The sequence below is a fragment of the Flammeovirga sp. SJP92 genome, assembly GCF_001583495.1.
Taxonomy (GTDB): Bacteria; Bacteroidota; Bacteroidia; order Cytophagales; family Flammeovirgaceae; genus Flammeovirga.
Map to the genome: position 1 here is coordinate 1 of NZ_LQAQ01000012.1, position 57,671 is coordinate 57,671.

46 protein-coding genes and 1 other RNA gene are annotated in these 57,671 nt (G+C 34.2%); 18 read left to right on the top strand and 29 right to left on the bottom strand.

The genetic code is table 11. The features are described 5' to 3' along the window. Positions 1-45: 45 nt before the first annotated feature. From AVL50_RS00420 to AVL50_RS00450, 7 genes are all read right to left on the bottom strand, one after another. Positions 46-732: a PDDEXK nuclease domain-containing protein gene (locus tag AVL50_RS00420; protein WP_062614505.1), complete on the bottom strand. Its 687-nt coding sequence runs from the start codon at positions 730-732 to the stop codon at positions 46-48. A gap of 386 nt (positions 733-1,118) precedes the next feature. Next, positions 1,119-1,526, bottom strand: a complete 408-nt coding sequence (locus AVL50_RS00425) for a thiol-disulfide oxidoreductase DCC family protein (protein WP_062614506.1) — start codon at positions 1,524-1,526, stop codon at positions 1,119-1,121. Positions 1,527-1,532: 6 nt separating this feature from the next. Next, positions 1,533-4,112, bottom strand: a complete 2,580-nt coding sequence (locus tag AVL50_RS00430) for a carboxypeptidase-like regulatory domain-containing protein (protein WP_172826734.1) — start codon at positions 4,110-4,112, stop codon at positions 1,533-1,535. Next, complete coding sequence (locus AVL50_RS00435; protein WP_062614508.1) at positions 4,096-4,986, bottom strand: HTTM domain-containing protein; 891 nt, start codon at positions 4,984-4,986, stop codon at positions 4,096-4,098. Before AVL50_RS00435 ends, AVL50_RS00430 begins: the two co-directional genes overlap by 17 nt. Continuing rightward, a complete protein-coding gene (locus AVL50_RS00440) occupies positions 4,952-5,578 on the bottom strand; it encodes a hypothetical protein (protein WP_062614509.1) in 627 nt (208 codons plus the stop codon). The genes AVL50_RS00435 and AVL50_RS00440 overlap by 35 nt, the downstream gene beginning before the upstream one ends. 574 nt (positions 5,579-6,152) lie before the next feature. Then, positions 6,153-6,956, bottom strand: a complete 804-nt coding sequence (locus tag AVL50_RS00445; RefSeq protein ID WP_062614510.1) for a GLPGLI family protein — start codon at positions 6,954-6,956, stop codon at positions 6,153-6,155. A 232-nt stretch (positions 6,957-7,188) separates the two neighbouring features. Further along, positions 7,189-7,428: a hypothetical protein gene (locus AVL50_RS00450; protein WP_062614511.1), complete on the bottom strand. Its 240-nt coding sequence runs from the start codon at positions 7,426-7,428 to the stop codon at positions 7,189-7,191. A gap of 689 nt (positions 7,429-8,117) precedes the next feature. Here AVL50_RS00450 and AVL50_RS00455 point away from each other — a divergent pair. Next, on the top strand, positions 8,118-10,649 hold the full coding sequence (locus AVL50_RS00455; protein WP_062614512.1) for an AAA family ATPase: 2,532 nt from the start codon (positions 8,118-8,120) through the stop codon (positions 10,647-10,649). 75 nt (positions 10,650-10,724) lie between these two features. Here the strand turns inward: AVL50_RS00455 and AVL50_RS00460 are convergent, their stop codons facing one another. The 6 genes from AVL50_RS00460 to AVL50_RS00485 form a co-directional block, all read right to left on the bottom strand. Then, positions 10,725-13,571, bottom strand: a complete 2,847-nt coding sequence (locus AVL50_RS00460) for a DEAD/DEAH box helicase (RefSeq protein WP_062614513.1) — start codon at positions 13,569-13,571, stop codon at positions 10,725-10,727. A 124-nt stretch (positions 13,572-13,695) separates the two neighbouring features. Continuing rightward, positions 13,696-14,553: a DUF2220 family protein gene (locus tag AVL50_RS00465; RefSeq protein ID WP_062614514.1), complete on the bottom strand. Its 858-nt coding sequence runs from the start codon at positions 14,551-14,553 to the stop codon at positions 13,696-13,698. Then, entirely contained in the window at positions 14,553-18,197 is a 3,645-nt protein-coding gene (locus AVL50_RS00470) for an ATP-binding protein (RefSeq protein ID WP_062614515.1), read from the bottom strand. Before AVL50_RS00470 ends, AVL50_RS00465 begins: the two co-directional genes overlap by 1 nt. Before the next feature lie 2 nt (positions 18,198-18,199). Next, a complete protein-coding gene (locus tag AVL50_RS00475) occupies positions 18,200-18,760 on the bottom strand; it encodes a hypothetical protein (RefSeq protein WP_062614516.1) in 561 nt (186 codons plus the stop codon). Continuing rightward, the gene (locus AVL50_RS00480) at positions 18,753-19,964 is read right to left on the bottom strand and encodes a hypothetical protein (RefSeq protein ID WP_062614517.1); all 1,212 of its coding nucleotides are present in this window, start codon (positions 19,962-19,964) and stop codon (positions 18,753-18,755) included. Before AVL50_RS00480 ends, AVL50_RS00475 begins: the two co-directional genes overlap by 8 nt. A gap of 398 nt (positions 19,965-20,362) precedes the next feature. Then, the gene (locus AVL50_RS00485) at positions 20,363-20,845 is read right to left on the bottom strand and encodes a HipA domain-containing protein (RefSeq protein ID WP_216638997.1); all 483 of its coding nucleotides are present in this window, start codon (positions 20,843-20,845) and stop codon (positions 20,363-20,365) included. 222 nt (positions 20,846-21,067) lie between these two features. On the opposite strand from AVL50_RS00485, the gene AVL50_RS00490 reads away from it, so the two are divergent. Next, a complete protein-coding gene (locus AVL50_RS00490) occupies positions 21,068-21,370 on the top strand; it encodes a hypothetical protein (protein ID WP_062614519.1) in 303 nt (100 codons plus the stop codon). 226 nt (positions 21,371-21,596) lie between these two features. On the opposite strand, the gene mnmE is transcribed toward AVL50_RS00490, so the two are convergent. The 9 genes from mnmE to AVL50_RS00535 form a co-directional block, all read right to left on the bottom strand. Beyond that, positions 21,597-22,976, bottom strand: a complete 1,380-nt coding sequence (mnmE, locus tag AVL50_RS00495; RefSeq protein ID WP_062614520.1) for a tRNA uridine-5-carboxymethylaminomethyl(34) synthesis GTPase MnmE — start codon at positions 22,974-22,976, stop codon at positions 21,597-21,599. 175 nt (positions 22,977-23,151) lie between these two features. Further along, positions 23,152-23,946 (bottom strand): type 1 glutamine amidotransferase domain-containing protein, encoded by a 795-nt coding sequence (locus AVL50_RS00500; protein WP_082795603.1) that lies wholly within the window; start codon positions 23,944-23,946, stop codon positions 23,152-23,154. Between the two features lie 75 nt (positions 23,947-24,021). Beyond that, positions 24,022-24,594, bottom strand: a complete 573-nt coding sequence (locus AVL50_RS00505; protein WP_062614521.1) for a Crp/Fnr family transcriptional regulator — start codon at positions 24,592-24,594, stop codon at positions 24,022-24,024. A gap of 95 nt (positions 24,595-24,689) precedes the next feature. Beyond that, on the bottom strand, positions 24,690-24,926 hold the full coding sequence (locus tag AVL50_RS00510; RefSeq protein WP_062614522.1) for a hypothetical protein: 237 nt from the start codon (positions 24,924-24,926) through the stop codon (positions 24,690-24,692). Positions 24,927-24,928: 2 nt separating this feature from the next. Further along, positions 24,929-25,648, bottom strand: a complete 720-nt coding sequence (locus tag AVL50_RS00515) for a pirin family protein (protein WP_062614523.1) — start codon at positions 25,646-25,648, stop codon at positions 24,929-24,931. Between the two features lie 60 nt (positions 25,649-25,708). Then, positions 25,709-26,344, bottom strand: a complete 636-nt coding sequence (locus AVL50_RS00520; RefSeq protein ID WP_062614524.1) for an isochorismatase family protein — start codon at positions 26,342-26,344, stop codon at positions 25,709-25,711. Positions 26,345-26,495: 151 nt separating this feature from the next. Continuing rightward, a complete protein-coding gene (locus tag AVL50_RS00525; RefSeq protein ID WP_062614525.1) occupies positions 26,496-27,407 on the bottom strand; it encodes an AraC family transcriptional regulator in 912 nt (303 codons plus the stop codon). 80 nt (positions 27,408-27,487) lie between these two features. Continuing rightward, complete coding sequence (locus AVL50_RS00530; protein ID WP_062614526.1) at positions 27,488-28,687, bottom strand: FecR family protein; 1,200 nt, start codon at positions 28,685-28,687, stop codon at positions 27,488-27,490. A gap of 175 nt (positions 28,688-28,862) precedes the next feature. Further along, the gene (locus tag AVL50_RS00535; protein ID WP_062614527.1) at positions 28,863-29,492 is read right to left on the bottom strand and encodes an RNA polymerase sigma-70 factor; all 630 of its coding nucleotides are present in this window, start codon (positions 29,490-29,492) and stop codon (positions 28,863-28,865) included. A gap of 357 nt (positions 29,493-29,849) precedes the next feature. Between AVL50_RS00535 and nth the strand changes: the two genes are divergently transcribed. From nth to AVL50_RS00550, 3 genes are all read left to right on the top strand, one after another. Next, complete coding sequence (gene nth / locus AVL50_RS00540; RefSeq protein WP_062614528.1) at positions 29,850-30,530, top strand: endonuclease III; 681 nt, start codon at positions 29,850-29,852, stop codon at positions 30,528-30,530. A gap of 244 nt (positions 30,531-30,774) precedes the next feature. Beyond that, positions 30,775-32,712 (top strand): glucosamine-6-phosphate deaminase, encoded by a 1,938-nt coding sequence (nagB, locus tag AVL50_RS00545; protein ID WP_062614529.1) that lies wholly within the window; start codon positions 30,775-30,777, stop codon positions 32,710-32,712. Between the two features lie 440 nt (positions 32,713-33,152). Beyond that, positions 33,153-34,418: an exo-beta-N-acetylmuramidase NamZ domain-containing protein gene (locus AVL50_RS00550; protein ID WP_062614530.1), complete on the top strand. Its 1,266-nt coding sequence runs from the start codon at positions 33,153-33,155 to the stop codon at positions 34,416-34,418. 47 nt (positions 34,419-34,465) lie between these two features. Here the strand turns inward: AVL50_RS00550 and AVL50_RS00555 are convergent, their stop codons facing one another. From AVL50_RS00555 to AVL50_RS00570, 4 genes are all read right to left on the bottom strand, one after another. Next, positions 34,466-34,843: a TerB family tellurite resistance protein gene (locus AVL50_RS00555; RefSeq protein WP_062614531.1), complete on the bottom strand. Its 378-nt coding sequence runs from the start codon at positions 34,841-34,843 to the stop codon at positions 34,466-34,468. Positions 34,844-35,490: 647 nt separating this feature from the next. Continuing rightward, positions 35,491-36,714, bottom strand: coding sequence for a hypothetical protein (locus tag AVL50_RS00560; protein ID WP_157491075.1), 1,224 nt, complete (start codon positions 36,712-36,714; stop codon positions 35,491-35,493). 247 nt (positions 36,715-36,961) lie between these two features. Next, positions 36,962-37,621, bottom strand: coding sequence for a nitroreductase family protein (locus AVL50_RS00565; RefSeq protein WP_371258972.1), 660 nt, complete (start codon positions 37,619-37,621; stop codon positions 36,962-36,964). A 77-nt stretch (positions 37,622-37,698) separates the two neighbouring features. Then, positions 37,699-38,466 carry an alpha/beta fold hydrolase gene (locus tag AVL50_RS00570; protein WP_062614534.1) on the bottom strand — a complete coding sequence of 256 codons (768 nt, stop codon included), beginning with the start codon at positions 38,464-38,466 and terminating at the stop codon, positions 37,699-37,701. Between the two features lie 83 nt (positions 38,467-38,549). On the opposite strand from AVL50_RS00570, the gene AVL50_RS00575 reads away from it, so the two are divergent. The 8 genes from AVL50_RS00575 (at position 38,550) to AVL50_RS00610 (ending at position 45,790) form a co-directional block, all read left to right on the top strand. Then, entirely contained in the window at positions 38,550-39,047 is a 498-nt protein-coding gene (locus AVL50_RS00575; protein WP_062614535.1) for a hypothetical protein, read from the top strand. Between the two features lie 81 nt (positions 39,048-39,128). Then, on the top strand, positions 39,129-39,689 hold the full coding sequence (pth, locus tag AVL50_RS00580) for an aminoacyl-tRNA hydrolase (RefSeq protein WP_062614536.1): 561 nt from the start codon (positions 39,129-39,131) through the stop codon (positions 39,687-39,689). Between the two features lies 1 nt (position 39,690). After that, positions 39,691-40,440 carry an SPFH domain-containing protein gene (locus AVL50_RS00585; RefSeq protein ID WP_062614537.1) on the top strand — a complete coding sequence of 250 codons (750 nt, stop codon included), beginning with the start codon at positions 39,691-39,693 and terminating at the stop codon, positions 40,438-40,440. Between the two features lie 24 nt (positions 40,441-40,464). Continuing rightward, on the top strand, positions 40,465-40,992 hold the full coding sequence (gene rimM / locus AVL50_RS00590; RefSeq protein WP_062614538.1) for a ribosome maturation factor RimM: 528 nt from the start codon (positions 40,465-40,467) through the stop codon (positions 40,990-40,992). 241 nt (positions 40,993-41,233) lie between these two features. Beyond that, positions 41,234-41,800: a hypothetical protein gene (locus AVL50_RS00595; protein WP_157491076.1), complete on the top strand. Its 567-nt coding sequence runs from the start codon at positions 41,234-41,236 to the stop codon at positions 41,798-41,800. Positions 41,801-42,114: 314 nt separating this feature from the next. Continuing rightward, positions 42,115-42,981 (top strand): LytTR family DNA-binding domain-containing protein, encoded by an 867-nt coding sequence (locus AVL50_RS00600; RefSeq protein WP_082795599.1) that lies wholly within the window; start codon positions 42,115-42,117, stop codon positions 42,979-42,981. Between the two features lie 146 nt (positions 42,982-43,127). Beyond that, positions 43,128-43,556 carry a DUF2141 domain-containing protein gene (locus AVL50_RS00605; RefSeq protein WP_062614541.1) on the top strand — a complete coding sequence of 143 codons (429 nt, stop codon included), beginning with the start codon at positions 43,128-43,130 and terminating at the stop codon, positions 43,554-43,556. A 2-nt stretch (positions 43,557-43,558) separates the two neighbouring features. After that, positions 43,559-45,790, top strand: a complete 2,232-nt coding sequence (locus AVL50_RS00610; RefSeq protein WP_063850497.1) for an FAD-dependent oxidoreductase — start codon at positions 43,559-43,561, stop codon at positions 45,788-45,790. Between the two features lie 77 nt (positions 45,791-45,867). On the opposite strand, the gene AVL50_RS00615 is transcribed toward AVL50_RS00610, so the two are convergent. After that, positions 45,868-47,292: a TMEM43 family protein gene (locus AVL50_RS00615; protein ID WP_157491077.1), complete on the bottom strand. Its 1,425-nt coding sequence runs from the start codon at positions 47,290-47,292 to the stop codon at positions 45,868-45,870. A gap of 188 nt (positions 47,293-47,480) precedes the next feature. On the opposite strand from AVL50_RS00615, the gene AVL50_RS00620 reads away from it, so the two are divergent. After that, positions 47,481-47,849, top strand: a complete 369-nt coding sequence (locus AVL50_RS00620) for a hypothetical protein (RefSeq protein WP_062614543.1) — start codon at positions 47,481-47,483, stop codon at positions 47,847-47,849. Between the two features lie 100 nt (positions 47,850-47,949). On the opposite strand, the gene ffs is transcribed toward AVL50_RS00620, so the two are convergent. After that, an RNA gene (gene ffs, locus AVL50_RS00625) (signal recognition particle sRNA small type) lies at positions 47,950-48,040 on the bottom strand. 143 nt (positions 48,041-48,183) lie between these two features. Then, a complete protein-coding gene (locus AVL50_RS00630; RefSeq protein WP_062614544.1) occupies positions 48,184-51,099 on the bottom strand; it encodes a DEAD/DEAH box helicase in 2,916 nt (971 codons plus the stop codon). A gap of 436 nt (positions 51,100-51,535) precedes the next feature. On the opposite strand from AVL50_RS00630, the gene AVL50_RS00635 reads away from it, so the two are divergent. The 4 genes from AVL50_RS00635 to AVL50_RS00650 all read left to right on the top strand — a co-directional run bounded on the left by AVL50_RS00635 (position 51,536) and on the right by AVL50_RS00650 (position 57,564). Beyond that, a complete protein-coding gene (locus AVL50_RS00635) occupies positions 51,536-52,102 on the top strand; it encodes a DUF4230 domain-containing protein (protein ID WP_062614545.1) in 567 nt (188 codons plus the stop codon). Positions 52,103-52,377: 275 nt separating this feature from the next. Continuing rightward, a complete protein-coding gene (locus AVL50_RS00640; RefSeq protein WP_082795601.1) occupies positions 52,378-55,914 on the top strand; it encodes a SpoIIE family protein phosphatase in 3,537 nt (1,178 codons plus the stop codon). A 197-nt stretch (positions 55,915-56,111) separates the two neighbouring features. Continuing rightward, positions 56,112-56,561 carry a hypothetical protein gene (locus AVL50_RS00645; RefSeq protein WP_157491078.1) on the top strand — a complete coding sequence of 150 codons (450 nt, stop codon included), beginning with the start codon at positions 56,112-56,114 and terminating at the stop codon, positions 56,559-56,561. An 85-nt stretch (positions 56,562-56,646) separates the two neighbouring features. Beyond that, a complete protein-coding gene (locus AVL50_RS00650; RefSeq protein WP_062614548.1) occupies positions 56,647-57,564 on the top strand; it encodes a hypothetical protein in 918 nt (305 codons plus the stop codon). The last annotated feature ends 107 nt before the right edge of the window (positions 57,565-57,671 follow it).

The following is a 57,671-nucleotide window of genomic DNA, read 5'->3' on the forward strand; positions in this document are numbered from 1 at the left end:
ATTATCTTTTCCACTTAGACAGTCCGAACTACTGGGGTAACTATACTAAAAAGCAAATCCTTTTCCTAGTTCTAAAAGGAATTGTTGAATATCATCGATCAATGCTTTTTCTAATTCCTGTTCTGTATAAGCAAAGTTTGTTGGAAGATTTAGAAACTCTAACACAGAAGGATTTTTAATGAAATTCTCAGGATTGAGTTCTAAGTCTTTTGTATTTTCTTTCATTTCCGACTCTACTAACTCCTTTGATGGAGAGTGTAATAGCCGTTGATAATACTGAGTAGATATATTTCTATCTAATGTTCGGACTGACCAATTTTGGTTTAGACTCTCCTCCAAATAATACCATTTAGCTTTAGGATCAGTAACTCTCATAATTCTACGATTATGACTCCATGTCAATTGGCTACACAGTGTGTAGCTTTTTTGTAAAGTTGATTCATCAGAAGAATAAGTAAGATAAAATTGTCTGAAGTTTTTAATACTGGCTATTGAAAAACCCTTCCCAAACTCCTCCGTTAACTGCTTCGATAATTCTTTTATTAAATAGCTACCATACTTTGCTTTCGCTTCTCCTTTTTGTTCTTCTTCTACAATGCGTTTTCCAATAGACCAATAGGCTTCTACCATCGCAGAATTAACTACTGAGTGAACTTTATTTTTTGCAGAAGCTAAGATTTGCTTTATTTCTGAATAGAAATTATGCTGTTGAGATGGTATTTGATTTTCCATACTTTTTCATTCAATTATACACACAATCTAATCATTAAACAGCTATCATCAAAGAAAGAAAAAAGGACAAAAAGAAGATCTAAAAACGCTTTAAAAAAGCAATAAAACATTATTTTTTCATCTAGTTATAACTGGAATTGATGTCCCATAAATGTAAAGCATGCCCTAATAACTTGGTGATATTTTCCTCCAATACATTTTCCAAATCCTTTCAATGTGATGGCCTGGTATAAATTCAAATTTCAGAGTTCACACTACTGCATACTCTATATTGTACTTACGTTACACTCTCTTTTATACTGATGAAAGTGTTTTTATAGTCAGTTATTGAATCGTTAATTTTAAGCACAATAGCTCTTCTTTTCAAGATTCGTCTATGAAAGGTCTCAATCTAAAAATTTTTCTTTTAAGTCAGGGGTTAAAAGCATACAACTATCCTTCCTTCCAAACCATCTATAACGGTTCTTAGCGATATAATCATAAATATGATCTCTAATGAAAGGCGGAGTAATTAAAAATACAGCAGATAAATTTCTGGGAAAACCTAGTTTTAAAACAATGTTAAGAACAGCAGTAGATTTTATATAGAATTTGTCCCCGACAGAATATACAATGGAATTATTAGGTTGAAAAGTTACAGATTTATTGTTGTGCAATAGCTGACTAGCGGTTTTTCCCTGTAGAGGAGCAAAGTAAAAGAGGTTCTTGCGATCATGCTTAATGATATATTGTATTGTAGAATCACAAAGGTTACAAACCCCGTCAAATAAAATAATATGTTTTTTTTGATCCATTTTACTTTACAATTTTATGGAAGTAGTTAAAAGTAAATAACCTAAATTGTTGTTCGTTGCAATTTGTGTCAACGTATTTCCAGATGAAATTGTATTGACATAATTGTAATTATTCAGCTTAAAAAGGGTGAGCAAAGATTGCCCAACCAATGAGAAGGATAATCGATCTGATAAGTCATATTTATAAGAAAAATGAAGATCTGGCACGTTGAATTCATCATCTTCAATACTATATTTTGTGAAAATAAAGTTCACATTCCAGATCGTTTTAGTTCCATGACCTCTAACAGAAAATGTATTGGTGATCACCGATTGTCTGTTGATCTCTTCATTATCTAACCAAAATATCATATGATTATAATTCAGTTCATTTGACACTTCCTTGATGAAAAAACTTCGGGGCAAGAAGCTTATGTTGAGTGAAGGAACCCAAGCATCAGACCTGGAAGGGGTATTTACACTATTTACGGAGGTTGTATAATTGTTATAAGTGTAATCCAACTTACCGCCTAATTTAAGGAGATGATAGGATTTTCCGATATAGAAACCTTTTTGGTAGCCAGAACTTAGGGAATGCGACTCTTTTTTATCAAATACTTGATTGGAGTAGTAAAAAACATTATTAGAAATAGAATCAAGTACATTCTGTAAAAAATCTTGTTCACGAGTGTACCTGTATATAATATGATTACTTTTGGATCGAGCAACATTGTTATTAAACCAACTCAATGACGCCTCATCTCTTGTCGCATATTGGTTCACATAGTCACTATTATTGATGATAATTTGATTATAAGAACGCATCATCGTATCAAATAATACATGCAAATTATAAAAGCGATAATCACGGCCGGCACTGATACCTAAAGTGTTCTGCGTTTCAAAATTATAGGTAAGTGAATGATGCATTTTAAAAAAATTGCTATTCTTTGTTTTTTGAGTATGAATAAGCGTTGGTGTGGCTGAAAATGTATAATCCAGTTTGTTTATACTTCCACTTAACGACAATGGAACATCCAAAATAGTGATATCTCGCTCTAAGCTTGTTGTGGTTGGTACATCATTATTAAAAGTCAAATGACCATTTTCAAGGTTTTTTGAAAGGTGTAGCCCCGTTTTAAGAGATGCTTTTTTGAATCTGAATTGCAGGTTAGCGAGAGTGGAAAAAAGTTGTTTTGAAGTCATCTCTTCTTGAGAAAGATCTGGAAAATTTATGTTCGTAAGAAGAGTAGTAAAATCACGGGTATTTCTCTCATTGAAATAATCAACATTGAGGTCAAAAGCAATGTTATCACTCAATAAGTGGGTAATTTTTAAAGCATTGGAAAGTGTAAAGTTCTTTGGCCTATTTTGGTTTAACTCTGTAAAAGTTGTCACCTCAGGTATGTACAATGTATTAAAACTTTTATTATCTCCCTGTTGATCTATAGTCATTGCACTCAATACATTTTGGAATACAGTTTTCTTAGAAAGTATTCTACTATGATTTGCCGTCACTGAAATAAAATTTCCTTTATGTATGTTCTCCGTTTGTTTGTCCTGCGTCAACACATCTGCTACAAATGTGTTGACATCTATTTTTCTTTCCGTTTGTATATTTCCATAGTAGAATACAACCCCTGTTTTACTATTAAGACCTTGCCAGCGAGTCGTTAAATTACTATTACTTACAAAGCTTTTAAAAGTGCGGGAATCGTCCATGAAAAATGGGCGTAATGTATTATTCAACGCACCCGTAGCATATTTTAAAACGGAAGAAGTTACATCTTTTTGTCCTAATTCCTTTTCCCCTACATTATTCGTATTTGTGGTTGCAAAAGCATTTAGCTTATCAGAAAAAAAGAACCCTTTTCCTTTTACAGCAAACTTTTCAGTATAGCCAATGCCTGCATCTATCTGTGCTTTAACAACTCCCTTAAACTCCTCTTTTGTGTCTATGTTGATCACAGGATCTTGTATACGCTTGAAGTCTAAAGTGAACTTATCTTTATAGTTATCGATAATTTGAACATTTTTCATTATCTCATAATTCAAATTATCCAATGCCACTTTATTTTGATTTATAAATACTTCTTTTCCATTAATTAAAACTTTGTTTATTTGTTTCCCTTGATATGAAATGGCACCTTCATCGCCGATTATTACTCCATCCGTTTTATTAAGCATTTCACGTAAAGTACTTTCTTTACTTAAATTCATATGTTCGGTATCCAAATTTAGTGTATCCGTTTCTTCTCGAAGCTCAACTACTACTTCTTTAAGTTCTGTTATACTTTCTTCTAAAGTAATTTCCACTGATTGTCCATTGAGTTGCAATGCCACTGTTTTTTCTTTAAAACCAATGGCAGTAACATTAATGGTGATTGTTTTCAAATCAGAAGGAATTTTTAAAGAAAATTGGCCCTGTGCGTTACTGAAACCATAGGTTATTGGTTTTGACATATCCTCCTTAGGATAAGCAATAATATTGGCAAAAGGGACAACATCACCCGAAACACTTTTTATATCACCTGAAACACTTTTTTCTTGTCCAAATAGATTAAAAGAGTAAAAAATAAAAACAATAATACTATACTGTTTCCACATGTTTTGCTTTTTCTTTAAGAGTACCATAAGCAGCAATATTCCATACAATCATGATAGCTGAAAAGGCATACAATTCCATCATAATGGCAATACTAACGTGCATTAATATTATAGCTGTAAGAGCATATTTCCTAGTTGGTTTTAAGAAGATCAACAAAGGATATAAAAACTCCAACAGTACTGTACCTATCCCTACAAAAGTTAAAATTAAGGGCGAAATAGAAAAAAACGAATTATCTACAGAAGCAATCGCTTTCCAAACAGAATTGCCATTCCACCAACCAGGATCCAACCCTTTGGATACTCCAGACAAACAATATGCAATCGCTAAATGAATTTGCAGTACACGTCTATAATTAAAATTTTCTTTGGATGCATATTTAAAAATCTTCTCATCTATTGAATAGTACCTTCCAACAGGAAAAACGAAACAATAAAAAAGAGACATCGTGAGAAAATAATCATAGCCATAATTGAAAGGAGCAAAACTTCTAAAAATAATAAGCTGAAGAAGCAATGCTAATAAAGCTGTATATCGGGTAAAAAATCCCGTCAATAAAGACAATAAAGCCAATATATAAATTGGAACAGCCAATTTATAAAAAACAGCAGTAAGGTTATTTTCTTCTAAAAAAACGTAAAACACATGCAGATACTTAAAATAACCTGACTGTATATACATCAATTCTTGAGGAATAAGTGTGTTATACTGAGAAAAGAATAAATGCAAATCGGGAAATAATGAAGTAATTTCAATTATTGCCACGAGGCTAATAGCAACTCTATAAAAAACTAAAAATGGAATTATACTTTCTTTTACAGCAAATAGTTTTTCTAAGCTATTGTACAGGGAATTGACCTTCTTGAACAACATATAATTGGGGTTTAATTGTTTTTTTCTTTTGCCATATATCTTGCGGAACGAGCGTTAAAAGCTCAATTTTATAAGAATCACATTTAGGCATGTTTTTAACTTCATTTTTCCCGTACCATTTTAAGACTTTTGCTACATAATCTTTTCTAAAATTATAATGCTCTCTCAATCGGATAGTTTTCGGATTCTCATCTTCGAAAGAGGTTGTATCTGATTTTATTAACTTATCTGTATCAGCTACATAATTGGAGAAAAATGATGCAAACCCTTCTAATCTAGAAATACCATTAGAAGTAGAAAGGTTAAAGTACCTATCCGTTTTCAATACATTATCAGTAGAATCTAAATAATAAGCTCTAAAATATTTTTCTGTTGAAGTATGGATTCCATAAAAACCATACCCTGTATTGATTCCAGTAATTACGTAATAAAAATCTGTATGTTGGTTCTGTTTTAATAAACTAATAACGGGTATATCTACACTTTTATCATGATAAAAAGATAGATAAGCATCAAAAGTTGCCCAAGATGCATGAAAAAAAATAAGTAATAAATGGCTGAAATAAAGTAAAATACGTATTTTCTTTTTCATTATTCAAAGTATATTATAAATTATCTAAGCTTTCATCTCTATAAAAAAACCTTAATATTTAATTGACAATCACAACTTTAAGACATAAAAAGGTTAAGTATTATAAATTACACAGTGATATTAATCTCAGAATAATTCAAATCTATTATCTACCTTTAAATGCTACTATAAAGTATGATTATACCAATTACATAGTTCATCACCCTCGTTTGTATAAACCGAGGTAATGATATATCCACTATAAAAAGAGATTATTAAATGTGAAATACGATTATAAAAACACAAGATACTATTAGATAAAACTGAAAATAATTTGTAAAAGAAACTTAGACAAATCAAGTTCAAAATTATCAGCATCTTAACCAGGATACATCTAAACAATTGAAAATGAATAAAATAACCTCGACTTATTATCAAGTGATGATAAAATTAATTAAAAAAACAACTGTCTAATATCTGAATAAGGTTACAATAACTTATGCTACTCAGAGTGAGAGTATAAAAATGTGTCGGCTTATATAAAAAGATGAAAAGTATATGTATGAAATTTATTATTCGTATTTATAGTATAAAATCAATTATTCTCTTTATAAGGCTTTTTATGATTATGTTCATAAAGTGATCTTGCCAAATCTCCTTTCTTTATTAGTAAAATCGGTTCTTTGTCATAGTGTTTACCCTGTTCTTTCTCTCTTTCAAAGTGATCTAACTTACTAGAATATAGAGTTTTAAAAGCTTCTTTTTCTTCTGTATACTCAATACTATGTAATTTTATTGTTCTAAAATAATCTTCTGCAAGAATTATTAACCCAGGTAATCCCTGATAAACTGAAGGGCCATTGGATATAGGAATATCTTTAGTATACCAAACAATAAGCATAGGGTAATTTTTGGCTTTACTTTTTGCTTTTTTACAATTCAAACCATTTATTTTTTTTTCTTCATTAGTCAATTCCCACTCTATATTTCCTACTTCCCCTTCTGAAAAGAACGTTTGGTTCATAATCCATTCGTGTTTTAGTGTTTTTTGCAAAGGGGTTTTAAGCGTAAATAAAACGGTATCGACCAAAGATGCTCTAATTCTTGGATTTTCCCACCCTAAAGGTCTTACTTGTACTGTAGAGTCCAAAATGTATACAGAAGAATAATCTTCTAGATTAATATACAAACTATAATAGTCAGTAATACCTTTCATAAACTCATAGGTAGAAGCTTTTGATGGAGTGGAAACCATTTGATCTTCAGTCATTCTATATTGACTTATGGGAGAACTAGTATATGTTACTTTTACTACTTCATTTTTTTTTGATTGTCCCCAAACGGTTATTGTCGTGAAAAGTAAAAAGAAAGGAATGAGAGATCTTTTAAACTGTGTCATTTGAGTTTAATATTTTTCAATAATCAAAAGTATAAGTAAAGACCCTCTATTTTACTTAAATAGAGTCTATTACGGTTTGTTTTGTAAAGAATTTTCGAGTTACGATAACCTTTAAAAATAGTATTAAAAAACACTTTTTGAGTAAAGCTAAGAACTTAGAAAGTTCTACTATTGCAAACTGTGATAAGGTCTGATATAAAATTAAATAAGAACAGAGGGTCTAGAATTTGAATTAATACTTACTCAAGACATCTGTCATCAATTCAGGAGAGAGTGCATCTTCTGTCCAAGTATTATCACACTTACTGAAAGTGTTTTGTGTTTCCATTTTAGTCGAACACTTACCAGCAGCCGCTAGCATAGCTTGAGTGTCTAACAATTCACCCATTGAATTGTTTTTTTGAACTGGAGTAAATGCAAAAGCCACGAATGTAAGGGCTATGCCTGTAGCTGAAAGAAATACTTTCTTCATAATTTTAGTTTTAAGGTGATTTACGATGTTATTATAGTTTAAATATTAATTGGCTAAAAGAAATTTAAGATTCTCTCAAAAAAAATTATTTAAATTAAAATTTAGTTAGTTTTTTAATTAGAATTTAGTCAGTTAGCTTTTTTATTTATTAAACTACAATGGTGCTATAGCGATTCAATTTTAATATAAATTTTAATCAGTAAAAAATAGTTTAACATTATTTACAATTTAAAATAACTCACAAATTCCACAAAAATCACCTCTTATTTATGGTTGAATTTTATCACTTTTTCAATAAGTAGTTTCATAGCTCAAATACTTTTTAATACCCCGTTTTTTCACCTATACTTTGTTCCATTCTGAAGATTACAAATATTACTTTTCATCATTTAAACGTGCCTTAAAATAGTATTTAATTTATTTTTGGGTTATTCTGATACTTCTAGGGGTAATTCTAATTGATCCTGTTTTACCTTCAGTAAGTAGTTTAATATATACCTCTTTTTTCTTATACCTAATGTGCTAATTTCTTGCATTTTCAGATGAATTAATTGAATACTTACATCCGTAATCTTCAAAATAATGTATGCTGTTTTGATTTTGTATATTAATTTTAAAATTACTTTCTATAAAACAGAAACAATACATTTTTAATCAACTTCCATTAAAATTTCACTTTCAAACAAGCAATGGAAAAATTCAAAGGCATAGTACACCGCGTTACGTATCATAACAAAGAAAATGGATGGACAGTCATCAGGGTAAATCCTGCAGACAGACCTCATGAACAAATCACTGTTACGGTGCATCAAGCGAATGTTTTTGCGGGGGCTACCTTAGAATTTGAAGGAGAATGGACTACTCATCCTAAATTCGGTGATCAATTTAAAGCTCATTCTACCATTGAGAAAAAGCCAGCAAGTTCGTCTGCTTTGGAGAAGTATATCGGTTCTGGGTTGATTTATGGTGTGGGGCCTAAAATTGCCAAACGGATTGTCAATCACTTCGGGAAAGATACTTTGGAAGTTTTTGAAGAGAACATTGAGCGGTTGACGGAAGTGACGGGAATTGCCACCACAAAACTGGATCAGATTAAAGCTTCATGGACAGAACACCGTGAAATCAGAAATGTGATGCTTTTCCTTCAAGAGTTTGGAGTAAGTACATTGTTCTCTGTCAAAATTTATAAGACTTATGGGAACGATGCGATCAAGATTCTAAAAGAAAATCCTTACCGCCTTTCGAAAGATATTTATGGAATTGGTTTTTTCTCTGCAGATAAAATTGCTTTGAGTATGGGAATTGCCAAGGACAGCCCTAAAAGAATGAGAGCGGCGATCAGTCATGTGCTTTCAGCAAGCCGAGAACAAGGGCATTGTTATCTTGAACTGGAAATCATTCATCAAAATGTAAAAGTATTACTCAAAGAAGATTTCAAAGAGCTGGTGATTTCTGAAATTGAGGCCATGGAAAAGGACAATGACCTCTGTACAAGAATGAAGCAAATGGGTGAATTGGAAGTCAAATGCTATTATTCTAAATCCCTTTTTTACGATGAATTGAATACTGCCAAGATTGTCAAATCCTTTTTAAAGGAGAAAGTAAATGTGGATGCTGAACGTGTAAAAAGATGGCTGGATTTATTCAATTCCAAACAGCAATTCCCTCTGAGTGATGAACAGTTTGATGCCGTTTACGGGGCAGTTCAGCAATCTTTTTCGATCTTAACCGGCGGACCTGGATGTGGTAAAACAACGACAACGAAAGCTTTGGTAAAATTACTTTTAGCCATGAAAAAGCGTGTTCTGTTAGCGGCTCCTACAGGTCGTTCGGCACAGCGTATGGGAGAAGTAATCGGAAGAGAAGCACAAACCATTCACCGCCTATTAGTATGGCAACCCAATACAGGTCAATTCAAAAAGAACGAAGAAGACCCATTGGAAGTGGACTTTATCATTATCGATGAATGCTCTATGCTTGATATTTCCATTTCAGCTTCACTGCTCAAAGCCATTCCAAAATCTGCCCAAGTGCTCTTTATCGGCGACCCTAATCAGTTGCCTTCCGTGGGTGCTGGAAACGTGCTGAAAGATTTGATAGAAAGTGAAGTAGTGCCTTGTTTCCACCTTAAAAAAGTATTCCGTCAGGCACAAGAAAGTCAGATTATCAAGTTTGCCCATCAAATCATAAAACGACAAATTCCTAGAATAGAATCTCCTATCAACTCCCCTAAAATATGGGAAGAAAATATGGATTGCTTATTTATTGATTCGGATGAAGCGACAAAAGAGCAAACGCAATTCATCAAGAAAATGACGCAATCCATGAAGTATGTAATCCAAAACGAAGGAGTTGCTTTTGTCAAAGAAAAAGGTGCAAATGGAGAGGATGACACTTACAAATCCGTAATTCAAGAAGACGATATTTATATTCACAACACCTCTGAAAACGAGATTGAAGAAATCAGAAAAACGGGCGGAAGATCTTTTGTATTCCATATTCCTAATCATTACTTGCACGCTGATTTACAGACTTTGATTCAATCAGAGGATCATGCATCTGCTCTGAAAACAATCATGGAGGAAATTCACCCTTGGTCGAGTTTGCATTATGGATTTGTGGCTTCGGAAATGGTCGTTCGACTTTATGGCAAAACCATTAAAGAAAAGGTGGGTGCAAATTTAGAAACGCAAATTCTCACACCAATGACCGTAGGAAGTATGGGTGCTAGAAATTTGAATCAATTGGTACAAGCGACTTGCAACCCTGAAGCACAAGGGAAAGCGAGCCTTACGATAGGTGATCGTATTTTCAGAATGGGAGACCGAGTGATTCAAAAAAGAAACAACTACGACCTTGAAGTTTTCAACGGTGATATCGGCAAAATTTCATCTATAGACACTGCAAACGTTCAACTAGCTGTTGATTTTGGGACGAGTGAAAATGCCAAAACGGTGTATTATGAAAAGCAAGATATCATTGATCTTGACTTAGCGTATGCTATTACCATTCATAAATCTCAGGGTAGTGAATTTGACGTAGTAATCATCCCCGTTGTGATGCAACATTTCAATATGCTCTATCAAAACTTGATTTACACGGCACTTACCAGGGCAAAGAAAATGGCAATTTTTGTGGGTACAAGAAAGGCTTTTGGTATTGCAGTGAGGAATATTGATAATAGAGCGAGGAAGACGATGCTAAAGGAGATTTTGCAGTAAAAGCCTAGTACTATATTCTGCATATCATTAGCCCACGATTTAAATCGTGGGCTAATGATGTTTTAAAAGTTACGATTATTCTATCTCTGATAATTTCACCATCTCTTTCAATTCAGCATCACTTAAGTTGCCAATCCAAGTTTCCCCTTCGGCTACAGTAAGGTCTGATAGTTCTTTTTTACTTTGGATCATTTTGTCGATTTTCTCCTCGATTGTTCCCTTACAAATCATGCGATGTACCATCACATTTTTATTTTGCCCGATACGGTAAGCCCTATCTGTTGCTTGTGCTTCCACCGCCGGATTCCACCACAGATCAAAATGAATTACATGATTAGCCGCCGTAAGGTTTAAGCCTGTCCCTGCCGCTTTTAAAGAGAGAATAAATATGTTATCCGTTCGGTTATCTTGGAAATTGGACACCATTTCATCCCTATTTTTTCTCGATGAACCACCATGCAAGAATTGCGGTTTCTTCTTCATTCGGTCTTCAATCCACTTTTGTAATAGATCTCCCATGGTTTTGTATTGCGTAAAAATCAATACCTTCTCCCCTTTCTGAACAATCTCTTCTACCAATTCAAACAGACGTTGTACTTTGGTAGAATGCATCGGGTCTTCTTCCTGATTACTCTTCAGTAATAAGTTAGGATGATCGCACACTTGTTTCAAACCAAGCATCATTTTGAGCACCATTCCTCTTCTCGCACTTCCATCATTCTTTTCAATCTCTTCTAATGCGGATTGCACAAATTCCTCATATACCACCACTTGTTCAGGTGCTAGGTTGATAAACTGATTTTTCTCGATTTTATCCGGCAAATCAGAAATAATGCTCTTGTCCGTTTTCACCCTTCTTAAAATAAAAGGCTGAGTGATTTTTTTGAATCGTTCCAATACCTTAAAGTCTTTGTCTTGCTGTATTGGCTTTGCAATGTTTTTGGAGAAATTAGACAGCGTTCCCAAGTAGCCTTTGTTGGCAAAATCCATGACCGACCAGTATTCCGACAGGCGGTTTTCTACCGGCGTACCACTCATACCTATATAAGTATCAGCTTTGATAGACTTAATTAATTTGGTTTGCTGGGTGGCAGTATTCTTAATATTCTGTGCTTCATCAATCACCATCACCGCCCATTTCAACTTCTTCAGTTCGTCTTTAGAATTACGCACCATACCGTAAGTCGTAATCAAAACATCAAAATCATCTGCAAATTTTCGTTTTGCTCCATGATATACAAAAGCTGAAAGATCCGGAGCAAAACGTTCGATTTCTGATTCCCAGTTGGTCAATAAACTAGTAGGCACGACAATCAACGCTTTCTTGCTTTTAAAGTAATTTTCGGTCTTCAATTTCAACAGCAAAGTGATCACTTGAAGGGTTTTCCCTAACCCCATATCATCAGCAATCAAACTACCAAAACCTACCTTAGTATTGCGGTACATCCACTCGAAACCCGCTTTCTGATAAGGTCTCAATGTCGCTTGAAGCCCTTCCGGTTCATGAATTTCTTTTACATCGGTTATCTGACGGATTCCTTTCTTCAATTCATTGGAAAACGTCAATGGACTGCCTTGAATCTCTTCAGAAAATAAAGCTTGACTGATTTCATTAGCTTTAAAAGCAGGAGGCGTTTCCAACTCTTTCAATAACTGTTTCAGCTCTTTTTGATCAAAAAGAACATACTGATTATTTACTTTCACCAAGCCTGACAGATGAGCGTATTTTTTCATAAACTCTTCTCTAGAAATTTGCTCATCACCCAAAGCCACCTGCCATTTGAACCTCAACAACTTCTGTAAATCCATAAAACTTTCGACTCCTTCATCTACTGACTCCGAAGTATCAGCTTTCAATGACTTGCCCGGTTGTAATATTTTTCTCAATACCTTCGGCATCATCAAGTTGATTCCTAATAATTCTATTACAGGAAAAATATCGAATAATACACTGACGATTTCAACATTGTCATACATCAACGGCATTTGTCCTTTGGAATTGATATGCTCTTTTAATGCCGGAAAATAAGACGCCACCAAGAGTAAATCCTGCAACAGATCAAACTTGAAAGCTTTGTATTTTTCATCCTTCCAAAAAGTTGCCAATGCAATAGGTTCCAATGCCTCTCCCTCCTTCTCTATCATTACATTGACGTAATAATTTTCGTCTACCTCTTGTAGCTGAATTACAGGAACGTATTCTTTATGTACAATCTGAAATTTCTGTAACCACTGATTAATACTTCTTGGCACTTCTATCTCTCCAACACCATTAAATTGTTCTTTTCTATTATAGAAAAAGAGATTCAAAAGACGACCTTCTGCATTTAACAGCACCGTATCTTTTGATAAAAAATCTTGTAGAAATAAATGACACAACACATTTACTCCTTCTTTTTTACTCAAATGCTTTACTCCAGTGCTCGTTTTTACTGAGATATTCTGATGCAACAAATGTTCTTGTACTTCTTCTATCACCGCCTTTACTTCCTTAGAAAAAGTAGCAGGTACCCACTGAATAAAATAATCCTCGTCCCGTTGTAATAATCTTGGAAAAAACGCCCCTTTATTCAACAATTTCAAACACAAAAGATAGATATTTCTCAATTGCCGAATAAACAACGGAAACTGATTTTTCTCCTCCTCTTCCATCTGAGTGATGATATTCAATAACTCTTTTTGTGGTGCTTCTTTTGATGAGAAAACAGGAAAGAATTGATTATTTTCTAAGCCTAAAACCGACCATAAGTTAAGTGTCTCATCAAAAACCAAGTTGACCGTATCCTTATTTTTGATTTTCTCCAACAAGTCCTCATTCCTTCCCACCTTTATTTCCTTCTTGGTCAGTCGGTGTACTTTTTGGTAATTTTTATATAGTACATTTTTAAAATCACCTTCCGAAAAATGCGGTTTTTCTTCCAAAAAAGTAAAAACACTCGCGTGTCAAATCCGGTAAGGCAGAGAAATCTAATTGATCCAGCGATTGACAATCGCTTCTAATTCGGATATATCAGACATTATTTTTTTTAAAATTTACAACTACAAATCAACCCTCTCCCCCAATCAAAACCTCCTGCTCCAAACACTTTTTATGATGATGAAATAGATCAACCAACCTTTTCATCCTTTCATCTTCTACACTTAATTTTCTTTTATTCAACTGAAGATCATACAAATTCCTATTCCCATATTTCTGGAGCAATTCTTTGATATTTGGAGGGATAAAGAAAGAAGCCCTTTCTCCTAAATACTTATGATATTCATTTTGGAAAATGCCAATTCCTTCAAAGTCAAAATCGCCGAAATGAAGGTAGGAATTGGGAATGGATTGAAGCCATTGTATCAAATCTTTGGATTGGGATTGAGGATAACGACTGACAAATAAAACCTTTTGATCTTCAAAAAGATACTTTTGTTGTTCGATCATTTTAAAGTTTTCGGCATTCTCAACTCCTACTATTGTAATCTCCTTATCTAAAGTGAAATTTTCATAATCGCTGATAAAAACAAAGCTCCCAAAAGCAGGTTGAAGTATCAATTCCTCTCCATTTAAAACTGCTGAAATAGGCTCATAGCAATTCACCAAAAAGCCTTTAAAAGTTCTTATTTTGGTGGATTTAGAATTAGAAGACACTTTGGTGTTATCGGCTCTACTCTCTCCAGTTTTGAAATTATCTATGTAGGCCAAAAGGTCATTTATTCCCAATTGATTTTTTAAATAAAATTTCAATTGAGAAGGATCTTTGCAGGCTATTTTACGTCTTGTTCGTCCTTGAGTAGAAGATTGTAAAATACCATCTTGAAGCATTTGTTCAAAAGGTGCTCCTTTCAATTGACTCCCCGAAATCACTTCTCCTTGACTTAATTGTAATAACTTTTTGGCTTTACTTTCAGATAACTTCATTACGCTTTAGAGATAATTTGTCGAACCATCGTTTTATGCCCTGCCACTTTATCCAAATGATAAATATGACCATAATCCAACTGATTATTTGTTTCAGGCGATCCGTTCAATACTATAATGTTTCGTTCATTGGCAAACCTCAACAAGCCTTTCACGTTGGTAGAGTGCAATTTTCCAATCTCATCCATAATGATATGCAATTGGAATTCTTTAAACTTCCTCGAAGCACCTTCCTTAAAGACATTCAATAACATGATATTCAACATGGCTTTTACCAAAATATCTGTTCCTTCAGAACCCACATTTTTCAGTTTCTCAATCCAACCAGTATCGTTGCCATTCTCTTCTATTTTAAATAAAATATGAATGGTATCCGACAACAACAATTTCCCAGTTTTTGATTTTCCTATTTCATCTTTCAGGTACTTCAACAGCTTGACGGCATTCCTATTGATCTTATTCAAATCTTTGTTCTGAGTAAAAAGATTTGCAACACCTAAAGAACTATTATTCTCTTCCTGAAACTCCTTGATTCTCTTCAAAACACTGATAATTGGATTTCTACTTTCCTCCAATTTCAGCTCAATATTAGTGACTGCACTAACAAAGTTCTTCAGCTTAAAGTCCTTATTGATCTTTTTAATGACTTGATCTATCTCTGCCGTTTTCTTTAAAAGATCCTGAGTTTCTGTACCGAAAATATTGATGATATTGGCAAATCGTTCATTGAAAATTTTCTCTATTTCTGAAATCTTATCCTCACGAACAAACTCTTTCAGTCGCTCACCAGTATCTCTTACGCCTTTACTTTCTAATTCCTCTACAGATGGGAATTTAAGCACTGAGTTGATTGTAAACTTCCCTAAGTAATTTTTCAGTTTGGTGTAAAGCGTGTTTTTCTTTTCCTCCAAAGTATCAAAGGTCTGATACACTTTTCGATGCAGTTCATCAAAAGTCAAATCTCCTTCCAATGAAGTTACCGTAGTTGCATATTCTTCCAACGCAATCAGCTTATCATCGTCTTTCTGATCTGCATAAATCTTGAGCTCTGCTTCATACATTTGGATAGATTGATTGATCTTGAAAAGCTGTTGTTTTACTTCTTTATGCTTCTCTTCTAAAACATTCAAAGAATTAGAAAATTCAGCCACCAAATTATTGAGCTTTTCTTCTTCATGAAGCATTTCATTTTCAAACGTTTTCTGCTTGTCGATAAACTCACGCTTGTCTTTATCATATTCAAAAACCAATTGCTGATGTTTTTGAATATAGTCTAACTCTGCTTTATGATTTTTAATTTGAAGCGACAGTTTTTCAAGGTGTTGTTTATCCACTCCTTTTCCAGAGAGTTCCTCATTTTTCTGTTCAATCAGTTCTTCAATTTCATTTCTAATCTCCTGTTTATAGTTTTCGATCGCTAATCGTAGTCCGTTTTCTTTCTCTTGAAAATCCTTTTTAAACTGATTCAAACGTCTTGTTTTTTCTTTACGCTTGACCTCTTTCTGTTGCTTTACTCCTTCCTCAAACGAACTTAATTGTTGTTTTAATTCTTCCAGCTGAAGCTGAATGCCCTTCAAATCTTTATTAAGCTGAACTAATTGTAATTCCTTTTCTTTCTGTCCTTTTTCTTTCCACTCTTCCAATAAAACTTCTTGGCGTTCCTTTTCCTTTTTATTTTTCTTAATGGTATTATTGGACACCTCCACAAAGGTCTTCAGCTTATTAATTTGAGGCTGATATTTTTTCTTTAGGTTTTGTTCTTTCTTGATTAACCCCTGATCTAATTCACTCGACTCCTTCCTTACTTTTTCAATCTCACCTAATGTATCTTTCAACTGTTCCTCCAATAGCGACAATGAAAAAGATTTTCCTTCTATCGTTTTCAAATCAATACCTACTCCATAAAATGAAGTAGCTAACTGCTCTAATACCTGAGGGTTAAGTTCATCATGAAATAATAAATCTTGATCAATAACTTTACCGATATTCTCTGACCAATCTTTTTTATAATTCGTCAACCAAGCCAAAAGGGTGTGATTGTATTTTTGAATTTTACCCTCTAAATCCTTTTTCGTTTGAGTCAGTTGCTCAAAACGCTGATTCAAATTAGCTCGTTCATTTTCAACCTCTTTTTGATAGATTTCTAATTCATGCGTCCAGCTGATACGAAGTCCCTCTATTTCCTGTTCAGACTTCAGCACTTCTTGTGCTAATGTATTCGTTTCCTCTATTCCTTTTTGAAGTAGCTTTTTTACTTGTTCAATTTCAGATTGATAAAATTGCTTATTTCTACACTCATTGATCTCAATTTGTTTCTCCGATTTGTTGTTTTGAACTGTAGAAAAGTGTTCTTGTAAAGCAATTCTTTTGTCAGCATTGGTCTCATCCAACTGATCAAATAATTGTTCGTACTCTTGATTTAAACCTCTCTCCTGCTCAATTAATTTATCTTTCAACTCACCTATTGAAGCCTCTTTCTGCTGAATAAATACAGATTGTTCTGCTTCCTTTTGAGCTTGGAGTGATTTGTATTTCACTTCTATATCTTGATACTGACTAGTAAGCGAAGACTCTTCTGATTCAAGATTTTTAAGTTTGATTGCAATACTTGGACGCTCTTTTACTCGACGTTCTACCTCATGAATATTTTGAGATTGATAATACTTTTTCTTTTCTCTCGTCTTTTTAAGATTATCCCTTAATACACTGATTTTTGAAACTATCGTCTCTTTCCTTTTAGAATGCAACGACATTTCATGAGCTATTTTATCACTCAACTTCACCTCATTTTGAGAAAGTAGATCTGCATTATCTTTTAAGGCAGGTAATTGATCATTCAACCATTTTTCTCTGCTGTACAACTGACTATACAAAGAATACAACTGACTATCCACATCATCTAATTCGAGTAAAACCTCAAAAGATTGCTCTAAAATTTTTACATTTTTATCCTTTTTATATTCATCAATATCATTCAATTGTTCTTCAAAATCATATAAGTGATGACTGTAAGTATTCAGATCAATGTACTTTTCTTCACTGTCCAATGAATCAATAATAATTTTCTGAATATCGTCTGCCGAAACATCTGCATTGAGGTATACACTCTGAATCGTTTTATAAATAGTACCGTATTGCTTCGTTTCTAGTAAATTGTATTTTTTGAATTCCCTTTGATTCTGTTGAGCACCATAAATGATATCACGATAAGTAGTATAATTATCGATTACCTTTGAAAGTCCAATTCCCTCTTTATCTAAAACCCCTCTGATCTGATTCCAATGATTGAAAACTTCCCCATTTTCAGTCATAAAAAATCGCTTTTCAAAACGACTATCAAAGAATCGAAATTGTACTTTAGACTGAGCACGAAACAGCACTACACAAAAACTTCCTCTTTCCGTCGCTACCTCATAAATGATATAAGAATTATCATTTTTCAAATACCAATTAACAAAACGAGTTTGTTCCCTTTTAATGCCCAGCTTTTTGGTATCCGCATTATAAAAGAATAATAACGTTCTAAGAATTGTACTTTTCCCTACTCCTTGCGTACCACCAAAATGACAATTACTGTCCAATTCTATTTCTGCATAAGGAATATTCGCACAATGGATTAATATAACTTTATTGAGGGTTCTCATGTTTAGTTTTCGTTTGTTGTTGGTTCTTCAATATCAATGCTCAAAATCAATTCTTCGAGGTAAGAAAAAGAATTCAATACTTTGTAAGTCATAGAAAGGTCATCAATCACTTCCACAAAACCTTCCTTTTTTAAGATCTCAAAAAGTTCGTTCACACTCTCATCGTATTTCTCTTTTTTAGTGATCCTTTTTAATAAATTGAGTTTATTTTTCAGGTTCTGATTTACCCCAATAATAGATGAAATTTCTGAAGGTGTGATTTGCGTTCCTACTCCAAAAGATTCATCATACGACTTGAAAAAGTCCAAAATACTGATCCATCGCATCGCCCTTTCCAACTTACTTTTGAGTGTGCTCTTTTCCTCCTCTCTACTGAAATAAAAACAGTCCTTCCCTTCCACTAAATAAAAACCAATCTGATCAAAATAATCCTGTGTCGCTTCCTTCTCTTTTTCTAAATACTGATAGAGTTTCTTCTGTGTAGAATTGATAGAGTTTGAAGAAATAAAATGTCCTTTACTCAAGATTTCAAAAATTTGTTTGTTATAGTTTTCTCTAGGCATATTTCTTTCTTTTAGGGTAAACTTTCGCAAAATATCGATCTTCGTATCTTATTTTATCATCGGTAATTTCAATCTCATTACTATAGTAATTGATGATCTTATAATAGCACCCTACCAATTCGACATAAGACACTTCAAAAGGAAATTCATAGTGAAATACAAAATTAAACAAATCATTTCCTTGAGCTAAAAAGCTACGTTTCACTTCTTCATGATTGATAAAATAGACTCTTTCTGTTTGCTGACTTAAAAGGTTGACATCAATAGCTTCTGCTGAAGGTGCTTTTCTTCTCTCCTTGTTTTTTTGATTTTGATTGATCTCTTTAATCAATTGATACACATCATCCTCTTCGAGAATATCCAAGTCCAACTTCAATGGATACGTTTTCCTTTTCTCAAAAAGTACCTCCTTCCTATCATTGAGCACTTCCTTGATATTAGTTTGAGCTTCCAATTCCACCTGATCCATCAATAATTTCAGTTGCTTGACTTTCTCTACCACTTGAGAATTATGTCTCACCTGATTGATATACTGAAGCAACTGCCTTTGAATTTCGACCAAATTATGATTGGCAGAATTAAATTCTTTCTTCAACTCCACAACTATCGTTTGCAACTCTTCATCGGCAGAAAGTACAAAAAAGGAAACCTCTTCTTTATCAATCAAATGTCTAGATTGAGCAATTAAGTTCTGAATCTCTTCGGTTTTCCCTTTAAAATTTTCGAGCTTCTTTAATTTGATTTGATAGTTTTCTTCCGTTTTAAAAGTCGTATCAATATTTCTGATCAGATCGTCAATATTCCTCGAACAGATTTTACCGATTCTACTTAAATCTTTCTTGATTATTTTGAAGTAACGATGCTTTCTATGTTGACTATTTTCCTTAGAGAAGTAGTCAATATTCTCCTTTATAATTTTTATATGCTCGTTAAAAGAGGAAATATTGATGGTTTCATTTACCTGCATCAACTCCTCAAAAAAGGAAAGAAACTGATCTTCTATTTCAAGGTGCTGTCCATTTTCTTTTAAAATACCTTTATCAATCAAACGCTGAATTTTAACCTCTCCTCCTTCCCCCAACAATTCCAACGCCTGCTCATATTCATAATCGTATCTTTTCCTGTTCTTAAAAATCTCATCAATCAGCTTTTTTCCCTCATTAAGGGTGCCTATGATTTCTGATATATCTTGGAAGTGGTACATTCTTAAATTTTGAGTTAATTATCTTTCAATCTCTCCTTAAAAACCTCTTTTTGTCTTTCAATTTCGGCTTTTAATTCCTCTTCTGTAGGCAGGTAAGTTAAATATTTTGAATCAAATAATTGTTGACTATCATTCAATATCTATATAAAAACTTGTAGTGAATCCAAGTCAATTGGGCATACAGTGTGTGCCCAATTTGAAAATCAGGAAAAGCAAGTAGAATTGTCTGAAATATATTAGAAGTAAAAAGATATATACTTTATCAGTAGTCTTAAACTATCAATTTTAATTGTCTATACTTTTTCTCCAAAACCTCTTTGTATTTTTCTTTTAACTCCTTAGATAAAAAAGATTGATCTAAAACCTCTATTGCTTTAGGGAGATTCTTTAGCATTCTTTTAAACACCATTTATTTGTTTTTGATTCAAACCTAGTTCTACTCCCAAAGACTCAAAATGCTCTCTTTTTAATTTCATTCTTTTCCCTTTTAAAGTTAAAGCCAATTCTTCCTCACCTTCTGGTAATAGCACATTTACATTCAATAAGTCATAAGCAGGAGCTAATACCCATCCATTCTCAGTATTGATCAATGAGAAGTTTTTCAAATGCATATCATTATTTCCAGTTAAAAAGCTGAATACAGCTAATTCAAAGAAATAGATATTATCTAATAAAGGTTGATCTGAATATTCATTGATCACCTTCCCAATTTTTTCCATGGAACTTCGATACTTATCAAAGGCTTCAGTAATTTGAAACATATCGATCATGTGGATCTTCTCTCCTTTTTTAGTTCTATCAATTCTCCTTGTGGTATAAGAAAGTTCACCCAATACCAAACGAATAAGACTACAAGGAATATAGTTGTAATAGAAAACCAATACATTAAGCCATTTTTTTCCTCATAAGATATTAACCGTGATAAAGTCTAATGAAAAACAATAAAAGTATACGATAAATTATCGCATGTAATTAATATTGACTACTAGAGTTTACTCTACTTGAAAAAATAACAATTCAATTTTTACTCCTACATTAATAAGACAATTAATACAAAAACTTCTTCTCATTTTGTATATTTATTAAAATTCTAAATGATTAACATGCTGACACCTGAAGAACAAAATGCTGAAAATGCCCTAGATAATAGCTTCAAAGGATCTATTGAAGTGATCAAGAATGCATTAGAAGAAGAAGATCTTAACACTATTAGAGAAGTGATTGGGAATATTACTGTTTGGTCTGGACATTTGGGAGATCGCCCCAAGTGGTTATCTGGATTTAATCAATCTTTAAATGATCTTTTGGATATATATGGAAATAGTGACGCTCCAGAAGCAAAAACCATTTTCTTTGAAAAACTTCGGTTAGCTTACCGTTCCATTATTATCGAAAACAATTCGTAACACCTCCATTTAGACTGGTAAAAGCATGATTATATCAGTGATATGCTCGCAAACCCAATAGCCTCTTTGAATAGTTTTTTATCATTATGTAAATTCATACAATATGCCATTTTTGAGAAGTAGATACTCCATTAAGTCTATATAATTTTCTGTATACAAACTATATCACAAAAAAAGAGGGCAAAAACCCTCTTTCAAATATCTATATACTATTTTTAGTATTACATTATTTTCCGATACAGAACTTACTAAAAATATTCTCCAACAAATCATCTGTTGTCACTTCACCAGTGATCTCACCAAGGTGATGTAACGATGTACGAATATCCAATGCTAAGAAATCTCCAGTCATGCCCATTTCCACACCATTAATTACATCGTCTAATGCTTTCATGGTTTCACGGAGCGATTGATAGTGACGGGCGTTGGTGACCATAGTGTTTCCTGATTGTACTTTATCAAGGTTGACAAGGTGTAATGCTCGTTCTTTTAGTTCTTCAACTCCTGTTCCTTTGTCGGCTGAAATTTCTAAAAGATGCTCTGAGAATTCTTTGAACTCAGGTGCTAAACCGCCTTCTAGTTGATCCAATTTATTGGCTACTAAAATGTAGGGAACACCCAATTGTTCTAAGGCTTCTACTTCAGCTTTTACGTCTTCAAAAGTGGAAGTAGCAGCATCGAACATGTACATGATCAATGAGGCTTTCTTCATCTTTTCATAAGAACGTTGCACACCGATGGCTTCTACTCTGTCTTCTGTTTCACGCAATCCGGCTGTATCTACAAAACGGAAAGTAACGCCACCGATATTGATTTCGTCTTCGATAAAATCACGAGTGGTACCTGCTACATCTGATACAATCGCTTTTTCTTCATTTAGTAGAGCGTTCAATAGCGTTGATTTTCCGGCATTTGGTTTACCTGCGATTACGGTAGGAACACCGTTTTTCAACACATTACCCATTGAGAAGGAATCGATCAAGGCTTTGATCACGCGTTTCAATTCGTTGATCAAATCGACTAACTCATCTCTTGAGGCAAATTCAACATCTTCTTCTGAGAAGTCTAATTCCAATTCGATCATAGATGCAAAGTGGATCAGCTTTTCACGAAGTGCTTTGATGTCTTTTGAGAATCCACCACGCATTTGTTGCATTGCGGCATCTCTTGAGGCATGAGAATCGGCAGCGATCAAATCAGCTACGGCTTCTGCTTGTGCTAAATCGAGTTTTCCATTGGCAAATGCACGTTGGGTAAACTCGCCTGCTTTGGCGTAGCGAGCTCCTGTTTTCATAAAAAGCTGGAGCAATTGATCGACGATAAACTGAGAACCGTGACATGAAACTTCCACGGTATTCTCACCTGTATATGACTTAGGGCCATAGAAAATAGTCGCCAAAACTTCGTCTACAATGGTTCCATCCTCTTCACGGATAGTTCCAAAGTGAGCAGTATGACCTTCTTGTTTTTCTAGGTTTTTCCCTTTGAAAACTTTGTTGACAATTTTGATGGCATCAGGTCCAGACAAACGGATGACATGGATGGCTGACTGCCCTGGTACTGTTGCTAAGGCAACAATTGTATCTAATTCTAACGTATTATGCATTAGGTTGATATTAAATTCAGTGCAAAGATACAGTTAATTTTTTTAAGGTCATTTTTATTCAAAGTCATTCGTATTCTACCAATAAAAAAGTGGTAAAACTATATCAAAATAGCTTTACCACTTTTAAATATCTATTGAATTTATTCTTTTGACCTAGAACCTAATACACTTGAAATTAGTTCAATTGCTTCAATAATTTTTCAGCCACTAACTCTGATGAAGCTGGATTTTGACCTGTAATGATCAAGCCATCCTCTACTGCATAGGCTCCCCAATCTGCACCTTTTGAGTAGGTACCGCCGTTTTCTTGTAACATATCTTCTACTAAGAAAGGAACGATTTCAGTCAATTGAATTGCCGCTTCTTCACTGTTAGAGAAACCTGTTACTTTTTTACCTTTTACTAATGGAGCACCATCTTTTGCTTTTACATTTTTGAAAATAGCTGGCGCGTGACAAACTGCAGAAACAGGCTTACCTGAATTGTAAAAGTCCTGAATCAATGCAATTGAATTCTCATCTGTTACTAAATCCCACAATGGACCGTGACCACCTGGATAGAAAACAGCATCATAATCTGCCGCATTTACCGTAGATAATTTCAATGTATTGGCCATTTGAGTTTTTGCCTCTTCATCAGCTTTGAAACGTACAGTCGATGGTGTTTGTGCATCTTTTGCATCACTTTTCGGATCAAATGGAGGTTGTCCGCCTTTTGGTGAAGCCAAGGTAATTTCAACGCCTTTATCTTTTAGAAAATAATAAGGGGTAGCAAATTCTTCGATCCAGAACCCTGTTTTTTCACCTGAATCACCTAATTGATCGTGGCTCGTTAAAACGAATAAAACCTTTTTTACAGCTTTCGTTTCACTCTTTGTTTCTTTTGATGATTGAGAAGAATTGTCTGCTCCACATGAAGCAAAAATTAAAGTCGATAATAAACCGATTAAGAAGTTTTTAATATTGATCATAACTGTTTTATTTTTTGATGATGCAAAGCTCAAAAAAATAATTCAGTGAAAAAATTGATCTATGATAAGAAAAGACTAGTCCTTCGCGATTTCCCTTCTAATTCTACTTAGGCTTTCTGTTGTTATGCCCAAAAAAGACGCAATATGATAGTTTTTAATATGGGTTTCGATTTCCTTATGAGTTTGAAGAAAATCAAGGTATTTCTCTTTGGCTGTTTTTGATAGATCATTAATGATTCTTTTTTGAAATGCACCAAAACTATGCTCCATTTTTTCTCTGAAGAAACTTTCTACTTTCGGTATATTCTCAAAAATCTCTATTTGAGCTTTCCTTGTAAATTCTAATACAGTCGTTTTCTGAATACTTTCAATCGTTAAAACAGCAGGATTTCCATCAAAAAAGGCAGTATAATCACTGATCCACCAATCATGAATGGCAAACTGTAATGTATGATCCCGCTCCTGTGCATCTTCAAAAAAAGAACGTAAACAACCTTCCAACACATAATATTGAGACAAAGTAGGCTGTCCTTTTCTTAAAAGCACCTCCCCTTTTTTAAGTGCTACTTCCTGACACCTTTCTTTGATAAAAGCATATTCTGAATCGGTGAGTTCTAAACCTTTGAAGATTTCTGTGATTGATTTCATTTTACAAAAATAATCAATTCACTCTTTTTACTATTCTAAAGTTACGAAGAAAGTAAAATCAGGTGAGGTTCATTATTTTCACCTCACCTTGAAGATTATTTTGATGTATAAAGCCATTTACCCAAATAACGATAAACAAGTGGCATCACAGGATTTACCATTAGTGCTCCAACAATTACTACCGTAAAAAAGATATTCACTTTTGGATGAAATTCTTCCATTGGAAACAAATATTGAAGCATCATATCTACCATAACAATTAATGGGTAAACTGTAAATATGGTCACTAAAACCTGCTTCCAATACACAGGATTTTCTTTATTTTTGCTCATGACTAATAGGCTGTTTTATACCCTACATTTACAGGTGAAGACAGAATGAATAGTTCTGCCTCTTCCAAAGCTTTCCAAGTCAATAGCTCTTGACCTTCCACCTTTACAAAAGCATCTTTTTCCATTAACTTTCCTGCCACTTTTACGGCTCCATCCATCAAATAAATAGAATAAACTTTTGAAGGGTCTAAATCAAACTCACCTTCTCCTTTTGGTAATTTGTAGCGTTTGATTTCCACCTCAGGAGCATTGGTCTGAATAGGCCCTGCCTGCCCAGCGTAATTCATTACTTCCAACCCGTTTTCTGTTGTCCATGAAAACTCATTGGACTGGAAATCTCTATAACTTGCTTTTTGGGTGAGTGACTTTGAAAAATCAGGATCAAACCATATTTGAAATGCTCGAGATCCTTTTAGATATTTTTCCGAGTGATATACTCCATTACCCGCATAGATTTGCTGAACCCCTCCTCCTGGTAACGGAGTCCATTTATTTGTGGCTGTATCAAAGTGTTCTAATCCTCCTTCAAAAATGAAAGTGAGAATTTCTATTCCTTTATGAGGGTGCATAGGGAAAGTCCCTTCCTCATTGGCTTCCACGTGGGCCCAATAGATTAAATTAGAGTACAAAGGGTCTCCTGCCAATGGTTTATTTTCATGCAATTTTCCTCCAAAAAGTGCAACTGCATGTTGTTGTGAGCGTTTTTTTATATTTAATTCCATGATGATTTTTTTAATGTGATTGATAAAGGAAAAAGAGTATTCTTATCCATCTTACCTCAATTAAGCTTCTTGTTTTTGAGTGGATAAATAGCTTTCATAGACTAACCCATATGAAGTATGTTCACTTAAAACACCAGCCAATGGATACGCCTTTTCCGATCTCCAGTCATGCATTATTTCGGCTAAAGCTGAAGCCCATGTAGATACTTTAACTCCTGCTTGGGCTAAACGCTGTACGGTCACTTCCTGCACCAATTTATTCCAAGTACCGCTTGCATCAAAAATAGCATAAGGATCATACCCTTCAGCTAAAGAAGATAACGCTGGGAACATCAAACAAACGTCCGTTACAATCCCTGCCATGATTATTTTCTTTCTTCCTGTAGCTTCAATGGTTGCTTTAAAATCAGGGTTATTCCATGCATTGATTTCACCGTCTCTTTTGATGTAAGTTGCATCTGGAACAAGGTCCAACACCTCCTGAATAAAAGGGCCATTCGGTCCTTCGGGCATACTGGAAGTGATCACAATTGGAATACCTGCCTCTTTCGCCATTTTGGTTAAGGCCAATAAGTTCGTCTTCAATAAATCAGGCTCTATATCTCTCACACTAGATAGCAAACCTGTTTGGTGATCAATAAGTGCTAGTACACTGTTTTCTGTCGATAAAAATTCTGAGAATCTGTGATTGTTCATCTTCGTAATGTTTAAGTTTTTGTTTTGATTACATTACAAAGGTGTAGGATTGAAGAAGGATATATTAAACCAAAAAGCAGTCAAAAAGAACCAATAAGTCGTATAGATAAATTAAATAAGGTTTTTAATAAAAAATAATAAACCAATAAAATCATATTATCCTTTTCCTATATTCCACAGGTGTGATTTCTTTATATTTTTTGAAAAAGCGTCCAAAGTGAGAAACGGTATCAAAATTTAGAGCATAAGTAATTTGGCTGATCGACTCTCTAGTGTAGGTTAATAGATATTCGGCTTCATTGATCAATCTCTCATGTATAAAATAAAGTGCTCGCTGTCCTGTGAGTTGTTTTATCGTTTCGCTAAGATGTTTGGGAGTGATTGCTAATAAATCTGCGTATTCTTGAACGGTTTTCTTTTCTATGAAATGGATTTCAATGAGTTTTTTATAGCTCAAAAAAAGGTTTTGCTGACTGTTTGTTCCTTCTTCTAAACTTTTATTCAAGTATAATCTGCTTTTAATGTGTCCCATTAATGCCAGTAAATGACCATTGATTATATTTCCTTTAAAGAGGTGCTGATGTTTAACTTCACTCTCAATCTGTTGAAATAATTGGGTATAGATCCTTAAACTATCACTTTCTAACTCAAAATAAGGAATACAACTTTCATTATAGCTTAATAATTTGTCAAGTACTTCAAACTGAATTCCCAACTTTTGTATATGATCTTGGTGGAACAATAACACTTGGATTTCAAAGTCTGAAGAGATATTGGATAAAGAAGCAATTTGTCCAGGTTTTATGATATGAATTGAGTTGGCATTGATGGAAAAATTATGATGATTGACCCTTCTAAAGGCAGAACCTCTTAAGCACATGATGACAATGAAATGATCACACCTCATCGGCACTCCTTTGTTTCCTTCTCCATTATTGGAAAGAATTACTACATCATCATCGGTAATCGCATCATTAAAAATATCAGTCCCAAATGTAGGCTGAGGTGCATGAAAAGATTGATATAATTGAAGGCTTTTAGTAATAGTTTGAAAAGGAATCATATTTTTATCAAAAATAAAGCAACAAAAAAGTCACCCTAAATATAGAGTGACTTCCTTGATTTATGCATGAAGGGTTCTAATTATTTTAAAACCACTGTTCCATCTTCTAATTTTTCAATATCGCAACCTACTACTTCTGAAACTTGCTCAATCACTGTTTCTAGGGTTTTGTTTCTAAAAATACCAGTGAATTTACGTTTCTCTAATTGCTTATTCTCAATCACAATTGAAGTGTTGTATGCTTTTCCTATTGCTTTGACTGCATCTGACAAATTAGCTCCTTCAAATGAAAGTTCTGTCTGCATTAAAGAAGCAGCATTGATATCCTGCTCATAAGATTTCTTGTTGACCGTTCCATCAGCAACAGCTCCTGTTTCATTTTTAACAAGAACAACATACTCGCCAGTCTCTTTGCTTTCAAATCTTACTTTACCCGTTACCACCTCAACTTGATTTTGTGTCAAGTGGAATGAAGTACCTAACACGGTAGTAGTTGCTTCTGAAGTGATGATATTAAAAGCATGTTGTTCATCTCTTTTCACTTCAAAGAAAGCATCACCTTCCAAAGAAACTACTCTATCGTTATCACCAAAAGTTTCAGGATAACGAATTGAACTTTCTTTGTTCAGCCAGACTTTTGTACCATCAGGTAATTTCACTAAAGCAGTTGTATTGCCTGTTTCTTGTTGCAACATCTGTACTTTATCACTGTCTAAATAATAGAACATTGACAAGCCCAATGTCAACAAAATGGCTACCGCCGCTGCCATACTATTCGGGAATGACCATGTTGAAGTATTATTTTTCTTCACTGCAAGATTCTTCTCCACTTTAAAAGTTGGAGCTTCTTTCTTTTCTTCGGCAGTAACGTTCATTCTCAACAGCATTTTGGCCATTGCAGCGTCCATCTCTTCAGATGAAACTTCCTTACGTTGTTTCTTACCGAGTGAGCCAGCAGAAGACCAAATGTCCTTTACATCGTCACATACCTCATTAGTTTGGTTTTCTAATGTAGTAGCAATTTTTGTTTCTTCAGATTCAACTTCCAAAATCTTATCCCAGATTTCGTTTACTTTAGCGTCCAACTGAGAAGTATTTAAAATACGCTTCTTTTCTTGTCCGATGCTAGTGGATTGAATCCAGATCTCTGTTACTTCTGAAAGAACACTTTTGAAAGTTTCGTCGGTTTCAGCCAGCTGTTTTGCTTTAGTAACAGCCATTTGGTCACCACCTAAGCTTTCTGCAATCAGTGTCCAATCAATGTTAATTTCCTTATCCATAAAATGTCGGATAAATATGATAAATTCTTTATTACTCTAAATAATATTAAGGACAAGTCATGATGAATTTTCATTTTCAGTCCTTGTGTCTATAATGACGCTTCATAGCGGAATCACACAGTTATATCGTCCTTTAAGCCAAGACAATTGAAATCTATGTGAAGACAAAAAAAATCTAAAATAAATTGAACTGTAATAAATAGTCTATAATTAAGCCCACTACAATTCCGCCTTCCAATGCCATTAGACTAGGGTCAACATGCCCTTTTAATTTTTCTCTTAATTGTTTTAAAGCTAAGCCAATTTGATAATGCACTGTTCTTACAGGAATATCTAATGCATCAGCAATTTCTTTATAAGTCAAATCTTCAAAACGGCTCATTTTGAAAATTTCTTTCATTTTTTCTGGTAATTCCTCAATGGCTTCAGAAAGTCTTTTCTCTAATTCGGAAAAATGATAGGTATCCTCCGTATCGTTACTGGAAATAACCATTCTTTCTGCTACACCCTTCTGGTAATCGCGCTCAAAGTTTCTTCTTTTGATGAAGTTCAGCGTATGATTTCTTGCAGAGCGGTATAAATAAGCTTTTAAGGATAAGTTTATATTTAAAGATTCTCTTTTACTCCAAAAGTTTACAAATATATCTTGAACTAATTCTTCGGCCGTTTCCCAGTCTTTTACCATTCCATTGATAAAATTAAGAATTGCCTGATAGTATTCTTTAGTTATATATTCCCAAGCAAAACGATCTCCCCCTTTCACAAGGTCAATCAGTGCTTCTTCTTCTAAGTTTTCGAAATTCATTAGATTAAATATCGATTTTATTGATTTTGGCACTAAAAAATGTCACCTGCTTCTCGTTAATTTCTTGCTAATTCCTATTGGAATATTGTTTTCTCACTCTTACTTGGTTTTCCGCTTCAAGTTCAACTCTAAATACGAATGAAAAACAAAATCAACGATTTCCGATCACCTCTATCTTAGCACTTCGCCTAATACTGAAGCTATAATCACACAATATATTTAAAAAATAGTGTATTATAAACCTCATTAATGAAAATTTGAATTATTCGCTATTAGTATGTTGATATAAGCAATTGATCAATTACCTACAACCTTGATACTTTTATTAAATTGCCACCTCAATTAAAACTATAAACAATGACTAAGCAGGAAAAAGTTCAAGACATCGTTCAAACTTTACAAAGTTTATACCCTAATCCACCCATTCCATTAGACCATAAAGATCCTTTTACTTTATTGGTGGCTGTGGCACTTTCTGCACAGTGTACTGACGAAAGAGTGAATAAAATCACACCTCTTTTATTTGCCAAAGCGGATAATCCTTATGATATGATGCAATTGAGTGTGGAGGAAATTAGAGAAATCATAAAGCCTTGCGGGCTTTCTCCGATGAAATCGAAAGGGATTTATGGAATGTCAAAGATAATTGTTGAAAAGTTTGGCGGTGTAGTTCCTGATAATTTTAAAGACCTAGAGTCTCTTCCTGCGGTGGGTCATAAAACGGCTTCTGTAGTGATGTCACAAGCTTTTGGTGTACCTGCCTTTCCTGTAGATACACATATTCATAGATTGATGTACCGTTGGGGACTTTCCACTGGAAAAAGTGTGGAGCAAACAGAGAAAGACGCCAAACGCTTGTTTGATGAAAAAGACTGGAATGATCTTCATCTTCAAATCATCTATTTTGGAAGAGAGTACTGCCCTGCTCAGAGACACGATCCTAGAGAGTGTCCTATATGCTCAAAGCATGGCAGAAAAACACTTTTCACAGAAAAAAAATCTTCAAATCCTAAACGAAAGGTAAAGAAAAAAGCATAATTCAACATCCTGTTAACATTAAATTGAAGTTATCTTCTCAAAACATTTGGGAGTTAACACGCCTTTGAGTGATTTAACAATCATTGTCGCTTTAAACGGCACACTTCAACGACAAACGCCGTTTAACCATAGACGAATGCTTTGCGCCGAAAAATTTATGTACAATGTACACGTATACATAAATTTGGGTATAAATCAATAAAAAAGCATTGATTCTATCTTATCACACTACTAAGAAAATTTAATGATTATGAACACAACATTGTTGAACCAACAAGTTATGACGGACAGAGAATTTGAACGTCTTCAAACCTACACTTTTTCAACAAATGCTGAAGCGTCTGTAGTTATCGCTCACGAAATCGCTGATCTTATTAGAGACAAAGCGTCGAAAGGTGAAAATGCAGTTTTAGGCTTGGCTACTGGTTCTTCTCCTTTAAAAGTATATGACGAATTAATTCGTTTGCACAAAGAAGAGGGGTTATCATTTAAAAATGTAGTGACTTTCAATTTGGATGAATATTATCCTATGCAACCTGATTCTGTACATTCTTATGTACGTTTCATGAACGAAAATTTATTCAACCATATTGATATCGAAGAGAAAAATATCCATATCCCTGACGGTACTTTAGCGATGGAAGATGTTTATGCTTTCTGCAAAGACTATGAGGCTAAAATTGCTAACGCAGGTGGATTGGACATTCAAATATTAGGTATTGGTCGTACAGGTCACATTGGTTTCAACGAGCCAGGCTCAACAGAAAATAGCCGTACTCGTATGGTGACTTTGGATGCGATCACTCGTATTGATGCGGCTCCTTCATTTGGTGGTTTGGATTTCGTTCCTAAGCGTGCTATTACAATGGGTGTGAAGCCGATTATGCAAGCTAAAAGAATCATCATGATGGCTTGGGGTTCTGGTAAAGCACCTATCGTGAAGAAAATGGTAGAGGGCGATATCTCAATGCAAGTACCTGCAACTTTCCTACAAAAACATGATAACGTGTCTGTATTCATCGATGAAGGTGCAACGGAACAATTGACACGTATCACAACTCCTTGGTTAGTTTCTGAAGTAGAATGGACTACTGCAATGACAAAGAAAGCGGTAGTTTGGTTAGCTTACAAAACAGGTAAGCCGGTCTTGAAATTAACGAACAAGGACTATTTGGAAAGTGGTTTAGATAGCTTATTATCCACTAAAGGTTCTGCTTACGATTTGAACATCGAAGTATTCAACCTTTTACAACATACAATCTCAGGATGGCCAGGCGGTAAGCCTTCAGCAGACGATACACAACGTCCTGAAAGAGCTGTTCCTGCTAAGAAACGTGTAATTATCTTCTCTCCTCACCCTGATGATGACGTAATTTCAATGGGTGGTACATTCCAACGTTTAGTGGACCAAGGACACGAAGTACACGTTGCTTACCAAACTTCAGGTAACATTGCCGTTTCTGATGATGATGCTCGTAGATATGCTACATTTGCGAACTCATTGATGGACAAATTTGGTTTTGGATCTGCTGAATCTAAATCGAAGTTTAAAGAAATCACTGGTTTCTTAGATGCAAAAGAGGAGGGTGATATCGATTCATTAGCAGTAAGACAAATCAAAGGTCAGATTCGTAGAGACGAGTCGATCGCGGCATGTCGTTACACTGGTATTCCAAAAGAACAAGTACACTTCTTAGATTTACCTTTCTATGAAACAGGTAAAGTTCGTAAAAACCCAGTAGGTGAAGCGGACATTGAGATCATCAAAAATATCATTTCTGACATCAAGCCTCACCAAATCTACGCAGCAGGTGACTTAGCTGACCCGCATGGTACTCACCGTGTATGTTTAGATGCTATCTTCGCTGCTTTGGAAGAGTTGAAATCAGAAGAATACATGAAAGACTGTTGGGTTTGGATGTACAGAGGTGCATGGCATGAGTGGCCAATCGACGAAATCGAAATGGCTGTACCAATGTCTCCAGAACAAGTTCTTACAAAAAGAAAAGCTATTTTCTTCCATGAGTCACAAAAAGATGGCGTAGTATTCCAAGGAACAGATGACCGTGAATTCTGGCAAAGAGCAGAAGAGCGTAATTCGGGAACTGCGAAATTATACAATGCACTTGGTCTTGCAGAGTATGAAGCAATGGAAGCGTTTGTGCGCTACCACTTCATCTAGAGATATATAAAGTGTGCGATAAAATAGATTGAATTAAACGTCTGGGAGAAATCTCAGACGTTTTTTTGTTTCAAGACAAACCTGTATTAACAAATCAATTTTTTATTGGCTATATTTATTTGACGATAAGTACTGGTTCAGAATAAAACGAGTATTTCGTAGCCCCATAATTGAAATTATGGACTTTTGGGAAGACATCTCAATTATCACTTTTGATTATAATATTTGTCTTAATCTGTATTAAAGCGATGTAAGAACTTGTAAATTATTGAAACATTTCAAGTTCATAATGAGTGTCGAAAAAAAGGATAGCTTCCCAAAAGCCCATGACTTCAAGTCATGGTGTACGGTGTTTTGACCCTTTTCTTCTGACCTGATACTTCGACTTTGTCACTCCTAAAAAGTGTATCTCAATATAATTTTTAACTTACCTATTTTGAATGAAATCCTCTAAATATTATCCTCAAAGAACGTTATTACTATTAACCCTATTCTTTTTCAACTCCATTATTTCCCTTGCCCAATCCCCTGAACCACTCGTCAAAGTAGGCATAGAAGTATTGAGAGATCAAAATTTTAAAGCATTAGAAGGTAAAAGAGTGGGATTGGTCACTAACCCTACAGGTGTTGACCATAGCTTTATTTCTACTGTAGATATTTTATATCAAGCTAAAAATGTGAATCTCACTGCTCTTTACGGACCCGAACATGGTGTGCGTGGGGATACAGATGCTGGTGCGCATGTGGATAGTAATACGGATGCAGTGACTGGACTTCCTGTTTATTCACTTTATGGAAAAACAAGAAAACCTACTCCTGCCATGCTTCAGAATGTGGATGTGATTGTATATGACATTCAAGATATTGGTGTGAGATCCTATACTTTCATCAGTACTTTGGGGTTGGTAATGGAAGCAGCGGCTGAAAATAATAAAGAAGTAATTGTATTAGATAGACCTAATCCGCTTGGTGGTACTAAAATAGAAGGCAACATTGTTGAACCGGGCTACTTTTCTTTTGTGAGCCAATTCCCTATTCCTTACATCTATGGATTGACAGTAGGAGAACTAGCCTACATGATGAATTATGAAGAGTGGCTGAAAAATAAAACGCAGTGTAAATTGAATGTGATTCCGATGAAAGGCTGGAAAAGAGATATGCGTTTTAAAGATACTGGCAGACATTGGATTCCTACTTCACCTCATATTCCTTTCCCTGAAGTAGCTGAACTTTACCCTGCCAGTGGAATTATTGGTGAACTAGAAGGAAACTTTATTGGAATTGGTTACACTCTACCTTTTACGCTTTTCGGGGCAGAATATATCAATACTAGACAGTTTGCTCAACAACTGAATGCTTTAAACTTGGAAGGTGTTTATTTTAGAGGACTTTCTTTTACGCCATATTATAAAGAGAAGAAAGGGATGAAATTACATGGAGTGCAGATTTACATTACTGATTATGATAAAGTGCGACTGTCAGAAATTCAATTCCATGTTTTAGAGGTACAGCATAAGTTACATGCCACTAAAGATCTTTTTAATGCACACAAAGACCGATGGACCATGTTTGACAAAGTTTGTGGCAGTAATAAAATAAGAGAAGGATTTATGGCTTCTTACAGTTTTGCAGGAATGAAGGATTACTGGAGAAAAGATGAGGCAGCCTTCAGGAAGAAAGCTGCCGTGTATTTAATGTATCGTTAAGCATAGTTAGTCATATAGTTTTGCTTTAAAAAATTGGGGAAAGTGGATTAAGATTGCATTGCATCAATATCATTTTTAAATCTGGTTAGTAGGTCTTGGGAAAAAGATTGCATGACGGCTGTTTCGTTTTCATCGATACCATCTGCTGCTTCTGCCACAACCTCCATTGCCTTGATAAATTCTTGGTACTCATTTGTAGGGCCGTAATGCTTACAATAGTCTATGACCTTGTTGTAAACATCATCTACGGGAGTGTTTCGTTTCGCTTCATAATTAAAGGACCATCTGATGTCTTCCCCATAAGGATGGTCTTTAAAATAACTCTCTAGCACCTCCTTTTCTTCTACTTGAATCACTCCGTCCGCTTTTGCTACTACAAACAATAGTTCACCTAAGATTTCGTAAAGTTTTTCTTTGTCTGACATAATCAATAAAGTTTTAACCCGAGCGTTAACTCGGGCCATAAGTTGTTATAAAGTACTCTATTGTATACGTTAATGAGTGCTAATGTGGATATATTTTAAAGTGTCTTATATACATTTTTATAAATGTTTAACAATAGGTTAAAATCCGTTATAAAATATGGTATATCACATATAAAAAGTATATGATTTGCCACAACCGATTGAATTAGAAATAATATATGGCTCAACATCTTGTAAGACACAATAGATATTGATTTCTCAACTCTCTTATTATTTATATCTAAATAGAGGTAGTTCATGATGTTCAAAGGAACATTTTTTTATTTAGTAGCTCTACTACATTCTCAATTAGACAATTTATCTCATTAAGCATAATTACTCTATGGCTACAAAAAAAGCAGTGAACTTTTCAATTCACTGCTTTTTTTAAAATAAGAATAGTCTATAATACTATAATCTATCATCTTATTATAGACAACAGCAGTCGTATTCAATTTCATAGTTAAATGGCCTCATGTGATGTCTCCACCCTAAGGGTAATTTTTGATATACATTAAAATATATGGTAATATGGATATACTTTTCAATACCTTACTTACATATCTTATAAATTTTCAACGACTTTTCAGGAGAAAGATATTTTATACTTATTGATAAGAGATAACATTGTGTCGCTTTAATAAATCTTCAAAATTTACTTTTTTAAGTTTCTTCTTAGTCATATCCTTTAACTCTAAGCGTTTAGCTTTTCTCACTTTTTTTATTGTTGAGGAATTGTCAGACCTTATTGATGAACCACCATGACTATGACTCAATACACCATTACGAGAGGTACTATTATATGCATTTCGTTTTATTGCATCTATATTATTAGGTTGAAAAAAATGATTAGAGTTATAAGTTAGATCATAATAACTGGGACCAGAAGCAGGATGTGCTATTATCATTGGTGTGTTCAGATCTTTGGATTTAATAGGTTTTATTATATCAAACAATAAAACTGAATACTCATAAAAAGAAGGTACAACTTCGTTATTAAGTATAGCTCCTTTCCATAAACCTTTCGTTTCTTTCAATCCTTTAATGAGATTTCGATTCAAAAGATCAGTGAACCCCTCCTTTAACTCTACATCTGTGACATTACCATCTTTATCCACAAGTACCCACATTTTCAATTCCATCTGGTGATAGATTTCATACTTGATTCCTTTGAGGCATTTCTTCAAATACTTTCTTAATTCATCATCTGACTTTAACACAGCAGATTGATGTGTCTTGATATAAGTAGTATCCATACTCTGATTAGAAATATATGAATAATCTAACACTCCATTTTTATACAATTCATGATAATAAGAATGTTTTCCAACTTGAAACTTAATTGTCCCCTCACCTTTTATCAATATTGTATCTCCTTTCTGTGTTCGAACTGTAGTTACCAATTCTCTATTATTATTGTAGGTGTATTCTTTGATAAAAGAATCATAAAAAAAATAATCAACCCACTGGCCAGTTTTAATACCATTTTTATAATTACCCTTTATTCTTAAGCGTTTACTCTGATCAAACAAAAAGAATTCTCCATGATTTTCACCTGATTTCACTTCATTAACGCTTATCAAGTGATCTGAATGAACATCAAAAATGAGATCATACTCATTACCATTTTCTGCCTCATAGTTCACCTTTGCATAAAATACTCCTTTGGAATAATTACTGAAAGACATTTTCTTAAAATCTTTATCTAACCATTCTAAAGATGAATATGTTTTTTGCGATTGAGGTTCTTCTTCTTCTAATACATATTGACCATAAGTGCAGAAAGGGAGTGTTAACAGCATAATAATGCCCCAAAATAATAGTTTGTTCATTTTTTTAATTTATATCAAGTTTGCATATAAGTAAGTACTCTACCAAAATTAGCTTATTATCATTATTTTTTACGATTATTTCATCTAAAAACTTTCAACAGAGCCACTACTAATGCATTTTTAATCAACACACTCACAAAAAATAAGTAGAAAACTAGAGATAAGTTACTTTTGGTAAATACTGAGTATAAAAAAAGCAGTGAACTTTTCAATTCACTGCCTTTCTATGATCTATAATTAAAATGGTCTAGTACCACTCAACAATATCTTCTAGCGGTTTCCTTGTGATATTAGGCACCTTTGCGTCTTCTGCTGGATATCCTACTGGTATTAATAAGTAAGGTCTTTCATTTGCAGGGCGTTTTAATTCTTTTGCCAAAAAATTCATGGGAGATGGAGTGTGTGTCAATGCCACTAACCCTGCTTCATGAATAGCATTCAATAGAAAGCCACTAGCCAAACCTACAGACTCATTCACATAATAATTATTGTGTCTTATACCATGCTCATCAATCTCATATACCTGCTTGAAAACCACTATTAACCATGGTGCAGTTTCCAAAAAAGGCTTATTCCAATCTGTTCCAAAAGGTTTTAAATCGTCCAGCCATTCTTCGCTCATTCTGCCATGATAGCCTTCATACTCTTCTTTTTCAGCAGCAATACGGATATTTTTTTTCACTTCCTGGCTTGAAACGGCACAAAAAGTCCAAGGCTGTTTGTTGGCACCTGAGGGAGCACAACTCGCCGCCTTTATGATATTTTCAATCACTTCCTTCTCTACTGGTCTGTCAGAAAAATCTCTCAGTGATCGTCTTTTGTTAATCTTTTCGTAGTACTCCTGCGTTTTCTTCAGCATTTTTTCTTCTGAAACTTCTAAAGAATTATAAGGTATAAAATCTTCCACAGCGTGCATATGTGTCAATGGGTTGAACGAATAAAAGTATTTATAACACCTAAAAATACAATAAAAACTTTAATAAATTAAAAAATAAAGCTATTAATTGCCGAAAGTAGCTCCTGAGGCTTCTCAGCGTGTACCCAATGCCCTGCTCCTTCAATCATTTCGACCGAAACAGAGGCAAATTTTTCATTAATCTCTTCTTGATCTGCTTGTTGTATATAGTTGGAGTTCGTACCACCAATAAATAAAGTTGGTACTTCAATGGTATGTGTCATTGCTAAAGCTTTACCTACCTCCTCAATTTTGGCAGTTATCACCGGTAAATTGACTCTCCAAGCAAAACCTCCTTCTTTCTTTCGATAGATGTTCTTCAATAAGAACGATCTTTCACCAAAGTTTGGTATATATTCTGCCAATAACTTATCTGCTTCTCCCCTAGTTTTTATAGAATCTATTGGCAAAGCGTTCAATCCTTCCAATATTGTTTGGTGATGAACAGGGTAAAAACGAGGAGAAATATCCACTACAATCATTCTGCTTACCATGTCAGGATAGTTGGCGGCAAACTGCATGACAGTCTTTCCACCCATAGAATGCCCCAGAATAATTGGCTTCTCAAGCTGATGTGTTTCAATAAACGTTTTCAAATCATCCGCCATCAACTGATAACTGAAATCATCACTGTGCGGCGATTGCCCATGATTTCTCTGATCGACTAAAAAAACATGTAATTTTTCTGACAATTGCTTTCCTAGTGTCATCCAATTATCGCATTGTCCGAAAAGGCCATGTAATATGATTAATGGTTTATTTCCTCTCTCACCAATTTCTCTGTAAAACAAATTCATTATATATGAAATTTTAATTAGAAAATGTAAAGATGTAGTTTTGAGGAGAAATAAAAAAAACATCCTCTTTAAAAAGAGAACAAATGAAATCTATAAATCAATCACTTCTTGCTTATTTTTTAATCATTGCATCCCTTTTTTCTTGTGGCCTAAGAACCTCAGATAAGATTGATGCCAATAGTGTGAATAAGCAAATCAAGGAACGAAAAATCAAACAGATTCATGAAAATGATATTGCTGAAAAAGGCTATTCAATTGGCAGGTCTATTGTAAAAACAACAACAATTGATCAACCTTGTGGTGATTTGGCTTTATCTATTTTTGCAGACAGCTTGAAGCCCTACATTAAAAAAGCGTGGGTAGAATGTTCTACACCCACTGATGAGATTGAAAAAAGCGTCTGGGAAGCATATCAATACAATATTGACAATAAGTTACCCCTCAATGATAACATCCAGGGAATTATCACTTCTTCCAATAAGAAGTCTTATTTATATTCTTCGCCTTTGAGTAAAGATGATTCGTTGAAAGTAATTCAAATTGAACTCAACCATAAAGCTTTAGTGTTGGCATTATATTAAAAATCAACACTATTAATAATTCTAGAAAATAGTACCTTTGCGTATTAAATTCGTTATCAAGAAATTTCTTTAACAAAAACAATGAAATATTTAATCGTAGGCTTAGGCAATATTGGTCCTGAATATGAAAAAACGCGTCATAATATTGGTTTTATGGTAGCTGATTATTTAGCAAAAAAACATGATGCTTCTTTTAAAATGGATCGCTTGGCCTATGTTGCTGATTTTAAACATAAAGGAAGAAGTATTACGGTAATCAAACCGACTACCTATATGAACCTGAGCGGTAAGGCTGTAAAATATTGGGCTAATCAATTAAAAATAAAAACAGAGAATATTCTAGTGATTGTTGATGATTTGGCTATTCCATATACAAGTCTTAGAATGAGAGGAAAAGGTGGTGCTGCAGGTCATAATGGACTAAAAGATATTGAAGCTCAATTACAGACAGCTGCATATCCAAGATTGCGTTTCGGAATTGGCGACAATTACTCTAAAGGAAAACAGGTTGATTTTGTATTGGGAGAGTTCACAGAAGATGAGAAAATTGATTTGGAAGGATTGATTGAAAAGTCAGCAGATATGTGTCTTTCTTTTGCTTCCATTGGTTTATCAAGAACAATGACACAATACAATAAATAATATGACAGACAAGAAAATCAAAGGAATATCAGGATATATCATGATCATTGTACAAGCTGTTGTGTTTGGCGGCGCAGGTTATGTTTTATCTCTTCCTGATCTTGGAGCACTTGCTATGCTCCTGCTCTTTGTTGATTTAGTATTATTGAGAGGCTACTTTGTAGTATCAGAAGGAGATTCAGCTTTGATTTCTCTTCTGGGTAAATATAAAGGCTCTATCAATACTTCAGGCTTTTATTGGTATCATCCTTTCAGAACTATCCAAAAAATATCATTGAAAGATGAGGTACACATGGTAGGACCTTGGGATACTTTTGCAAAAGACGGGGTACAATTGGAGATGAGTGTTGAGCTGAGATGGAAAGTAGAAGATGCTGCAAAAGCATATTATGGCATGTCAAGTATCAAAGATTCAGTGCTTTCTATTGCAAAAGAAACAGCTCAAACGTTAATAGAAATGTATCCATATGAGGATTTTGGTGAAGAACGTGTTTCTTTGCGCTTACATTCTACCACAGTGAATCATGCTTATGCCACTGCCCTGAAGAAAAAACTGGAAGAAGTGGGTGTTCAACTTGAAAGTGCACGCTTCAATAGTATCCGTTCTTTGGGTAAAAAGAGAGCGGCAAACGAAGCTGTTGCCATTGCACAGCAAATGATTCAAGAGGTAGATCAAGTCAATCAGTTGACAGAAAGTGAAAAGGCTGGAATGAAGTTGCAGTTGATGTCACTTTTAATGACTGAAAAATAACATTAGAAGAAGTTTTTAGAAGATATGCATAAAGATGAATGTTTCGAGTTTGGTAAAATCACCAAAACTCATGGTCTGAATGGTGAGGTATTATTTTTCCTCGACGTAGATGATCCTTCAAAATATGAAGGTCTTGATGTGGTATTTTTAGAGAGAAGAGGAAGTTTAGTTCCTTTTTTCCTAGAGTACTTGTCACTTCACAACAATAGATATATCGCCAAGTTTGAAGATATTGACAGCATTGAGGCGGCCGCCGAATTAAAAGATGCCCAATTGTACCTTCCACTTACTGCTCTTCCAGAATTGAAGGAAGGACAATTCTACTATCACGATATTGAAGGGTTTACTGTAGTAGATAATAATTTAGGTTCTTTAGGAACAGTTCATAAAGTTTATACTAATTCAGCTCAAGATATCTTGGAAATGCAGTATAAAGGAAAAGAAGTTTTAATTCCAATCAATGATGAAATTATCATCAAAGCTGATTTAGAGAAAAAGGAATTATATACTAATATTCCAGATGGGCTGTTAGACATCTACATGGAGGAATAATGCAATAACAATCTCCATTACGGAATAAAATATTCACTAAAAGCTTCATTTTTAAGAGTTCTTCACTTCTTAAGATGAAGCTTTTATATTTTGTAACATAACAGTTGTTTATATTCAAACTCATTTAATTGAATAGATAGCGCTTTGTTATTCAGTCACGTAAGTTTGTATATGCATAAACCTAATAATGTTGTATTTGGTGTTTATGCCACATTCATTATCAATATTTAAACTACTTTACGTGAAAAAGCTACTACTAATTTCCAGTCTAGTATTGCTGGGACTAATCACTTCCAAAAACGATGCTAACGCACAAACAAGTGTTCAATACTACTATGGTATGGGCAATATTCAGCAGATCTCAGTATGGCAGAATATTGACGAAACTAATCTGTTGAACTTCCGTGTTGGTTATCAAGATTTTGCTGAAGAAAATATTAGTATGTCCGTAGGTTATGGACATTTATTTGGTAAGTTTTTACCTTATTTGGTTTTTAACAAAGATGTTACTTCTGAGTTAAATAATTACTCGTTTACCAACGGTTATTATTGGGCTCCAGGCGGGCGTTGGGACTGGGCTGTGGGCTGGACGCTCAATCAGCATGAAACCATGAGAGGCACTTCAGAACGCCCTGAAGGAACCTACTCTGCATGGTCGCAAAGTTATTGGTTTGATGCTTATTACAACTTAATTGAATGGAGAGCTCAAATCGGTGTTGAAGTGGGTATTACTTCTTCAGGAGTGAAATTCTGGGGAGTGATGTTCAGTAAGGCCTTAGATTTTAGTAAGAAAAATAAAATGAAATAAATATATTTCTAAAAGCATGTTTAGAATAATATGTTTTAAAAGTAAAAATTTTCCATTTTAGGTTATAAGGGAATTAATTTATAAAAAATAGTGGTTCTATAGTTGATGGAATTAATAAACTCAAGTTCTGAAAGGGTGAATTTTTACTAAAAGAGATATTTAAAACATGCTCTAAACATAAAATAAGAAAGTGATAAATTTCAATCATGAAAATTCATCACTTTTTTTATGTTTAAATACAAAGACAAAATTATTTAATACTATTTTTGACTTAATACTTACTCTGAAATAACAATTATCAAAAACTGAAGTAAATGATACTCCAACTGCTAAAAGCCCCTTTTCCATTTTTAGATTCCTATCGTTCTAAATGGCTTTTTTCCATTTTAGCAGGTATGTTTGTGTACTTTTTCCTATTAATATTCCAACCCTTTGAATTACATCAAATTCAATACAACAAGCCCATATTTATTATGGGGTATGGGTTGATTACTTTTGGAGTAATCAGTTTTGCTTTATTTCTATTGCCAAAATTGATAAAATCGGTTTTTCAAAGAGATCAATGGACCGTTGGAAAAACAATTCTATATGCGTTTTTCCAATTACTTTCTATCAGTATTTTAAACTGGGCTTACACGCACTATTTTTCTTGCCTCTCTACAGATAATGTAGCTGATCATTCTTTTACTTATTTCATATTTATTACACTTTCTGTAGGTATTTTCCCTTGCACCTTTTTAGTACTATTTCTAGAAAGAAAATTAAGGATAGAAAAAGAGAACAAGGCTGAAACTATTAATCAAAATATCTCATCGCATAAAAATGAAATATTAAGCCCCAGTCAAAACATCTATAAGATTGGAACAGAAAAGCAATTTATCACTTCATTAGCTAATGAATTATTATGCATTAAATCTGAAGGTAACTACTTAGAACTCTATCAATGGAAAAATAATCAATTGATCAAAAATGTGATTCGCTTACCTCTAAAAACTGCTAAATCCATTCTTGAAGAAGAAAAAGATATTCATCATTGTCATAGATCATACATTGTCAATTTTCAGCACTTAGAGAAAGTTTCCGGCAACGCAAGAAACTATGAAATACAACTTCAAAACCTTCCTTTCTCCATTCCCATTTCAAGGTCTTTTTCTAAAGAATTAGTTAATTTCTACTTATAACAGCCTTCCCATTCGTCACAAAAAAGCCCATTAATCACTCAAAAATGTCACTTCACATCATATCTTCCCACTTATAACTTCTTTGTAGCAAGCTCCATTTATGCTCTCTATGTTTGTATTGTTATCCACAGAAAATTATAATACAAATGAAAACAGTAGTTCTATTATCCACCTTTTTTCTCTCCTTTTATCTTAATGTAACTGGAGAAAAAAATACCGTGGAAGTGACCATTACTTCTATTGCATCTGATGAAGGCAATATCATTATTGGCGTTTATAATAAAGAAGACGCATTTCCAAAATATGAAGAAGTTTACAGAGGCAAAGTCATTCCAGCTCAAAAAGGAAAAGTACATTGCTCTATCCCCAACCTTCCTAATGATAAATATGCTATTGCGGTATGGCATGATAAAAACAACAATGTCGAATTAGATAAAAACTGGGTGGGCACACCAAAAGAAGAATATGGTTTTTCCAATAACCCAGACTCACGCTTTGGTCCTCCGACCTTTGATGAGGCATCCTTTGATTTCGATCAAAATAATTCTATTGCATTAACGATAAAACTTCAATAATCATGACTAAAAATACATTTGACACAATCATCATTGGTGGTGGATTAGGCGGGCTGACTGCTGGTGCTACATTGGCTAAATTAGGTAAAAAAGTATTACTTCTAGAACAACATTATGTGGTAGGGGGGTGTGCTACAACTTTCAAAAGAAAAGACTTTGTGATGGAAGTGGGTTTACATGAAATGGACGGCCTTTTTGAGAAAGATTTGAAACAAGATATTTTTAAGTTTCTAGAAGTAGAGAAAAATGTTGATATGATTCAAGTACCCGAATTATACCGCTTAAAATCTCATAATTTAGACTTTGTTTTTCCTCATGGAAACAATGAAAGTATCAATGCATTGATTGAGAAATTTCCATCTGAAGAAAAAGGCATCAGAGCTTTTATGAAATTGATGAATGGAGTGTTAGAAGAGTTGCCAAGCTTTCCGAATAAAAAATGGAAACAGAATTTAAGTTTACCTTTTATGCCACTTACTCATCCAAATGTAGTAAAAGCGTCACGTAAAACAGTTGGTGAATGGCTTGATCATTATTTTGAAGATGAAGATCTAAAACTATTATTACAAGCCAACTTGCTTTATTATCATGACGACCCGTATACGATGTCCATGATTTATTTTTCCGCTGCGCAATCAAGTTACATTCAAGGAGGAGGGCACTTTGTAAAAGGTGGCTCACAGAAGTTATCTGATTATTTAGCCTCTGTAATTGATCAAAATAAAGGGCAAGTACAAGTAGGTAAAAAAGTCAATAAAATCATCATTGAAAATGGCAAAGCTGTTGGTGTAGAATACATTGAAAAATATAACCCGGATAATATCCACACTGTATTTGCATCAAAAATCATCGCAAATACAGCTATTCCGTTAGTGCAAAAATTACTTCCAGCAAAAGAAGGAAAGAAACTGAATCAAAAAATTAAAAACTTAAAAGCCGCTTGCTCCTTATTGAGTATTTATATTGGCTTCAAGAAAGAAATTAAAGCACTGGGGAATAAATATTATTCCACGTTTATATCTGGTGATAATGTATCAAGCATCAAAGATGTTTACAGCAACAACAGAGGCTCATGGAATAAACGAAATTTTGTATTTGTAGATTATAGTCAAATTGATTCACAATTAGCTCCTGAAGGAAAATCATTTGGTGCAATATGCACTGCTGATTACCTAACAGACTGGGAACACCTCTCTGCAAAAGAGTATATGCAGAAAAAAGAAGAAGTAGCTCAAATCTTTTTCAACCGATTAGAGAAGCATTTCCCAGGTATTAAGGATGAAATTGAATATTATGAGGTGGGGACATCTAAAACAATTCAAAGGTATACGATGAATCCTGAGGGAACTCCATACGGTTTTGCACAAACAGCTTCTCAGGCAGGAAAAAATAGAACTCTATTAACCTCTCCTATTCCAAACCTTCACTTTGCGGGTGCATGGACTTTTCCTGGAGGAGGTTTTACAGGTGCAATTATCAGTGGCTTTTTAAGTGCTCAAGAGGTCAATAAAGGAATAAAAACTACAGTTAACGACTACAGTGTGTTGGAAGATGATAATATCATTCACCTAATTGATAAAAAGTGCGTTGCTGACAATACGTATGAATTCACTTTTACAAAGCCCAAGGGATTTAATTATCAAGCAGGACAGTATGGAATATTAGAATTAATAAATCCAAAATTCAATGAGGTAGAAATTCCTCATAGAGCTTTATCTTTTGTTTCACACCCTAGTGAACCCTATCTTAAGTTTGCATTAAAACTCAGCAACAGTAGCTATAAAAGGTCATTGATGACTTTAGAAACAGGAGCAAAATGCAAGTGTTATGGTCCTATTGGAAATTTCACTGAAAAGAAATTGAGTAACAAGCAAAAAGGTATTGTATTTATAGTTTCAGGCATTGGCATCACGCCTATTTTGCCTTTAATCAAAGATTATCAGGAACTGTATCAGAGCACTCCTATTACTTTACTGTATTCAAATAAAACACTAGAGGCTTGTGCTTATCATGAACATTTCATTCAACTGGAAAATGAAAATTTCAGTTACCATACTGTTTTAACAGCAACTGAAAAAAGAATAGACCGATCTTATATCAAGGGAAAAATTGACAACTTGGAACAACATCGTTTCTGCATTGTTGGGGGAAGGTCTTTTGTTTTGGGAATGCAAAAGGAATTACAAAAACTTCATATTCCTAATGAGGATATCATCGTAGATGATTTTGGGTAAAAAAGAAACTCACTATGCTATCCAGTTATTATTATAACTTGATAGTATAGTGAGTTATTATTTTTTTGAATAAAGTATTATTCTACTTCTTCAAGTTCACGCTCTTCCTCTTTTGATTGACCTCCTTTAGGCTTATCAATATATGTTTTATAAACAAAGAAAGCACCTGCTACAATACCAATTCCCAATAGAGAATAAGCTAATACAGGACGTGCAGCAATCCATGCAATTGAGATCGTGATAAAACTAAAGCAAATTGTCAATACACCTGCAATCAATGAAACACCAAACGAAACAATACTTCCGATAAATGGTATTACATCTGCAAGTACTGCTAAAGGCTTAAAGATCATTGTAAATGATACAAACATCAATATAATACCACCAATTCGGCATAACCATAATACCATATTGTTACCTGATTCAGCCTTCTTGATTACATTTTTAGGTGAAACTTCGCCTGAGTTTACCTCAAAAAGAGTTTCTCCATCTGATGTTGTATAGTTCACCAACTTGTTGCCTTTTTGCATTGCCATCACTGTTTTAGTGGCATCATTAGGTTCATATGTAAATGTCACCAACATGTCACCTACTTTAGGATCAGAATAAGTTCCCTTACCAACAAAAATCTCTGTATCGCTAACAAGTTTAGCATATTTGTTTCCTTTGATATTTGATTCATCCACTTTTACATCAACAGGATTGTTGCTCATTAAGTTAGAACCATCATAAGCTCCAAATGTTGCTTTCTTAGCATCGTAAGTAGTGGCTTTATATAAAAATCTCTTCGGGTTTTTATGCCCTTTTGCGATTTTAAATTTCTCAGAGTTTTTTAAAGAGCTTGACCATTCTTTTCTGTAAGTATACTCTTTTGTTGTTTCCTTACTTCCTCCAAGTTTTTTCTCAGATTTAGAGTTTACATCCTCTACCCACTGGAACATTTTTACTTCTCTACTTAAAGAGAATCCATTGACCTCAACCTTGAATTTTTTATCCTTCAAAGTTTCATCTGTATGAACTTTCCCAACTACGTGAACAAGTTTACCTTCATTTTTTGGATCGATTTTATTTACATCAGCCACAACAAAAGACGACGCACCTTCTTCTAAAGCATCTGCTCTTTTAACGGCACGGCCTTCATTCCACCATAATAAATAACATGAACCAAATAATAGTACAAAACCAAATAAGATACCGAACAATGAACTTCCGATACGCTCACCGTAAGATTCTGTTGAGGTTTCTACATAGCGATCTTCTCTTTCTTCAACACTAACCTCATCTTCATAATCACTGGCAAAGTGATCGTCTTCCATAGAATCATCATCAAAAGAAGCCGCTATTGCTTCTTCTTCTACATCATCTACCTGCTCTTCTTCATCGGTTTCAGTTTCTTCTTCTTCGTCGGATGCATCATTAAAAAAATCATCTTCAGCTGAAGATTCTTCTTCATTCGTTTCTTCGTTTTCGTTGAAGAACTCTTCTTCTTCGTTATTAGTCATTTGAATATAGTTTGATGTTGAAAAATAATTTGCAAAAAACTTTAAAAAATTCACTAGCATTTGTCGATGCTGCAGACCCAAACTACGATAAAATCGAGAAAATAAAAAACAAGACTATTACATATCTTTAATTTTTTTTACATAAATTAAAACGGCAAATAAATCTTAACTAATTTTATTTTTAAACTATGAAATTCTTAGCTATCGCACTGGCGTTAACTTTTTCGACTGCATTCGCGAACCCTCTAGTAACCAAGTACTATGTATGCGGTACAAGTAAAGTTGCCCATATCAAAAAAGATTGTCCTGCTTTAAAGAAGTGTAAAAATAAAGTTACAGAAGTAACTTCTCTTAAAACAGGTATGACGGTATGTAAATTTAAAAGTGGTTGTAATGGAGGAGGCACTTCTTCTCAAAAAGCATCGAGTAGCTCTTCTGCTACAAAAAAGACTTCTAATTCAAGTTCTACTGATAAGAAAACGTCTTCTAGCAGCTCAACGCAAAAGAAAACGTCAAGTTCTTCATCATCATCTAGCAGCACTACAAAAAAGAAATAATTCAACCTCACAGAGGCTATTCTTTAAATGTAGGCTAAATAAAAAAGCTGTCTTAGTTTCGAAACTAAGACAGCTTTTTTGTATAAAATCTTGGACATAAAAAAACAAGCCGGGAACGCATCGCTCAACTCCTTACCCTTGCTTGCTTCCGCACCTGGGGGATTCGGAGGAGCAAATCGACCCGACTTGCGATGCAAAGGTAAGTACATTTTTTAATTCCGCAATGGTTTTTTATTATTTTTTTCTCAAAAACTTATAAGTTAGCGCTAATTATTTAGCTTTCAATAAATTAAAGATGATTTTTTATTTTAAAAAAAATTGATCGTCGAATACATTATGATAAAAGGTTAGTGATATCGTCTTTACTTAACTTCTTCATAAAACTTTCCTCAGTCGTGATCAAAGTATCAGCTAGCTCTTTTTTGCTTTGCTGTAAAGCCAAAATTTTCTCTTCAACCGTACCTCTGGTAATGAATTTATAAACCATCACCTTATTTTCCTGTCCAATACGATGTGCTCTATCTACAGCCTGAGCTTCGATAGCCGGGTTCCACCATGGATCTAAAATAAAGACATAATCTGCCGCAGTAAGGTTTAAGCCTAGTCCTCCTGCTTTTAATGAAATCAAGAAGATCTGTACGTCCTTAGAGTTTTGGAATTTACTCACCTCTTTCTTTCTGTCCTTCGTTCCACCATCCAAGTAAGCATAATCAAAACCTTTATCATCTAACTCTTTTCTGAACAATGTCAAGTGCTTTACAAATTGACTGAACACTAAAATTTTATGTCCTTCTGCTGTTGCATTTTCCAATGATCGAATCACTTCATCAAACTTACCTGCAGAGTGCTCGTATTTCTCTTCTAAGAGCACCGGGTGATTAGCCAGCTGTCTGAGTTCCGTCAAACCTTTAAGAAGCATAAACTGAGATCCCTTCACTCCTGTACTTTCAATATGCTCTAAAATCTCATTCCGATAAGAAGACTTGATTTCTTCATATTTTGCTTTCTGTTCAGATGTCATATCAATATACATTACCTTTTCGATCTTCTCTGGAAGTTCAGAGGCAACTTGTGATTTATGTCTACGCATCACAAATGGCTTGATCAAACGATAGAGCTTTGCATATTTTTCTTCGTCCTTCTTTCTTTCAATCGGATGCAGGAATTCTTTCTTGAAGAAATTTTGTCCACCTAATAACCCCTCATTCGCAAAATTCATCTCAGACCAAAGGTCCATCGTTGTGTTTTCAATAGGTGTACCTGTCAATAAAAGACGTTTTCTAGACTTTAACTGATTGACTGATTTTGTAACTATAGAAGATGGGTTTTTAATGATTTGAGCTTCATCCAATATGATATAATTGAAGAAATATTGTGATAGAATCTCTGCATCAATACGTGCTGTACCATAAGAAGTAATCACCAAATCGTACAATCCAAACTTCTCGGGATTCTTTTGTCTATTGGTACCTGTATAGTTGAGAATCTTCATTTTAGGTGTAAACTTCTTGGCTTCCATTTCCCAGTTATAAACCAAAGAAGTTGGCATAATCAGTAATGAAGTACCATTTTCGGCTCCTCTTTCATGTTCTAAAACAGCCAAAGTTTGTACTGTTTTACCCAATCCCATATCATCTGCTAAACAGCCACCAAAATTGTACTCAGAAAGGAATCGCATCCAATTATAACCTGCTTTTTGGTAAGGTCTTAATTTTCCCTTGAAGCCTTTAGGAACATCATAATCCTCTATCTGATCAAAATCGTTCAACTTCGATAACCTTTCATTCAAACTCACTTTAGCCAATGAACCTTCTTTCAGTTCTTGCACTAAAGCCAAGTGATGTTTATGCAGACGTGGTGTTTCGCTATCATTATTAAGGAAATAGAAAAGTTCCTGATACTGAGAGAACCACACATTAGGTATCACGGCAATTTCACCATTTGGAAGTTCAAATTCATGACGGCCAGAAACGATTAATTTTCTGATCACTGTAAATGGAATTTCAAACTCACCAAACAATACTTTGGTCTTGATATCAAACCAATCCCTATCCTCTTCTACCTCAAGATTGATCACTGATTTACCAATGAAATATTTCTTTTCAATGGCTCCATCCTGATCAATCAAGACATTATTTTCTTCCAAAGCTTGAGCATTGTTTGAAATCCAAGAGAAAGCGTCATTCTTAGGTAAAATGATTTTTCCTTTCTTGCCAATCTCCAACCCTAAATGTTCAATATTTTCTTTAACGGCCGTTTCAAAATTGACTTTTCGGTTCATTTTGAAAAATGTAAATTCATCGTCTTTGTACTCCAAATTCACATGGCTTCTTTTCCCGATTGTTCCTCCATCAATCACACGATCTCCATATTTGAAGACCAAACTCAATTCCACGTCATTGACAACTGGAGCACTTTCTTCGGAACCATTTTCAGCCGTTACAATTTCTTTCAGAAGTAAAGATGCTGTAGCTTCTTCTTCCAAACGGACAATATTAAAACCATCCGCTTTTACTTTGTAATCTTCAATCAGGTGTGTAATAAACTTTTCGTAGTAGCTAGGTTCCATTTTCTTAGGAATAGCAATAAAGTTTTTGAATAAGAAAGGCTTAATTTTCTTTCCATCCACATCACCTTCAAAAGTATAAAGTTTTCCTTCCAATAGTAACCAAGCAGGTCTATTGGAAAGTAGAACGGCATTTTTATATTGGAACTCGACCTTTTCACCATTGAAAAACATGAAAGGCCTGTAATTGGTATTTTCTTTTTCTTTGTTTCTCCAGAAACGGAAGGTAATAGAAGCTTTTTCTTTTTGAACGCGAATCGTTTTGTAAGTAGGGTTACCATCTTTTCCCATCTCAAACACCATTTTTCCTGAAAGGCGATTAAGAATTTTGATTCTTTCTTCCTCTACATAATCGAGGATTCTTTTCTGAAGCAGTTCATCTCCTTTTTTATCATCAAAAGTGGATAAGAAAAATGCATTCGCTTTTTGTCGTTTTTTTCCACCAAAACGATGTGCTACTGCATCAGGTTGAATATTGTCCATCAGGTCAATAAGTTCATAATCCTTCTCATCCAGTCTGCTTGAAAACTCATGGGCATTTCTTGCAGAAATATTCTGATGTTGAAGGGTCAACTTATTTTCGTGGTTCAATTGAACTACAAAGGATTCGAATAAATAGCCTAAAAATTGATGTTCAAATAAAGAAAAAACCAATTGAAAGGGTTGGGACGTGGAAACTTTCATCTGCGCTCAGAACTCTTTTTACTAAACAATTTTTCCAATTTCTAAATCATCAAAAGTAGTATAATTAATCTTATCAACAAATCGTAGCATCAAAAAGTAGCATATCAACACTCAATCGTGATGCATTTTGTACCTTTGTAAAAACACTTTTTCACAACATTGTTTCCTCTTAATTTTCAATTAATTAATGACAGATAGTGTCATCAATATTTTTGACAATGTTATTCTATTTGAAGTAAAATATGTTAAGAAAAATCATCATCTTTAAGTAAATTTTATTTACTAACATTAATTATGTAAACATTTGTAAGTCATTCTACTGAATGTTAGCGATTTGATTTTTCTGAGCTTAAATTTACATTTAATCTAACGATCCAAAATTAAGATTATGTCCTCGAAGTTACATACATCAATCCTTACTGTTTTGGCTATACTTATGGCTACTTATATTGTTTGGGATTTTTTTACAGAAAGCTATGCTGATACTACTAATGAACATCAACTCATTGTCGAAGAATTAGAAGGTCTTGGCCGTCTTGAATTATACAAGGCCCATGTGAGAGATGTGGCAGAATATACGGAAGACAGTAAATATTTTGCTGACATTCCAGTGGCGAATGATTATTTCAAATCAAAAATACTCGCTGTCATCGGCGGTGAGATTGTAGCTTATATCAATCTAAATGAAATTCAAGAAGATGATATTCATATCATCGATTCTACTGTGGTTGTTGACCTTCCAATGTTGAATATTGACGGCAGAGTGAATCCAAAAGAAGTGAAAGTTTACTCTTCTGAATTTGCCAGCCCTGAAGCTATGAATCAATTATATATTGAAGCTGAAAATAAATTGAAGAAAACCGGACAAGAGATGCAATTGGAAGCTAAGGCTAAAGAAAATGCAAAACTCTACCTCGCTCCGATTCTTTCAAAAATCAGTGGTCACAGAAAAGTTAAAATCAACTTTAAAGACAGTGTCAATTTACATTACATGCGTAAGTAAAAAAACACTTCCTCTTTCTTTAGAAATAGTACTATTCAAATATTTCGCCTGATTTATGTTATATGTTAACAGATAAGTTTTCATCGCTTTTTTAGGGCATTAACATATAGAATCATTGAACTATGAGTATTCTATTACATATTTAGAATCAAAATATTCTAATATTTGATTATTTTGAGAAAAAACTGTATTATACAGCAACTCATTAGTCTTTATTTTTTAATATATCAAAGACTGTCCATTTGAACTATACATCATAATCGCATTTTTTTGTTATGGTTAGAGCAACAAATACGAATCTTCGCATTCATTTTTTGATACATCTTATTACCTCAATTTTACTTCTCATTAGTACATCTATCTCTGCCCAGAATATCCTAAGTACACACTACTCTAAGGATAATGGACTTAAGTCGGAGTACATAAAAAGTATTGCCAAGGATTCTATCGGGTATCTATGGATGGGTACAGACAATGGCCTAGTACGCTATAATGGTTTGACCTTTAAAGGTTACGGAAGCAGTCAGCTTCACAGTAATTATATTAAACAACTTTTGCAGAAAAAGGACGGTTCATTATATGCGATTACAGACAAAGAAATTGTTCAAATATACAGTACGCCAGACGAAGTAACATTTAAAGTATTGATGCAAACAAAGACACCTGAAGCAGATGAAGGGGATTTGTTTTATGGTAAAATGCTTTATGAGGACAGAAACAATGTACTTTGGGCAGCTGATAACTCACAAATTTTTAAACAAACTCCTTCTGGAGAATTTGAGCTTACTTTCAGTAATTTCGACTTGATCAATGAAGCTCAAAATAGATCATTCCAACTTGTTGAGAACATTGATGGAGAATTATTTGCTTTTCACCATACAGGAGTGGTTCTAAAGTATGATGAGGAAGCCAATCAGTTCCGTGATATGAAAGCCAATTTATCATTGGATAATATTCAACATGCGATTTGGTACAACGGTTCATCTTTCCTTGTTGCAGATACAGGAAAAGGTGTTTCACTTGTAGAGATTAAAGGAAATAAAGTAACTCGCCGACAAATTGGCCAGAGATTAGACGCTTCCTACATTCAGGAAATCGGCACTGACACTTACATGGTTTCTTGTTGGTTAAAGGGTATGTATAGACTAGAAAGTACTTACGAAGGTTTCAAACTTCATAGAGATGCTGAATTAGGTGTATACAACGGTAATGCAATGTATTACAACGACTTGGATCTTTGGTTAGCAAGAGATAACGGTGTTTCTTTATTCCAGCAGCTTCCTTTTAATCAGTTTGCTCAAAATGTTACTACTTCGTTTATCCAGCATGTTAACGGTGACGATAAGAACTTATATTTCACAGATGGTGATAATTTCTACACTGGTACTATAAACTCTATCAACGAATTTAAGTTGACGCAGAAAATTAAGGTGAAGCCTTCAGGAAACGCCTTTTTGAGGATATTACCCACTAAAAACGGTGTTTGGACTTCTGATGCTGAAGGACACCTTGTTTTATGGAAGGGAACACAAGAAATTAAGAAATTCGATTTATCACATTTAGGTGGAGCCATATTCGTAATGAAACAAGATAAGAATGGTAACCTTTGGGTCTGTCAAGATGGTATTGCGGGTGTGATTAAGATTCAACCAAGTGGAAAAACAAAAATATATAGTGTAGAAGAAGGTGTTTCTAGTAGAGCTATCAGTATTGAAATTACAGAATCAAATGAAATACTTCTTGGTGGTTCTTCTAAAGAGGGGCTGGTATTCCAATACAATGATGTAATTGATGGTTTTGATAACTTGACAACGGATTTGAATTTCAAGCTAGAAGGAAACCTTCAAACCAATGATATTAGAAAAGCTTCAAATGGTGATGTTATTTTAGGTACATCTTATGGTACAATGATATTGAAAGATGAAAAGATCAAACGTCTGAACTTAGGTGACTTCACTACAATTTCAAATAATGCTTTAGCGATTGACCCTTCGGAGCAACAACTTTGGATTTCTACTCCATCAGGTCTAATTCGTTACAATTTTGAACATGACGAGTACTTACGCTATACTTATAAGGATGGTCTTCCTGATGGTCAGTTAAACCACAGAGGTCTATACATTGATGATTTTGGTAAATTATTTATCTCCTCTACTAGAGGTATTGGTTTTGCTCCAAACTTACAGGTATTAAAAGAAACTCCGAAGCCTTTTATTGAACAGGTTCATGTGGGTGGTGATAAGATTGGTAATGATGAAAGACCAGAAGTGGCATCAGATTCATATTTGAGAGTTGATTTCCATATTCCTGTATATCCAACTGAAAACGTTGCCTTGCAAAAACGTATTTTAGGTTACCCTGGATTGGACGAGTGGACCAACTTTGAAAAAGACCATGAAGGTTTATTAATTGATAAACTAGAAGCGGGGTCGTCTTATACTTTAGAAATCAGAGGTAGAAAAACGGGTAACTTCTCATGGAGTAGACCTATGGCCTTTAGATTCTCTGTATTTACTCCTTTCTACAAGCAATGGTGGAGTTACGTAATTTATATAGTAGGTACAATCACAATTGTCCTCATTTTCGTACAATTGAACATTCTTAGAAGTAGAAGAGATAAAAGAAGACTGGAAGAGCAAGTAAACCTAAGAACAAAAGAGGTTGAGCAACAATCTTCGGAGTTAACAGAGAAAAATAGTGAATTGGAAAAAGCCTTTAACAGACTAAAAAGGTCTGAGGCTATTCTTAATCATAACACCAAAGAACTAGAAAGAGCAAAGAAAGAAGCGGACAAAGCCGTTTCAAAGCTGAAAGATAAAAACACCGAGCTTGAAGAGACTTCTCGTACAATTCGTGAACAACACCAAGAGATGAAGAGTCACCGAGAGCAAATCCTAAGACAAAACGAACTTGTAAAAGAACAAGCTCTTCTACTTTCTCAGCACAATGACAAGGTAAAGAGTTCTGTAAACTATGCAAGACGAATGCAAACTGCCGTATTCGGTCAGCCTTCTGAAATGGCTGAGCAAATGAAAGGTATTGGTCAGCATTGGGATGGTTTTGTATACTTGAAACCTAGAGATATTGTATCGGGTGATTTCCACTGGTATGGGGAGAAAAATGAGAACCATATTATTGTAGCAGCCGATTGTACAGGCCACGGTGTTCCGGGTGCCTTCATGTCCTTGATTGGTAATGACCTTCTAAACCAAATTGTTTACGAAAGAGGTATTCTTGATCCAGGTAGAATTTTAAAGTTGATGAATGACATGATTCGTCAAGCCTTGAACCAAGCTGAAAATGAAAATAGCCGTGATGGTATGGACATTGCCATCTGTGTTGTTTCTCCAAAGCGTAAAACATTAACCTTTGCAGGTGCAGGCAGACCTTTATACTATATTGACAACAATGATCCTGATGAGCTGAAACGCTTGAAAGGTGGTAAATTTGGTATTGGTGGTAAGGCTACGAAGAAAAAAGTATTCGATTCTTATTCATTGCCTTTAGAAGACATCAAAGTAATGTATATCTGCTCGGATGGTTACCAAGATCAGTTTGGTGGCCCTAATGGACGTAAATTGATGCAGAGACCATTCAAAGAACTTCTTTTCTCTATTCATGATAAAGAAATGGACCTTCAGAATAAGTCATTAGATCAGTTTATGGAGCAATGGATGTTGCATGGTAATCAGAAACAAATTGATGATATGTTGATTATCGGCTTAAAACCACACGTAGTGGTTGATGAAGAAAGTGAAAAAGAAATATTGCTTGTGGATGAGCATGAAGCACAAAGACAATCAATTTTCTAAAAAAGAATATCAAATCTTAAACAGGAAGCTCAATTTCGATTGGGCTTCCTTTTTTTAAGCCATTCAACCCTTACGATCAACACATTACACCAAAACATTTACTAAAAACGTTTTAAATATTGAAATAAATTTTTTAAGAAATTTTAAGTTATTATTTTTACAGTACACATTCTAATATAACATACTATACGCTATAAATGCCCTACATCATCTTTTTTTTAATATTACTGTTTTCAAGCAACTCATTGGCTCAAACCCAGCAAGTCAGTACCTCCTACAAAACAATATACCTTGTAGAAGATGAAGGGCTTCTTGATAAAGTTGATGCTAAAGAAAGAGATATCATTACCCTCACCCACCCACACTCTATGGAAGAGTGGCAATTTTTCTTCGAAAAAAATAAATTGATCGCCTTTGAATGTATTCAAAAAAACTTCCTTTTTGAGGAACTCTTTGAAGTAAGACCCAACATATATGAAGACAAAAGCGGGCTTTATAAACTCTACACCCAAATCAAAAAGCCGAATGAAATTTCTATTACAATAGAATCTCAAAATAACCTTACAGACTTGTGTTTTCCAGAAAATAACAATGAACAAGCAACATTTTACTTCAAAAAAATGGTAGTTAATAAAAGTAAATTGTAAATTACAACAACTTTCAGTTAAACAAACATTATCAATCTAACTAAAGTGATGTACAATTCTTCACTTTTACATAACTCTCATTAATATGAAATACATTTTTTCGAAGGCACTTCTAACACTCGTTTTCTGTGCTCTATTCTCTTTGCGATCTAACGCACAAGGATGTGCTGATGCCGGTTTATGTAGCATTGGTCCAATGAAAAGCAGCGAATTCTTTAATGAAACACCTACACATGGAGAACTCCGCTTCCGCCCTTCTTATGGATTAGGAGAAAAACAAGTGAGCGTAATAGGTTTACAATTAGAAGGAGATTACAACATTAAAGATGTCGTTTATTTCCAGTTCCAGTTACCTTACATAATCACAGCAGGAGACCTTGGAAATGCAAACGGTCTTGGTGATTTAACTTTATCATTATCTGTTCCTGTATATAAAAGCGATCAAGTAACCACTACAATTTTTGGTGGAACTAAGATTCCTTTTCAAGATGGAAATGCAATGCATAATGGCAACCCTCTTCCTATGGCTTATCAACCAAGTTTAGGTACGTATGATATTCTTGGTGGAATTGCGGTAAGATATAATCAATTCTTATTCTCTGCAGGTTATCAGCAACCTCTTACTCAAAATGAAAATACATTTTTTGAGACAGGCTCAGACCCTGATAATGAATCATGGTCAACAAACCAATTTGAAAGACAAGCTGATTTGGCAATCAGAGCTGAATATTCTAAAGACAACCCTGAAAAAATCAATTGGAAAGCAGGATTACTTGGCATTGTTCATATGGGCAATGACACTTTTGTAGATACTGACGGTGTTAGAAAAGAAATTGACGGTTCCAGTGGACTTACGCTTAATCTTACAGGAGGACTATCAAAAACATTCGGTAAATATACATTGGGTGCTGATTTAGGTTTTCCAGTAATGGCGAGAACTGCACGCCCTGATGGTCTTACTAGAACGTTCGTTATCGGATTTTATGGTGGATGGAAATTCTAATAGATTTCTTCCAATTAGTTATAAATTAAAAAGCTTTCCATGCCGTATAAAAGACATGGAAAGCTTTTTTTCATTAAGTAATATTTAACTGTGTGTTCATAATTTCA

Bases quoted from the DNA above. Each gene is read 5' to 3' on its own strand.
- AVL50_RS00420 (WP_062614505.1), bottom strand. From the start codon at position 732: ATGGAAAATCAAATACCATCTCAACAGCATAATTTCTATTCAGAAATA.
- AVL50_RS00425 (WP_062614506.1), bottom strand. From the start codon at position 1,526: ATGGATCAAAAAAAACATATTATTTTATTTGACGGGGTTTGTAACCTT.
- AVL50_RS00430 (WP_172826734.1), bottom strand. From the start codon at position 4,112: ATGTGGAAACAGTATAGTATTATTGTTTTTATTTTTTACTCTTTTAAT.
- AVL50_RS00435 (WP_062614508.1), bottom strand. From the start codon at position 4,986: ATGTTGTTCAAGAAGGTCAATTCCCTGTACAATAGCTTAGAAAAACTA.
- AVL50_RS00440 (WP_062614509.1), bottom strand. From the start codon at position 5,578: ATGAAAAAGAAAATACGTATTTTACTTTATTTCAGCCATTTATTACTT.
- AVL50_RS00445 (WP_062614510.1), bottom strand. From the start codon at position 6,956: ATGACACAGTTTAAAAGATCTCTCATTCCTTTCTTTTTACTTTTCACG.
- AVL50_RS00450 (WP_062614511.1), bottom strand. From the start codon at position 7,428: ATGAAGAAAGTATTTCTTTCAGCTACAGGCATAGCCCTTACATTCGTG.
- AVL50_RS00455 (WP_062614512.1), top strand. From the start codon at position 8,118: ATGGAAAAATTCAAAGGCATAGTACACCGCGTTACGTATCATAACAAA.
- AVL50_RS00465 (WP_062614514.1), bottom strand. From the start codon at position 14,553: ATGAAGTTATCTGAAAGTAAAGCCAAAAAGTTATTACAATTAAGTCAA.
- AVL50_RS00470 (WP_062614515.1), bottom strand. From the start codon at position 18,197: ATGAGAACCCTCAATAAAGTTATATTAATCCATTGTGCGAATATTCCT.
- AVL50_RS00475 (WP_062614516.1), bottom strand. From the start codon at position 18,760: ATGCCTAGAGAAAACTATAACAAACAAATTTTTGAAATCTTGAGTAAA.
- AVL50_RS00480 (WP_062614517.1), bottom strand. From the start codon at position 19,964: ATGTACCACTTCCAAGATATATCAGAAATCATAGGCACCCTTAATGAG.
- AVL50_RS00490 (WP_062614519.1), top strand. From the start codon at position 21,068: ATGCTGACACCTGAAGAACAAAATGCTGAAAATGCCCTAGATAATAGC.
- mnmE (WP_062614520.1), bottom strand. From the start codon at position 22,976: ATGCATAATACGTTAGAATTAGATACAATTGTTGCCTTAGCAACAGTA.
- AVL50_RS00500 (WP_082795603.1), bottom strand. From the start codon at position 23,946: ATGATCAATATTAAAAACTTCTTAATCGGTTTATTATCGACTTTAATT.
- AVL50_RS00505 (WP_062614521.1), bottom strand. From the start codon at position 24,594: ATGAAATCAATCACAGAAATCTTCAAAGGTTTAGAACTCACCGATTCA.
- AVL50_RS00510 (WP_062614522.1), bottom strand. From the start codon at position 24,926: ATGAGCAAAAATAAAGAAAATCCTGTGTATTGGAAGCAGGTTTTAGTG.
- AVL50_RS00515 (WP_062614523.1), bottom strand. From the start codon at position 25,648: ATGGAATTAAATATAAAAAAACGCTCACAACAACATGCAGTTGCACTT.
- AVL50_RS00520 (WP_062614524.1), bottom strand. From the start codon at position 26,344: ATGAACAATCACAGATTCTCAGAATTTTTATCGACAGAAAACAGTGTA.
- AVL50_RS00525 (WP_062614525.1), bottom strand. From the start codon at position 27,407: ATGATTCCTTTTCAAACTATTACTAAAAGCCTTCAATTATATCAATCT.
- AVL50_RS00530 (WP_062614526.1), bottom strand. From the start codon at position 28,687: ATGGATAAGGAAATTAACATTGATTGGACACTGATTGCAGAAAGCTTA.
- AVL50_RS00535 (WP_062614527.1), bottom strand. From the start codon at position 29,492: ATGAATTTCGAAAACTTAGAAGAAGAAGCACTGATTGACCTTGTGAAA.
- nth (WP_062614528.1), top strand. From the start codon at position 29,850: ATGACTAAGCAGGAAAAAGTTCAAGACATCGTTCAAACTTTACAAAGT.
- nagB (WP_062614529.1), top strand. From the start codon at position 30,775: ATGATTATGAACACAACATTGTTGAACCAACAAGTTATGACGGACAGA.
- AVL50_RS00550 (WP_062614530.1), top strand. From the start codon at position 33,153: ATGAAATCCTCTAAATATTATCCTCAAAGAACGTTATTACTATTAACC.
- AVL50_RS00555 (WP_062614531.1), bottom strand. From the start codon at position 34,843: ATGTCAGACAAAGAAAAACTTTACGAAATCTTAGGTGAACTATTGTTT.
- AVL50_RS00560 (WP_157491075.1), bottom strand. From the start codon at position 36,714: ATGAACAAACTATTATTTTGGGGCATTATTATGCTGTTAACACTCCCT.
- AVL50_RS00570 (WP_062614534.1), bottom strand. From the start codon at position 38,466: ATGAATTTGTTTTACAGAGAAATTGGTGAGAGAGGAAATAAACCATTA.
- AVL50_RS00575 (WP_062614535.1), top strand. From the start codon at position 38,550: ATGAAATCTATAAATCAATCACTTCTTGCTTATTTTTTAATCATTGCA.
- pth (WP_062614536.1), top strand. From the start codon at position 39,129: ATGAAATATTTAATCGTAGGCTTAGGCAATATTGGTCCTGAATATGAA.
- AVL50_RS00585 (WP_062614537.1), top strand. From the start codon at position 39,691: ATGACAGACAAGAAAATCAAAGGAATATCAGGATATATCATGATCATT.
- rimM (WP_062614538.1), top strand. From the start codon at position 40,465: ATGCATAAAGATGAATGTTTCGAGTTTGGTAAAATCACCAAAACTCAT.
- AVL50_RS00600 (WP_082795599.1), top strand. From the start codon at position 42,115: ATGATACTCCAACTGCTAAAAGCCCCTTTTCCATTTTTAGATTCCTAT.
- AVL50_RS00605 (WP_062614541.1), top strand. From the start codon at position 43,128: ATGAAAACAGTAGTTCTATTATCCACCTTTTTTCTCTCCTTTTATCTT.
- AVL50_RS00610 (WP_063850497.1), top strand. From the start codon at position 43,559: ATGACTAAAAATACATTTGACACAATCATCATTGGTGGTGGATTAGGC.
- AVL50_RS00615 (WP_157491077.1), bottom strand. From the start codon at position 47,292: ATGACTAATAACGAAGAAGAAGAGTTCTTCAACGAAAACGAAGAAACG.
- AVL50_RS00620 (WP_062614543.1), top strand. From the start codon at position 47,481: ATGAAATTCTTAGCTATCGCACTGGCGTTAACTTTTTCGACTGCATTC.
- AVL50_RS00630 (WP_062614544.1), bottom strand. From the start codon at position 51,099: ATGAAAGTTTCCACGTCCCAACCCTTTCAATTGGTTTTTTCTTTATTT.
- AVL50_RS00635 (WP_062614545.1), top strand. From the start codon at position 51,536: ATGGCTACTTATATTGTTTGGGATTTTTTTACAGAAAGCTATGCTGAT.
- AVL50_RS00640 (WP_082795601.1), top strand. From the start codon at position 52,378: ATGGTTAGAGCAACAAATACGAATCTTCGCATTCATTTTTTGATACAT.
- AVL50_RS00645 (WP_157491078.1), top strand. From the start codon at position 56,112: ATGCCCTACATCATCTTTTTTTTAATATTACTGTTTTCAAGCAACTCA.
- AVL50_RS00650 (WP_062614548.1), top strand. From the start codon at position 56,647: ATGAAATACATTTTTTCGAAGGCACTTCTAACACTCGTTTTCTGTGCT.